This window comes from Bacteroidota bacterium, assembly GCA_023957335.1.
Classification (GTDB): Bacteria; Bacteroidota; Bacteroidia; order NS11-12g; family UBA955; genus JALOAG01.
In genome coordinates this window covers 1-57,671 of the sequence record JAMLHC010000002.1, presented here as the reverse complement: position 1 = coordinate 57,671, position 57,671 = coordinate 1, and the positions used below count along the sequence as shown (strand labels likewise).

At 37.6% G+C, this 57,671-nt stretch carries 52 protein-coding genes and 1 tRNA gene (1 of these 53 running past the window's edge); 21 read left to right on the top strand and 32 right to left on the bottom strand.

Annotated features, from left to right (window positions below):
- The 4 genes from M9892_03640 to M9892_03625 form a co-directional block, all read right to left on the bottom strand.
- Positions 1-178: the 5' end (the start) of a Y-family DNA polymerase gene (locus M9892_03640; protein MCO5253441.1), read on the bottom strand. 1,082 nt of this gene lie to the left of the window's left edge; only the first 178 of its 1,260 coding nucleotides appear in the window; it begins with the start codon at positions 176-178; its stop codon lies beyond the left edge, outside the window.
- Positions 179-649: a translesion error-prone DNA polymerase V autoproteolytic subunit gene (gene umuD / locus M9892_03635; GenBank protein MCO5253440.1), complete on the bottom strand. Its 471-nt coding sequence runs from the start codon at positions 647-649 to the stop codon at positions 179-181. It abuts the gene before it with no gap.
- A gap of 287 nt (positions 650-936) precedes the next feature.
- On the bottom strand, positions 937-1,107 hold the full coding sequence (locus M9892_03630) for a chorismate-binding protein (GenBank protein ID MCO5253439.1): 171 nt from the start codon (positions 1,105-1,107) through the stop codon (positions 937-939).
- A gap of 139 nt (positions 1,108-1,246) precedes the next feature.
- On the bottom strand, positions 1,247-1,558 hold the full coding sequence (locus tag M9892_03625; protein MCO5253438.1) for a helix-turn-helix domain-containing protein: 312 nt from the start codon (positions 1,556-1,558) through the stop codon (positions 1,247-1,249).
- Between the two features lie 165 nt (positions 1,559-1,723).
- On the opposite strand from M9892_03625, the gene M9892_03620 reads away from it, so the two are divergent.
- Positions 1,724-2,341, top strand: a complete 618-nt coding sequence (locus tag M9892_03620) for a hypothetical protein (GenBank protein ID MCO5253437.1) — start codon at positions 1,724-1,726, stop codon at positions 2,339-2,341.
- Positions 2,342-2,427: 86 nt separating this feature from the next.
- Positions 2,428-3,177 carry a hypothetical protein gene (locus tag M9892_03615; GenBank protein ID MCO5253436.1) on the top strand — a complete coding sequence of 250 codons (750 nt, stop codon included), beginning with the start codon at positions 2,428-2,430 and terminating at the stop codon, positions 3,175-3,177.
- Positions 3,178-3,202: 25 nt separating this feature from the next.
- Here the strand turns inward: M9892_03615 and M9892_03610 are convergent, their stop codons facing one another.
- Both M9892_03610 and M9892_03605 read right to left on the bottom strand, forming a co-directional pair.
- A complete protein-coding gene (locus M9892_03610; GenBank protein ID MCO5253435.1) occupies positions 3,203-4,186 on the bottom strand; it encodes a chorismate-binding protein in 984 nt (327 codons plus the stop codon).
- The gene (locus M9892_03605) at positions 4,179-4,625 is read right to left on the bottom strand and encodes a PaaI family thioesterase (protein MCO5253434.1); all 447 of its coding nucleotides are present in this window, start codon (positions 4,623-4,625) and stop codon (positions 4,179-4,181) included. The genes M9892_03610 and M9892_03605 overlap by 8 nt, the downstream gene beginning before the upstream one ends.
- Positions 4,626-4,699: 74 nt before the next feature.
- Here M9892_03605 and M9892_03600 point away from each other — a divergent pair.
- A tRNA-Arg gene (locus M9892_03600) sits at positions 4,700-4,771 on the top strand.
- 59 nt (positions 4,772-4,830) lie between these two features.
- Here M9892_03600 and M9892_03595 read toward each other — a convergent pair.
- Together M9892_03595 and M9892_03590 are read right to left on the bottom strand one after the other, a co-directional pair.
- Positions 4,831-5,637, bottom strand: coding sequence for a C4-type zinc ribbon domain-containing protein (locus M9892_03595; protein ID MCO5253433.1), 807 nt, complete (start codon positions 5,635-5,637; stop codon positions 4,831-4,833).
- Between the two features lie 2 nt (positions 5,638-5,639).
- A complete protein-coding gene (locus tag M9892_03590) occupies positions 5,640-6,740 on the bottom strand; it encodes a Nif3-like dinuclear metal center hexameric protein (protein MCO5253432.1) in 1,101 nt (366 codons plus the stop codon).
- Between the two features lie 48 nt (positions 6,741-6,788).
- Here M9892_03590 and lpxK point away from each other — a divergent pair, with 48 nt between their 5' ends.
- The 3 genes from lpxK to M9892_03575 are packed head-to-tail and all read left to right on the top strand — an operon-like array spanning position 6,789 to position 8,948.
- Complete coding sequence (gene lpxK / locus M9892_03585; protein MCO5253431.1) at positions 6,789-7,823, top strand: tetraacyldisaccharide 4'-kinase; 1,035 nt, start codon at positions 6,789-6,791, stop codon at positions 7,821-7,823.
- A gap of 31 nt (positions 7,824-7,854) precedes the next feature.
- A complete protein-coding gene (locus M9892_03580; protein ID MCO5253430.1) occupies positions 7,855-8,325 on the top strand; it encodes a gliding motility lipoprotein GldH in 471 nt (156 codons plus the stop codon).
- A gap of 8 nt (positions 8,326-8,333) precedes the next feature.
- A complete protein-coding gene (locus tag M9892_03575; GenBank protein MCO5253429.1) occupies positions 8,334-8,948 on the top strand; it encodes a 4'-phosphopantetheinyl transferase superfamily protein in 615 nt (204 codons plus the stop codon).
- Positions 8,949-8,959: 11 nt separating this feature from the next.
- Here M9892_03575 and M9892_03570 read toward each other — a convergent pair whose 3' ends face one another.
- Positions 8,960-9,115, bottom strand: a complete 156-nt coding sequence (locus M9892_03570; GenBank protein MCO5253428.1) for a hypothetical protein — start codon at positions 9,113-9,115, stop codon at positions 8,960-8,962.
- A 135-nt stretch (positions 9,116-9,250) separates the two neighbouring features.
- Between M9892_03570 and M9892_03565 the strand changes: the two genes are divergently transcribed.
- From M9892_03565 to M9892_03545, 5 genes are all read left to right on the top strand, one after another.
- Complete coding sequence (locus M9892_03565; GenBank protein ID MCO5253427.1) at positions 9,251-10,069, top strand: ZIP family metal transporter; 819 nt, start codon at positions 9,251-9,253, stop codon at positions 10,067-10,069.
- 108 nt (positions 10,070-10,177) lie between these two features.
- Positions 10,178-10,420, top strand: a complete 243-nt coding sequence (locus M9892_03560; GenBank protein ID MCO5253426.1) for a cation transporter — start codon at positions 10,178-10,180, stop codon at positions 10,418-10,420.
- 59 nt (positions 10,421-10,479) lie between these two features.
- A complete protein-coding gene (locus M9892_03555; GenBank protein MCO5253425.1) occupies positions 10,480-12,297 on the top strand; it encodes a cation-translocating P-type ATPase in 1,818 nt (605 codons plus the stop codon).
- 39 nt (positions 12,298-12,336) lie between these two features.
- Positions 12,337-16,014 (top strand): ATP-binding protein, encoded by a 3,678-nt coding sequence (locus M9892_03550; protein ID MCO5253424.1) that lies wholly within the window; start codon positions 12,337-12,339, stop codon positions 16,012-16,014.
- A complete protein-coding gene (locus tag M9892_03545) occupies positions 16,011-19,586 on the top strand; it encodes a hypothetical protein (GenBank protein MCO5253423.1) in 3,576 nt (1,191 codons plus the stop codon). The genes M9892_03550 and M9892_03545 overlap by 4 nt, the downstream gene beginning before the upstream one ends.
- A gap of 103 nt (positions 19,587-19,689) precedes the next feature.
- On the opposite strand, the gene accC is transcribed toward M9892_03545, so the two are convergent.
- From accC to M9892_03515, 6 genes are read right to left on the bottom strand one after another with little or no spacing between them, the layout of a single operon-like run.
- A complete protein-coding gene (gene accC, locus M9892_03540) occupies positions 19,690-21,027 on the bottom strand; it encodes an acetyl-CoA carboxylase biotin carboxylase subunit (protein ID MCO5253422.1) in 1,338 nt (445 codons plus the stop codon).
- Positions 21,028-21,055: 28 nt separating this feature from the next.
- Positions 21,056-21,538 (bottom strand): acetyl-CoA carboxylase biotin carboxyl carrier protein, encoded by a 483-nt coding sequence (gene accB / locus M9892_03535; GenBank protein ID MCO5253421.1) that lies wholly within the window; start codon positions 21,536-21,538, stop codon positions 21,056-21,058.
- 60 nt (positions 21,539-21,598) lie between these two features.
- Positions 21,599-22,597 (bottom strand): ketoacyl-ACP synthase III, encoded by a 999-nt coding sequence (locus M9892_03530; protein MCO5253420.1) that lies wholly within the window; start codon positions 22,595-22,597, stop codon positions 21,599-21,601.
- Positions 22,598-22,638: 41 nt separating this feature from the next.
- Positions 22,639-23,580 carry a phosphate acyltransferase PlsX gene (gene plsX / locus M9892_03525; GenBank protein ID MCO5253419.1) on the bottom strand — a complete coding sequence of 314 codons (942 nt, stop codon included), beginning with the start codon at positions 23,578-23,580 and terminating at the stop codon, positions 22,639-22,641.
- Between the two features lie 29 nt (positions 23,581-23,609).
- Positions 23,610-23,795 carry a 50S ribosomal protein L32 gene (gene rpmF, locus M9892_03520; GenBank protein ID MCO5253418.1) on the bottom strand — a complete coding sequence of 62 codons (186 nt, stop codon included), beginning with the start codon at positions 23,793-23,795 and terminating at the stop codon, positions 23,610-23,612.
- A gap of 6 nt (positions 23,796-23,801) precedes the next feature.
- Positions 23,802-24,368, bottom strand: coding sequence for a DUF177 domain-containing protein (locus tag M9892_03515; protein MCO5253417.1), 567 nt, complete (start codon positions 24,366-24,368; stop codon positions 23,802-23,804).
- A gap of 182 nt (positions 24,369-24,550) precedes the next feature.
- Here M9892_03515 and M9892_03510 point away from each other — a divergent pair, with 182 nt between their 5' ends.
- The 3 genes from M9892_03510 to M9892_03500 all read left to right on the top strand — a co-directional run bounded on the left by M9892_03510 (position 24,551) and on the right by M9892_03500 (position 29,314).
- On the top strand, positions 24,551-25,258 hold the full coding sequence (locus tag M9892_03510; GenBank protein ID MCO5253416.1) for an SMUG2 DNA glycosylase family protein: 708 nt from the start codon (positions 24,551-24,553) through the stop codon (positions 25,256-25,258).
- Positions 25,259-25,441: 183 nt separating this feature from the next.
- Positions 25,442-28,021 (top strand): DNA gyrase subunit A, encoded by a 2,580-nt coding sequence (gene gyrA / locus M9892_03505; GenBank protein ID MCO5253415.1) that lies wholly within the window; start codon positions 25,442-25,444, stop codon positions 28,019-28,021.
- Between the two features lie 81 nt (positions 28,022-28,102).
- A complete protein-coding gene (locus tag M9892_03500; GenBank protein MCO5253414.1) occupies positions 28,103-29,314 on the top strand; it encodes a tetratricopeptide repeat protein in 1,212 nt (403 codons plus the stop codon).
- A 52-nt stretch (positions 29,315-29,366) separates the two neighbouring features.
- Here the strand turns inward: M9892_03500 and M9892_03495 are convergent, their stop codons facing one another.
- From M9892_03495 to M9892_03480, 4 genes are all read right to left on the bottom strand, one after another.
- A complete protein-coding gene (locus M9892_03495) occupies positions 29,367-29,750 on the bottom strand; it encodes an SRPBCC domain-containing protein (GenBank protein ID MCO5253413.1) in 384 nt (127 codons plus the stop codon).
- On the bottom strand, positions 29,750-31,141 hold the full coding sequence (locus M9892_03490) for an arginine decarboxylase (protein MCO5253412.1): 1,392 nt from the start codon (positions 31,139-31,141) through the stop codon (positions 29,750-29,752). Before M9892_03490 ends, M9892_03495 begins: the two co-directional genes overlap by 1 nt.
- A gap of 129 nt (positions 31,142-31,270) precedes the next feature.
- Complete coding sequence (locus M9892_03485) at positions 31,271-33,154, bottom strand: peptide MFS transporter (GenBank protein MCO5253411.1); 1,884 nt, start codon at positions 33,152-33,154, stop codon at positions 31,271-31,273.
- Positions 33,155-33,215: 61 nt separating this feature from the next.
- Complete coding sequence (locus M9892_03480) at positions 33,216-35,390, bottom strand: S9 family peptidase (protein MCO5253410.1); 2,175 nt, start codon at positions 35,388-35,390, stop codon at positions 33,216-33,218.
- A gap of 44 nt (positions 35,391-35,434) precedes the next feature.
- Between M9892_03480 and M9892_03475 the strand changes: the two genes are divergently transcribed.
- The gene (locus M9892_03475; protein ID MCO5253409.1) at positions 35,435-36,835 is read left to right on the top strand and encodes an FAD-binding protein; all 1,401 of its coding nucleotides are present in this window, start codon (positions 35,435-35,437) and stop codon (positions 36,833-36,835) included.
- Here the strand turns inward: M9892_03475 and M9892_03470 are convergent.
- Positions 36,827-37,852, bottom strand: a complete 1,026-nt coding sequence (locus tag M9892_03470) for a rhodanese-related sulfurtransferase (GenBank protein MCO5253408.1) — start codon at positions 37,850-37,852, stop codon at positions 36,827-36,829. The genes M9892_03475 and M9892_03470 overlap by 9 nt on opposite strands.
- Before the next feature lie 192 nt (positions 37,853-38,044).
- On the opposite strand from M9892_03470, the gene M9892_03465 reads away from it, so the two are divergent.
- The gene (locus M9892_03465; GenBank protein ID MCO5253407.1) at positions 38,045-38,686 is read left to right on the top strand and encodes a hypothetical protein; all 642 of its coding nucleotides are present in this window, start codon (positions 38,045-38,047) and stop codon (positions 38,684-38,686) included.
- Positions 38,687-38,692: 6 nt separating this feature from the next.
- Positions 38,693-39,250: an NAD(P)H-dependent oxidoreductase gene (locus M9892_03460; protein MCO5253406.1), complete on the top strand. Its 558-nt coding sequence runs from the start codon at positions 38,693-38,695 to the stop codon at positions 39,248-39,250.
- A 5-nt stretch (positions 39,251-39,255) separates the two neighbouring features.
- Here M9892_03460 and M9892_03455 read toward each other — a convergent pair whose 3' ends face one another.
- Positions 39,256-40,323, bottom strand: a complete 1,068-nt coding sequence (locus M9892_03455; GenBank protein MCO5253405.1) for an ABC transporter substrate-binding protein — start codon at positions 40,321-40,323, stop codon at positions 39,256-39,258.
- A 74-nt stretch (positions 40,324-40,397) separates the two neighbouring features.
- Here M9892_03455 and nusB point away from each other — a divergent pair, with 74 nt between their 5' ends.
- The 4 genes from nusB to coaE are packed head-to-tail and all read left to right on the top strand — an operon-like array spanning position 40,398 to position 42,776.
- On the top strand, positions 40,398-41,342 hold the full coding sequence (gene nusB / locus M9892_03450) for a transcription antitermination factor NusB (protein ID MCO5253404.1): 945 nt from the start codon (positions 40,398-40,400) through the stop codon (positions 41,340-41,342).
- Positions 41,343-41,380: 38 nt separating this feature from the next.
- Positions 41,381-41,839: a DUF1573 domain-containing protein gene (locus M9892_03445; GenBank protein ID MCO5253403.1), complete on the top strand. Its 459-nt coding sequence runs from the start codon at positions 41,381-41,383 to the stop codon at positions 41,837-41,839.
- Between the two features lie 10 nt (positions 41,840-41,849).
- Complete coding sequence (gene yajC, locus M9892_03440; GenBank protein MCO5253402.1) at positions 41,850-42,173, top strand: preprotein translocase subunit YajC; 324 nt, start codon at positions 41,850-41,852, stop codon at positions 42,171-42,173.
- Positions 42,174-42,182: 9 nt separating this feature from the next.
- Positions 42,183-42,776 carry a dephospho-CoA kinase gene (gene coaE / locus M9892_03435; protein MCO5253401.1) on the top strand — a complete coding sequence of 198 codons (594 nt, stop codon included), beginning with the start codon at positions 42,183-42,185 and terminating at the stop codon, positions 42,774-42,776.
- Here the strand turns inward: coaE and M9892_03430 are convergent.
- From M9892_03430 to M9892_03380, 11 genes are all read right to left on the bottom strand, one after another.
- On the bottom strand, positions 42,760-45,495 hold the full coding sequence (locus M9892_03430; GenBank protein ID MCO5253400.1) for a PKD domain-containing protein: 2,736 nt from the start codon (positions 45,493-45,495) through the stop codon (positions 42,760-42,762). The genes coaE and M9892_03430 overlap by 17 nt on opposite strands.
- Before the next feature lie 18 nt (positions 45,496-45,513).
- Entirely contained in the window at positions 45,514-46,818 is a 1,305-nt protein-coding gene (gene tilS, locus M9892_03425) for a tRNA lysidine(34) synthetase TilS (GenBank protein ID MCO5253399.1), read from the bottom strand.
- A 129-nt stretch (positions 46,819-46,947) separates the two neighbouring features.
- Complete coding sequence (locus M9892_03420) at positions 46,948-47,388, bottom strand: c-type cytochrome (protein MCO5253398.1); 441 nt, start codon at positions 47,386-47,388, stop codon at positions 46,948-46,950.
- A gap of 203 nt (positions 47,389-47,591) precedes the next feature.
- Positions 47,592-47,756 (bottom strand): hypothetical protein, encoded by a 165-nt coding sequence (locus M9892_03415; GenBank protein ID MCO5253397.1) that lies wholly within the window; start codon positions 47,754-47,756, stop codon positions 47,592-47,594.
- On the bottom strand, positions 47,753-48,436 hold the full coding sequence (locus tag M9892_03410; GenBank protein ID MCO5253396.1) for a M48 family metallopeptidase: 684 nt from the start codon (positions 48,434-48,436) through the stop codon (positions 47,753-47,755). The genes M9892_03415 and M9892_03410 overlap by 4 nt, the downstream gene beginning before the upstream one ends.
- 43 nt (positions 48,437-48,479) lie before the next feature.
- The gene (locus M9892_03405) at positions 48,480-51,716 is read right to left on the bottom strand and encodes an HsdR family type I site-specific deoxyribonuclease (protein MCO5253395.1); all 3,237 of its coding nucleotides are present in this window, start codon (positions 51,714-51,716) and stop codon (positions 48,480-48,482) included.
- Between the two features lie 2 nt (positions 51,717-51,718).
- Positions 51,719-52,759: a virulence RhuM family protein gene (locus M9892_03400; GenBank protein MCO5253394.1), complete on the bottom strand. Its 1,041-nt coding sequence runs from the start codon at positions 52,757-52,759 to the stop codon at positions 51,719-51,721.
- A 40-nt stretch (positions 52,760-52,799) separates the two neighbouring features.
- Positions 52,800-53,219, bottom strand: a complete 420-nt coding sequence (locus tag M9892_03395; GenBank protein ID MCO5253393.1) for a GxxExxY protein — start codon at positions 53,217-53,219, stop codon at positions 52,800-52,802.
- Between the two features lie 8 nt (positions 53,220-53,227).
- Complete coding sequence (locus M9892_03390; GenBank protein MCO5253392.1) at positions 53,228-54,577, bottom strand: restriction endonuclease subunit S; 1,350 nt, start codon at positions 54,575-54,577, stop codon at positions 53,228-53,230.
- Positions 54,570-57,242, bottom strand: coding sequence for a type I restriction-modification system subunit M (locus M9892_03385; GenBank protein MCO5253391.1), 2,673 nt, complete (start codon positions 57,240-57,242; stop codon positions 54,570-54,572). The genes M9892_03390 and M9892_03385 overlap by 8 nt, the downstream gene beginning before the upstream one ends.
- Before the next feature lie 17 nt (positions 57,243-57,259).
- Positions 57,260-57,427: a hypothetical protein gene (locus M9892_03380; GenBank protein MCO5253390.1), complete on the bottom strand. Its 168-nt coding sequence runs from the start codon at positions 57,425-57,427 to the stop codon at positions 57,260-57,262.
- Between the last annotated feature and the right edge of the window lie 244 nt (positions 57,428-57,671).

The window sequence follows — 57,671 nt, the reverse complement described above, 5'->3', positions numbered from 1 at the left end:
TTTCGTATTCAAATGCAGGTGCACCCATTGGAATACCAATGGCTTTTGCTTCGTTGCTTCTTGCTATTACACAACCGTCATTATTGGACAGCACAACAACAGGCTTTCCGTTCAAATCAGGACGGAAAACACGTTCGCACGAGGCGTAAAAGTTATTGCAGTCAATAAGAGCAAACATTTATACATCTTTAATAACGTGAGTAACAATGCCCCAAATTAAAAAATTATTTTCTTCCGTAACTCGTATCGGTTGATAATTCTCATTTTCGGGGATGAGTAAGATTTCCTTTTTGGAAATTTGAATACGCTTTGCCGTAAACTCTCCGTCAATATAACAAACAGCAATTTTGCCATTTGTGGGTTCTAAACTCCGGTCAATTATCAGCAAATCGCCATTAGAAATTCCTGCATTTTTCAGCGAGTCGCCTTTAACTCGTCCGTAGAAAGTTGCAGACGGATTTTTTATTAAATGCCGGTTGAGGTCAATGGACAAATCAACAAAGTCCAACGCTGGCGATGGGAAACCTGCTGAAATTCCATTGTCCACATAGGGCAAAGCAAGTACTGTTTCGGTGTCTGCCGAAAAGATGTCTATAATGTTGCCATTATGTAGTTTGAGCGATGTTATTTGCTTGTTGCCATTTGGCATTGTTTGATTTTGGTTTGTCGTTGCAAAGTTAATACCGCCAGTTAAATGTTAGCACTATAGTTTGGTAAAATTGCGGCTAACGACAGTCTGTCTAAACACTGATTTTATTTTAAAAACCGTTAAAACGCTTTCGATTGGATTTTTTGTTTCCATTATAGCCCACGAATTAATTCGTGGGCTATGGATGTGTACGAATATATTTGCAATGGATTTATCCATTTCTGCCTACATAACACACGCATTAATTTGTGGGCTATAATGGTATGCAAATATATTTACAATGGATTTTAACCTAATAAATTCTTTATAGTTTTCATTTTCTCTTCGGTTTCAAGCCATTCATTTTCAGGAATGCTTTCAAGGGTAATACCCGCACCTGCTTGTAACAGTGCTTTATTCCCATTGATGAGCATACTGCGCAAATTGATAGCAAGGGTTGTTTGACCTTTAACATTGATAATTCCGGAATACCCTGCAAAAAAACCTCTGTGCCAGCCTTCATCCTTGATAATAAGTACAAACCCTTATTTTACTTCATCGCTATACCGACTTTTAGTTCTTAACTACTGTATTGCATTTGGAATAATTTGAGAAAATTTAAATGTTATTTGCTAATTTGTCTAAAATAGCAATGAGTTCTGGAGGAAATTGATGAATATGAGTAATAGTGCTTAGATTTTGGCAATTTGAACAATTGTTAAATTCAACGTTCATTGGTAAGTCCAGAAATTTAAAGAAAGGTTCTTCTAATGTCTCTGAAATTTTGTATAATTCTTCTATACTCGGGCTCCTTTTACCCGATTCAATATTAGTTATTACATTTTGCGATGCTCCTATTTTATTTCCTAGATACTCTTGTGATATACCCTTTTCTGTACGTATTTTTCGTATTTTATCTCCTATATTCATGGTTCAAAAGTAATATTTTTCGACAATTAAGTCTCAAGGAATATTATTGCCTATTGAGTAAATCAATAATGTATTGCGATAATCAATAATTTATTGCTTGTTCGATTTAGGTATTATATTCACCTTCGAAGTGTTAAATCAATTTTAATTAAAATAATTAAGAAAATGAAAAAATCAATTATTACTTTGTCACTGTTAGCTATGCTTTCAGTTCTATTTGTTTGGGTCACAAGTTGTGAAAAAGAATTGAATCGGAAGACAGCAACATCATCTACGGTCAACTTAAATGATCAAAAAATTTTGACGCCTACGTATGGAGTAAAAAAGAAAATTAGATTTGCATTGAGACATGCTAATTGGATGGGTCCAAATGGAGGCTCTTGTGACTGCCCTGGGTGTGTTTGTCCAGGTTGCCCTTGTCCTATTGGAATTTGCATATGTTTTGGAATTAAACTCGATTCAGAGCCATTAAATTATAGTGAACAACAGATGGATATGGCTGGTCAATTACAAAGAGCGGATGCTTGGTTAGATTCATCAAATAGATTGCATATCGAATTCGAAGGGGTTAATTATTTATATTACAACAGAGATGGTTACGTTGGAAACTATACACCCGTAGGAGATACAACAACGACTCAAAATGTTATATTCAGTACCTCTGCTGCGCAAGCTTTTAATTGTACTGTTATTGAAATCCCCTCAGGTATATATCCTCACATCACAAATAATAATCTGCCTTTTGGTGAAATAATAATTACGAATCCATTAATAACATACTAAATAAAAGAGGCTAATATTACTGTTCTTTTCTTAGTTGGTACTACACCTCAATTTATTTACCTTTGTGATTCCATTACGCAAACAATATGTTTCAGAACTATAAGTTTAGGTTGTTAATCTGTGTTGGAACGGCTTGTTTGTTATATAGTTGCCAAGCCGCACTTGCCTTGTATGCAGGGATTAAACCCAAAGAAATGCATAATTTTACTAAGGAAGAAACAAGGGAGCATTTTAACAAGTTTGTTAAGCCTGTAAAATGGAATATTAAACCTTGTTTGGTGGAACTTGATACTAATTTTATACATGCTGAAAAACTTGCGACCTATGATTCAGGGAAAGTCCTTGTTAAGACCTTAGGGTTGTTTGGAATATTTATTTTTGATACCACAAAGCAACTCAATAGCAGTGTAACTAGTTGCCAGTTTGCCGGTAAAACTAACTTTCCTCGTATTAAATTGGATTTTGAAAATTCAGGTATTCCCCTCCTATTAGACAATGTTCTTGCAGCGGATACTTTTATGTACAATTATCGCAGATACGCAGCTTATATGAGAAATGAAAATATGTCAGATTCAATATTCGACCCCATAGATTTTAATACTTTCCAACAGTATTTCATATATCACGATAATTTCTCAGGTAATTATTTTCATGAGCATAAACCCATTGTCATGCTTACTATCCTTACGTTTATGAATAAACAAACCAAAGATTGTGTTGCATATTTTAAGAAGTTGTTAGACGACCCTCAATCAAAATACTACGATAAGTTTTCTTTGGTTATTCTTAACTATGACAATGTGTTTTCATATTACGATATTGAATTTGTTTTTTAGAGATTAGGTAAAGTACTTCTTTGCCTTACACAATCAAATTCTTTATAGTTTTCATTTTCTCTTCGGTTTCAAGCCATTCATTTTCAGGAATGCTTTCAAGGGTAATACCCGCACCTGCTTGCAACAGTGCTTTATTCCCATTGATGAGCATACTGCGTAAATTGATAGCAAGGGCTGTTTGACCTTCAACATTGATAATTCCGGAATACCCGGCAAAAAAGCCTCTGTTCCAGCCTTCATTTTGAGTGATAAAACTAACGCCTGCACTATGCGGATATACGCCCACTGCCGGAGTAGGGTGGATGCTCGCCAAAAAATGAGACAAATTAATATGGCTGAGATTAAATTTGAAATTATTCACAAGATGGGCTAAATGCCCTGCATGGACAATAGATTTGGCAGTCTTGTCATAAGGCAGCTTGAATGTGTCAAGCACTTCTTGTAAATGAGTTACAATAAACCCTTGTTCTTCTTTTTCTTTAACACCCAAGCGGTCTCTTTCTTCCCATTTTGCTGTGCCGGCAAGCGCCATAGTTTCTGCATCCCCTTTATTATTCATGTGTAACAACAGCTCCGGTGTTGCAGTAACATAGGTGCCTTTTTTGCCTTGATAGGCAGAGATGTAGGCATTGGGATATGTGGTGGCTAATTGTTGAATAAAAGTGTTTATTTCAAAAGAGTCAGGTAAGTCTATTTGATTGCATCTGCTCGCAACCACTTTGCTTGCTTCCCCCGACTTTATATGAGATTGTATTTGTTTGACATAGTTAATAAAAAAGTGTTTATCAATACTCTTGTCAAGTTTGATTCCGGGTGCATGGTGATTGCTAAACTCAACTTTGTCCGGATTTGCTTTGGCTGCTATAAACTGAAACTCAGTGCCCTCAAAGTTAGAAATCACATATCCTGTTCTGTCTTGCGGAAAAACAGACAAACTTTCCTCCTGCCCCTCAAAAAAGAGTAAGTCTTGCGAAGGAATCCTAAAACATGCTTTGGCAATATCAGGCATGAGTTTTTTTAGGTCTGATAGCCATGGTTAATTGTCCCGAAAACACAAGTTGTTCGTTTGTGTTTCTGATTTTAATGTCCCAAATATGTGAAGTTGCTCCCAAATGTAGTGCATAAGCATATCCATACACGGTTTCACCTTCGTTAGCAGGTTTGATGTGACTGCCAACAAGGCTCTGTCCGAAAGCAAAGGAACTGTTCGCGTCCATTACAAGGTTTGAAGCCACACTGCCTACATGTTCAGCCAGAACAAAAGAAGCCCCTCCGTGCATCATGCGAAAAGGGTGGATTGTTTTAGTGTTCACAGGCATTTCGGATTTTATATAGTCGGGGTGAATTTCAGTAATTTTAATATCCAAAACATCTGTCATGGTGTTTTTGCAGAAGTCATTGATATCATCAACTTTGACTTTTTGAGGGTCAAAAATATTTTTTAACATGGCATGGCAAATATCGTGTTTTTTTAATGAGGTTCCTGCGCAGTAAATTGTTGTATTTTCGTGCCCCCAAGTTTGCACCCGTAGTTTAATGGATAAAATGTAAGATTCCGGTTCTTATGATAGGGGTTCGACTCCCTTCGGGTGCGCTACAAACAAAAATGCCTGCATTAGCAGGCATTTTTTATAATTATACAAAAACCGATTATTAAATTGTGGTTCCTGAGTTAAGACGTTTTTTAAGCCTACGTCTTGGTTTTTTATCTTCTTCCTCCACCTGAGCGTGAATTCCGGTGATGGTTTCGTCAACAATAATCCTGCCGCAGTGTTCGCATGCATTGATTTTGAGGTGTTGTTTAATATCCGCTTGTCTTTGAGGTGGAATTTTTGCGAAACAACCTCCGCATGAAGAACGAACGATAGGGGCTATTGCTATACCATTATTGGCGTTTTTTCTGATTCTGCCATAAGAGTAGTAAAGTCGCTCTTCTATTTCCTTGATAGCTTCGTCTCTTTCTTCTCCGAGTTTTATTTCCTCTTCTTCAGTTTCTTCAATTATGGTTACCAATTCTTTCTTCTTGGCTTCGATATCCTTTTTGCCTGATTCTATTTTTGACTCTGTTTCAGTAATGAGAGTATTTTGCCCTTCTATTGCAAATGAGGCGTCTTTGATTCTTTTCTCTGCTGCCTGGATTTCGAGTTCCATAATCTCGATTTCTTTGGTTAAAGCTTCGTATTCACGGTTGTTTTTAACATCGTTTAATTGTTGTTTAAACTTTGTAATAAACTGCTCGCTTTGCTTGATTTTATGCTTGTATTCGCTGATTTTCTCTTCATGATTTTCAATCTCATGGCGGATATTTTGTGCTCTTGTTTCTAAACCTGCGATTTCGTCTTCAAGATCTGCAACTTCCATCGGAAGTTCTCCTTTTAGGGCATTTAACTTGTCAAGTTTACTGTCGATTTCTTGAAGTGCCCACAGCGCTTTGAGTTTGTTTTCTACGGTTATATCCATCTTTAAATATAATATTTGATTGGGTTAGTATTTGTTTCAGTGAAACGGGGCGCAAATTTAGGAAATTTTTCCTGAATAATTTTCATAAATATTTCTGTGGTAAAAATCTCTGATTCGTAGTGTCCAATGTCGCATACCATGATTTTATGTTCTGCCTCAAAATAGTCGTGATATTTAAAATCAGCAGTAACAAAGACGTCAGCTCCTTGGCGCATTGCATCTTCTAATAGAAACCGTCCGCTCCCTCCGCAAATCGCTATTTTGCTGATGTAGTCAGTCTGTGTTTCTGTATATCGAATGGCAGTCAGATTCATTTTTACTTTCAAAAATTGCAAAAATTCTGCTTGGGTTAATGGCTCTGCTAATGTGCCGATAACACCTGCACCCTTTGTTTGGTTTTCATTAGCAATGTCATAAATCTCATAAGCCACTTCTTCATAAGGGTGGTTTTGTTTCAGTGATTTGATTAAATGGTTTTGATTCTGCTTTTCGAATAGTATTTCAATCCTTTCTTCTTGTACTTTTTCAAGTTCGCCTTTGGTGCCAATAGAGGGATGAGAGTCTTCATTTCCTCTGAATGTACCGGTTCCAATCGTGGAAAAACTACATTGGTCGTATTTGCCAATATTGCCGGAACCGGCCTCCCAAAGCGATTTTCGTAGCATTTCAGAGTATTGAGGGGGGCAATAAGTAACTAACTTGGCAAGGTTCTCACTCAGTGGTTTTAGAATTTGAATATGTGTCAATTCTAATTTCGAAGCAATTTTTTCGTTCACTCCATTGCTCATTACGTTGTCTAAATTGGTGTGGGCGGCATATAGATTGAGATTGTTTTGAATCGCTTTTATAACCACACGTTCAACATAATTTTTGCCGTTTAATTTCTTTAATCCCTTGAAAACAATGGGATGATGGGCTATGATTAGATTGCAATTATGCTGTAAAGCTTCCTCAAGAACAGCCTCTGTGATATCCAAACACAATAAGATTCCTTGTACTTTGTTTGAATGTTCTCCTACAATTAAACCCGCATTGTCATAATTTTCTTGAAAGGATAAGGGAGCTACTTGTTCAATCAAGTCGGTGATTTCTTTTACAACCATAGTGCGCAAAGTTAGTGCGAATGTCAGGATTTTTACCAAATTTGCCCTGTGGGATTAAGATTTCTTTTATTGCCTTTAGCATGGCTATTCGGGGTTATTGCAAAATTACGATGGTGCTTGTTTGATAAAGGCTTGTTAAAAAGGACAAAAGCGCCAATTCCTTCTGTTGTCGTGGGTAATATTAGGGTAGGAGGAACCGGGAAATCACCGATTGTGATGTTACTTGCAGAACAGTTGCTCGCAAAAGGAATCAAACCTGCCATTCTTTCCAGAGGTTACGGCAGAAAAAGCAAAGGTTTTTTGGAAGTACAACCTACCATGAATGCCTCGCAAGGAGGTGATGAAACTTTGATGATAAAAAGAAGGTTTTCTAATTTGAATGTGTTTGTTTGCGAAAATAGGGTGCAAGGAATTCGGAAAATCAAAGAACTTTATCCTCACACTTCTTTGGTGCTTTTGGATGATGCTTTTCAGCATTTTAGACTAAAATCAGACTTTTACATTTTGTTAACTGAATGGGCAAAACCATTTTATCATGATTTTCCAATGCCGGCAGGCATGTTAAGAGAATTCCGTTCTTCTGCCGAAAGAGCAGATACCGTGATTACAACCAAGACCCCAAAGCATACTTCAGTGTCTTCTCAATCAACCCATTTGTCCCGAATCGGGAATTATACACAAGCACCTCATTTTTTTGCATCCATCCTTTATCAAGAGCCTGTAAACATTGGAAACAAGCTAAGTAAAGATTGGGAAAGTATTGCCAACAAAGGTGTAATTTTGGTTACCGGCATAAGTAATCCGGAGCCCATATTAGATTATCTACATGAAAAAAAGATATCAGTCATTCATCACAAGTTTAATGACCATGAACCCATTAGCCAAAACAGAATTGACGCTATATCTGCGCAAGCAAAAGAAAGTGGAAGAATTGTTCTTTGTACAGAAAAAGATGCTGCCAGAGTTCAGGTTTCTTCAGAAACCGAATTGTGGTACTATCTGCCCATAAAAATAGAGATAGAAAATGTTGACGACTTGCTGAAATTGATAGAAAACAATCTTAATTTTTCGCATCACAAATAATCTTCGTTTTTTAACTTTACTTTTGCAACTCATGAGGGTTTATTTAATCATCTTTCTTGCTTCTCTTGCAATTGTAGGTTGCAATTCCAAAGTTTTAATCAATGACAAGGCGGATTTGCCTGAATCAGGATGGACGTATGACAATATTCCTTCGTTTCCCTTTGAAATAATAGATACTTCGATTTGTTATAATGTGAACGTAAATCTTCAGATTACGGATGATTATCTTTACAGAAATATTTATTTGCTGGTGCACTTGCGTGACCCTGATGGAATAGATGTTACCAATAGGGTTGAGCTAGATTTAGCAACAGTTGATGGCAAGTGGACTGGCAGTGGTTCAGGAAATAATAAGTCCTATAATCTGCCCATAAGCAAGGATTTATGTCTCAAAAAAACCGGACGATATGTGATTGGATTTGAACAAAATATGCGAGATACAATACTGCAAAACGTTCAATATGTGGGCACCTCTATTTCGAAAGGGAATCCTGTTTTTTGATTTTATGTATGCCTCTGATTTTTAAGTCTAACAATGGTAAAGGTAATGCGCTGGGAATCTGGCGTATGGACGAGCCTTTTTCCTTTTTTCTTGAAAATCTGAATGAAACAGAAGTATATGAAGAAAAATTAAGAAATAAACAGTTAGAGAGGTTAGGGACAAGGCATTTGCTGAATGTGTTGGCAAACCGGAATATACACCATAAAGTTCACTACGATTCTTATGGCAAACCGCATTTGGCAGATGGTTCGACTTTTATCTCATTCTCACACAAACGCAATCATGTAGCTGTAATAATTTCAAATGAAAATGCCTTGACGGGAATTGACATTGAAGAGCTTGGCAATTTGCCCGTAAAGCTTGCTCCGAAATTTATATCAGAAAATGACAAAGTACCGGATTCCGTTTTTTCTCAACAAGAAAGAGCTACCCTTATATGGTCTGCCAAAGAAACTCTATATAAGGTTTATGGTAAAAAGGAGTTAGATTTTAAACAGCATCTGACTGTGTGCTTTGACAAAGAAAACAGGCTGAATGGATTTGTGAATAAAGGAAGTTATTCCCAAGAAATTAAGTTAGCTTATGAATTTGTGGATGGGTTGACCCTTGTACACACCCTTTAACCCTTAGTAGCTCAATTCTTTTTGTCTTTATTTTTGAGCCAAATCCTAAAAATAATAAACATCAGAATAGGTACACCAATATAGAATAGTATATTGTACCATTGACTGAAATCAACGGGTTCGAATGCATCAGGTTTAATTCCATCGGTAGGGATTTGAAAAAACATTTGTATCAGAATTATTTAGTGCAATACTACGCAAAATAATTCCCTATGTCAAAGTTATGCTTTTGGATTAAATGTGGATTCTTTTGAATGAAGGCTGTTTAAATATCATGTTAATTTGAACCTTAAAATAATACTATGTTTGAGCAGATTGTCAATTATTTGGAGAGTGTCAGCCCAATTACTGCTGCCTTATATGCTACTTTATTTACATGGTTCTTAACAGCAGTCGGAGCAGCCTTTGTATTCTTTTTCAAAGAAATGAACCGCAAGTTGTTTGATGTCATGCTGGGTTTTACAGGCGGAGTTATGGTGGCTGCAAGTTTTTGGAGTTTGTTGGTTCCTGCAATTGACATGAGTTCAGGTGAAAAATTTATGAAAGTATTGCCTGCTGCTGTAGGTTTTAGTCTTGGTGCGGGTTTTATCTTTATTTTGGATAAGTTGTTACCTCATTTCCATGTTGAGTCCAATGCAACAGAAGGCATTAAAACGAGCATGAAACGCACATATCTGCTTGTGCTTGCCATTGTGCTTCACAATATTCCTGAAGGTTTGGCGGTGGGAGTTTTATTTGGTGGAGTAGGGGCGGGAATTCCTCAAGCATCAATTGCCGGAGCAGTTGTGTTGGCGTTGGGTATTGGATTTCAAAATTTACCGGAAGGTGTTGCCGTTGCTATGCCTCTGAGAAGATTGGGAATGAGTCGCAGAAAAAGTTTTCTCTATGGTCAAGCATCCGCTTTGGTTGAACCTGTCGCAGGGGTCTTGGGTGCTTTTGCGGTTTCGTTTTTTACGCCTATTCTGCCTTATGCCCTGTCGTTTGCAGCAGGTGCCATGATCTATGTCGTTGTTGAAGAAGTAATCCCTGAAACACAACAGCATAACAATACCAATATTGCAACCCTCGGATTTTTGGGAGGATTTATTGTGATGATGATGTTAGATGTAGGATTAGGATAAAACCCAGGTCGTATATTGTTTGTCAAGTTATTTATTTTTCAATCGAGTATTAACTTAGTACGTTTATATATTGACTATCTTTGTGCTTCCTAAAATCAGGACGATTCTATGAGCAATCAAGTAATTATAAAAGTGGACGGTATGACATGCAGTAATTGTGCACGTTCAGTAGAAAATGCAGTTGCCGACAAAGGTGGAAGCAACATTGCAGTTAACCTTGCCGATAAAGAAGTGGTTTTTGACAACCCTAATCACATTGCCTTAGCTGAAATTACGTCTGAAATAGAAAGACGAGGCTATACTGTTATCAAAGACTCTATTCAAGATTCTGCAAGTAAAAAAAAAGCCTAAGTCCGCTTGAGCTAAAGTTTCTCATCAGTTTGTTGTGTGCTTTGCCTTTTTGGGCGCACATGATAGTCCATATCCCGTTTTTTCATAGCGGTTGGGTTCAGTTTGTTGTAGCTTTACCCGCACTTGTTATTGGATTGCAATATTTTGGAAAAAGTGCTATACATTCACTGCAAGACAAGAATCCCAATATGGATGTGCTTGTTAGTATGGGTGCATTGGCAGCTGTGGCTTATAGTTTTGCATTAATGGCAGGTGGTCACGAAGGGCATTTGTATTTTGAAACTGCGGTTACGATTATAACCTTGGTTTTATTAGGAAATAATATTGAAGCACGAGCCTTGTCAAAGACCTCTATCCAAATGCAGGATACCGCTTCTTTATTGCCGGCAATGGCTAACCGAGTAGAAAAGAATCAAGAAACAGGAGAGATACTTATTTCATCTATTACATCAGATAGAATAAAAACCGGAGACTTGCTCATCGTAAATGAGGGGGAGAAGGTTCCTGCAGATGGTATTGTTACAGAAGGTGCGGTGGAAGTGAGCGAAGCTGTTATCACAGGGGAAAGTGCACCGGTGTTTAAGAAGAAAGGAGATAATGTATTGGCCGGCAGTGTTTTGGTCAGTGGAAATTTTACCCTTCAAGTTTCCAAGACAGGACAAGACACGCTTGCAGGTCAAATGCGAAATTGGATAAAAGGAGCACAAGCATCCAAGCCTCACATCCAGAAAATTGGCGACAAAGTAAGTGGCATTTTTGTACAAGTTGTGGTAAGCATTGCCGTAGCGGCTTTTTTGCTCAACTATTTTGTTGCAGACGTAGGTTTTGAAGAATCCATACTCAGGGCGATTGCAGTTCTCGTTATTTCATGCCCATGTGCTATGGGCTTGGCTACGCCCACTGCGGTTTCCGTTGGGCTGGGAATGGCAGCACGCAAAGGAATTTTAGTCAAGGGAGGGCAGGCACTCGAGAAGTTTGCTGCCGTCAAAGTATTGGCGTTAGACAAAACAGGAACTATTACAACCGGAGATTTTCTGGTTGATAATTTCGCTGTATTAAGAGGGGATGAACCTCATATTAAAAACATAATCTGGCAGATTGAACAACGTTCTTCACATCCGATTGCTAAATCAATCGTGAAAAATCATGCAAATTGGTTTGCACAAACCGTTGAATGGGAAGAAATAATAGAAAAAAAAGGATATGGGATGACAGCCATGGACAAGCTCGGCAATCATTACAAATTAGGTTCTGCGCGGTTTGGAGAGGGTGGAGAACTTCCACAGGCAGATTTATTCTTATGGGAAAACAATCAGCTTACCGCCTACTTTACTATCAAAGACGAACCGGTCAGCAATTTGAAAAATATTTTACAATATTTTAAAGAGGAAGGCTTGAAACTCTTTCTGCTAAGCGGTGATTCAAGGGCTAAAGTAGATGCCATTGTCAAGGATTTGCCTTTTGATGAAACTTTTGCGGAAGTTTTGCCGGATGAGAAAATGAGCAAACTTGAGACATGGCGTAAAACGGGCAAAACAGCTATGACCGGTGACGGAATTAATGATGCACCTGCACTTGCAGCTGCAGATGTGGCTGTCGTGGTGGGACATGGCAGCGATTTAAGTAAGCAGCAAGCTGACTTTATTTTGCTCGATAAAGGATTGCAAAAACTCATGGAAGCCCACAAAGTATCAAAAATTGCGCTGGGAGGTATTAAACAAAACTTGTTTTGGGCTTTTGCTTATAATGTGGTTGCTATCCCGATCGCTGCAATGGGAGGGTTGAATCCTACTTGGGCAGCTTTGTTTATGGCGATGTCTGATGTAGTGGTGATTGGAAATGCACTTCGATTAAGATGGGTAAACTTGAATAAATAGTTCGCCATATCTTCATTATCCGTACACGCTCACTTCAAAATGTTTTACATTCGCACTTCTGCTGTGGGTGCTATGTTGAAGAAATATATACTTCATTTTGTATTGCTTATTCTGACTTGTGTGGGCGTATGGTTAGAGAATATTGCTCCTAACCAAACCACACATCGTGAGGAAGTCATTTCAAAGTTTAAATCCTATGTTGAGAAGTATGACAATGCGCAGAAGAAACTTTTAACTTCTTATGGTTATCAATCAAGTTTGTATCCTCTACAACTCTTTGTTTTTAAAGGTGATAGTGCTGTCTTTTGGAGTTCAGATAAAGTAGCTTTTAAACAATACAATATTTCCGACTCTCTCCAAATTAAATATCTGAGTTTTAATGATGGATTTTACAGAGTCTGTTCTCAAAAAGACAGTCTTGGGTTCTCGCATTATTCCCTATTAAAGCTTGCTCATAATTTCCCGAATACTATTCATGGAATGCCACAAAATAAGGCAGTGAAATTGAGCGGGATAGAGGATGAAATTCAACTTAAATCTGAAACTCATGATTCAACTTATTATCCCGTGTCCTTGAACGGTCAAAAGGTTGATTTCTATGTTAATATTCTGAATGTCGAAACTAACTCTGATGTCAGTTTGTGGTTCTATATTCCTGCATTGATTTTGCTTTTATGGCTCATTATAAGGTTACTTGTTTATAAAAGGATAATGAGCTCCGATCAATACCTTTTTCAATCGGGGTTTATATTGTTTTTCTTAGTAACGATAAGGATATTATTAGCGAATGAATTATTGCTTCATTTTTTGTCGCAGAGTCCGATGTTCTCGCCCGAACTTTTTGCTCATTCTCATTGGTCAAGTTCTTATGCAGAGAATTTTTTAAACATCGTTATTCTTTGCTTTCTTCTGTTATTTATAAGAAAAATTAGAATACTGCCTTCAACAATTTCGTTATTTCCAGCTTTGTTGATTGTCAATGCTTTGCTTGCAGGCTTTATTTATTGGCAACTTACGGAAGTACAACACTTAATTATAGACTCCAAAATCAATTTAGACCCGGTTGTAATTGATGAATTAAATGTTTATACACTTTTGGGGATTATACTGATTGGGCTTCATCTGGCATTGCTCTTTGTTCTTTGCGGGTTACTCGTTGATTGGTTTGCAGCTTCTCTAAAAAGAAAGAGCCTTGTTTATTATCTATCCTTGGTTTTACAGGCAACTTTTGCGGGATTGGTTTTATGGAATGGAAGTTTTATATATATGCCTGCCATTATTCTTGCATGGATGTTTCTTGCATTCATGGTGATGTATTTTGTTCTGCATTATAACAGAGATAATGAGAACTGGATAAAGATGTTGTTGATTGTAGCTTTTGTGTTATTGAATACCTTTAGAATCAATAGTCTGTTAGAACAGAAAGAGCATGAGTACCGTAAACTATATGCATACAAAATACTGCACGAGCGCGATCTGGAATTAGAAAGGCGATTGCTCGAAGCAGAACATAAATTAGAATCAAATAATGTTTTTCAAAGTTGTATTTATGAAGATTCTGCATTCAACGAAGAAGAGTTTGAAGGCATACTGAAATACGACTATCTGATAGACTTTCTGAGTGATTTTGATATCTATATTAAGTCTTTTTCGGGTTCAAGCAATTCATGGAGCGATTTGCAAAAACAAGGATTTGATAATTATTACAAAATCTACATGGAGACGAGCGAAGACGGGCTTAGTCACAGTTTTCTCAAAGTCAAGGAAAGCAGCGGTTTTTCGGGTTATATTTCTGCACATATAACAGGCGAGTATAACTCACCGGAGTTTCAATCGGTATTTATCCTTTTGCGTCAAAAAGTAAGAACATCACAGAAGGCATTGTCAGAGTTTACCGGAAAGTCAGCCGGTATCCCATTTTCCCCATTTACATATTACCATGCATTGTATGTGAATAATAAGTTAAGCCGTGTTAGTCCAGAGTTCCCTTTTGAAAGGTTTAACGAACAATTTCATTCCAATAAGCAAGAGGAATTTTTTATTCAAAACGGATATAGTATTTATGTTTATCATCCTGAACCTGAAAGGGTATTAGTGTTAGTGTTCCCACTGCGTACCTTAGCTAATTATTTTACAGTTTTTGCAGGTTTAATTTTGTCTATTTTTCTAATTTGGTTTAGTGTGTTGAGCCTAAGGTTGGCAATTAGAATTATAACTTTGAATATAAACCGTTTGTTTACACGTCACAAAGCCAAACTCTATTTGCCTTCTTTTAGAAATATGCTTTTGCAGCGCAAGATTCAGACTGCTTTGATTGTAGAACTTATTTTGAGTTTTGTGGCGGGAACCTTTATGGTAGCTAATTTTATTTCCAAAAATTATGAAGATACCCAACAAAGGCAGGTATTAGAAAAAATGCGTGGTATATCGGGAGAACTCGAAAAATCGGGTATTATGGATTTTGGAAATAAAACCGGTCCGAAGCGCGAATTCTTGATTGATTTGTCGGAAAGTTACAATTTGGATATCAGTTTGTTTAATCTCAATGGTACATTGTGGTTGTCGTCAAGTCCTGATTTATATAAAAATGCAGTTATCAATGAATACATGAATCCCGTTGCCTATCAAAAACTTACACAAGATAGATTGTATTCATTCAATCAAAATGAAAGGCTTTATGGTTACAAATACAGTTCTTTTTATCAATCATTTTTTGATCATCAACAGAAACTAACCGGCTATATTCATCTGCCTTTCTTTGCACGCCAACAGGAAACCAACAGAGAACTAACTTCTTTGCTGGTGGATATGTTAAACATCTTTGTTATATTTTTTCTAATAACCGGGGTCTTGTCCGTTTTTCTATCCAAAGTAATCACACGCCCACTCGCCATTATTGCGCTTAGTTTACGCAAACTCAGAGTAGGGGGTGAGAATGAGGCAATTACATGGCAAAGTAATGACGAGATAGGTCAATTAGTTAAAACTTACAATACAGTGCTGCATCAACTCGAGGTGAGTATTGAGAAACTCGCTCTGACAGAAAGAGAAGGAGCCTGGCGCGAAATGGCTAAACAAGTGGCACATGAAATCAAAAATCCGCTCACTCCCATGCGCCTGAGTATTCAACACTTGCAAAGATCGGTTGCCGAAACCGACCCTTCAATTAAAGAAAAAATCAAAAAAGTTTCAGACTTGCTTGTTACCCAGATTGATTTGATGTCAAAAATGGCTGAAGAGTTTTCTTCTTTCGCTAAAATGCCTATGGCTGTTCCGGCAAATATTGATATCAGTCTTATGTTGCGAGATATGGTGGACTTGTTCTCTAATTCCGAAGATTTTGACATTTCCCTTGAAGGATTAGAAAAACCTGCCTTTATCCTTGCCGACAAAGACCAAATGAAAAGGGTGTTTACAAATCTGATTAAGAATGCATATCAAGCAAAAAAAGAGGAAGAAACTTGTATGCTCAGTATATCGGCTGAGATAGAAGGAAATATACTTACTATTGCATTCGCTGATAATGGTGTAGGGATTGAGGATAGTCTGAAAGAAAAGATTTTCCACCCGAACTTCAGTACTAAAACTTCTGGAATGGGATTAGGGTTGGCAATTTCCAAGAAAATTATTGAACTTGCCGGTGGAAGTATCAGATTTGAAAGTACTCAAGGTACAGGGACTATATTTTATATTACTTTGCCGCTTGCAAAAATTTGAAACTCAACTTCCATAAAGTATATTGGGTAAAGCAGAATGTCGCATTAATAACCCTGCTCTATGGATTCGTTTTTTTTTCTCAAGCACAACAATATCCTGATTATTACTCACTTAGAACATATCATCAAGTAGTATTGTCCGATACAGTTTATTTTGATAGTGCTATGCGTTTTGTTCCTTCAACCGTTTTTGTTAAAAGCGGTGATTCTATTTTAAAACAAGGTCGTGACTATCATATTTTGACCGAACTGGGGTGTTTTGTTTTTAATCCGATTTATATTGGTCATACAATAGATGTGAGTGGACGCGCTTTTGCACCACGTAATTTTGAGTTTAAGACTTTTCATAAAGACCCAAATTTGATTGAACCCACATTTGCACAAAACCCTTTTGTATATAGCACTCAATCCAATAATGACCCTTCTGATATCTTCAAACAAAACGGTTTGAATATTCAAGGAAATATATCGCGTGGTGTTGGTGTGGGGAATACACAGGATTTGGCTGTCAACTCAGATATGAACTTGCAGATTAATGGTAAACTTGGGAGTGAAATTGTGGTTGAAGCTGCTATCTCTGACCAAAATAATCCGATACAGCCGGAGGGCAACACTCAGCAAATACAGGACTTTGACAGAGTTTATATTAGTTTTTCGAAAGATAGTTCAAAACTGACGGTCGGAGACTTCCCGATGGCAGGTAATCGGCAAGATTATTTTATGAAGTTTAATAAAAAATCAAGAGGCTTGCAGTTTTCACATGTTGATTCTTTATGGAAAGGACAAAATTTCACACAAGCTTCTCTTGCGGTTTCAAGGGGGCGTTTTGCACGTAATGAAATTCAGGGACAGGAGGGCAACCAAGGTCCATATATGCTATCCGGTTCAAACAATGAATTGTTTATTATTATCATTTCAGGAACGGAGGCAGTTTATGTGGATGGGAAACAGATGCAACGAGGTCAGCAGAATGATTATGTGATTGATTACAATACAGGTTCATTGACATTTATGCCTCGCACACTGATTACACAATACAGTAGAATTGTGGTTGAATTTCAATATGCCGATAGAAATTATGGTCGGTCTGTTTTCCACGGAACAGATATTTTTCAAAAAAATAAATTCACTATTCGTGGAAGCTATTTTTTGGAACAAGATAATAAGAATCAGCCATTTCAGCAATCGCTGGATTTGTATGACTCATCTACCAGCAGAAGTGCAATAGATATTATGACAGAGGCAGGTAATAACCCTGCAATGATGAATATGCCTAATGTCAAAAAATTCAGCACTTTTCAAACAGATAGGATTATGTATAGGCTGATTGATACTATGGGTACAAAAATTTATGTTTATACGGACAACCCCGATAGTGATTCGGTTTTTTATCAGCCAATATTTTCAAGAACTGAACAAGGGGGAGGAAATTACAGACAAAAAGCAAGTCTTGCCAATGGACGTGTTTTTGAATGGGTGGCACCTTTAGGAGGGGTTCCTCAGGGTAATTATGCGCCTTTGGTGCAACTGACAGCACCACAAAGATTGCAGATGTTTACTGCGGGAGTAGATTATAGACCCGATAGTAATACTGTAATCTCGGTGGAGTTTGCTGCCAGTAATAAAGACCAAAATACATTTTCGACAATTGACAACAGTACAAATGGAGGTTATGCCGGTAACCTTAAAGTTGTGCGCAACGACAATTTCAGATTAAATAATAAAAACAAGCTGAAATGGCAGAATCAATTATCAATAGAGTGGGCTGATAAGAGATTTAATTATGTTGAGCGCTACAGAGACATAGAGTTTGAACGTTCATGGAGCAGGCAGTATTCTAATCCATCCGCTACAAGAACGCAAAGTGAAGAGAGGATTTTGAACTTCTCCGGTAGTGCCGGTGTTGGAGATAAGGTTTCTTTAAGCTATACCACTGCTATGTATCAAAAAATGGGTGAGTTCAATGGATTGCAATTTGGATATGGGCTGACAGGCAATCACAAAGGATTCGCACTAACACATAACACTACTTTTATCAATTCCACAACACGAAAAACAGATTTATATCAAAATGTTTTTAGTATGAACAATAGTTCCTATGTATCACGTGGTTCACTATCTAAAACTTTTTTTAGAAAAAATATTATTAGTGCCGAATATGAAAGTGAACAAAGTCTTTTTCAGTCAGATACAAGTTCAAACTTTGAGATGATAAGTTATCGATATTTCCAGTCAGGTATGACTCTTCAGCGAAATGAAAGTGAGAATTTGAGCGGTCGCTTGAATTTTAACAGACGGGTTGATTTTCTACCCAAAGGCAATAACTTAGAACAATCGGTGATGTCAAACAATCTGAGTTTGAATGTTGTCAAGGAAGGTCAGCGATGGAAGGATAGATTAGATTTTACTTTGTCATATCGTGCTGTCGAAAATGAGGATACAATGCAAGCCGGCAATCTGCCTGACAGGACGGTACTCTCTCGTATTGAATATCAATTTGGGTTGTTCAATAAATCCATTCTCTCGAGTACTTATTATCAAATTGGGACAGGTCAAGAACAAAAGCGTGAATTTACATATATAGAAGTACGACAAGGTCAAGGAACCCATGTTTGGCATGACTATAACGAAAATGGAATACAAGAAATTAATGAGTTTGAAACTGCGGTTTTTCAAGATCAAGCAAATTTTATTAAAGTGCTTATTCCTACCAATGAATTTATCAGATCAAATACCAATGAGTTCAACCAAACACTGCGTATTAGCCCGCCCATTAAATGGCAAAGTGCAAATCGATTGAAGAAAACATTGGCAAGATTTAATGCCTTAGGCTCCTATCGTGCCGACAGGAAAACTACAGACAACCGTCTTCAAACTTTATTTAATCCTTTGGATATTAATATTGCTGACACATCACTCATCAATCTTGGTTCATCCCTCAAAGGGACTTTGTTTTTCAATCGTTCTAACCCTAAATTTGGAATGGAATATAATTATCAAAAAAACAAAACAAAGCAATTTCTTATACAAGGTTTTGACTCGCGCGACATCGAAAAAAATAGCTTGAACATTCGCATGAATTTTACTGCAGATTGGTCATTGATTAGCATAGGGGAGCTTGGACAGCGTGGATTTAACAGTACTTTCTCATCCAACAGAAACTATCGCTTTGATTATATAGAAGCCAATCCCGAACTGTTTTGGCAGCCCGGTAAATCATTCAGATTAGGAGGTTTTTATAGGTATTATGAAGCTTATAACAAACCTGTCTATGGAGGTGAAAAAGCAACATGGAATGAATATGGTGCAGAGTTTCGTACTTTCTTAAAAAATCTTACTACCATTGATGGCAAACTAAGTTTTGTCCAAATCAATTATAGCGGGATAAGTTCTAGCCCGGTAGCTTATAATATGCTCAGGGGCTTACAAAACGGAAAAAACATAAATTGGCAACTGCTTGTTGGAGGAAGAATAGGCAAAAACATTCAAATTACACTTAACTACGAAGGTAGGAAGAACCAAACAGCTCCCACTGTGCACGTGGGCAGGGTAGAAGCAAGGTATTTGTTTTGACGAGTATAATCTTTGGTGCTTTACTAATCAGTTCAAATGATTGCAAAAAAAAACACAAACCCATCGGTGAGTTTGTGTTTTGAAATATTGTATAAGTACGAAGTTACTTAATCTTAAAATCATTCATAAAGGCAGTCGTAAACTCACCTTTTCTGAAGTTTGGGTCAGCGAGGATTTGCAAGTGGAGAGGTATAGTTGTCTGAATTCCTTCAATGACAAATTCTCCCAATGCACGCTCCATTTTAACAATACACTCATGACGAGACTGAGCCGTTACAATCAACTTAGCAATCATAGAGTCATAATTTGGCGGAATCGTGTATCCTGCATAGATATGAGTATCCACTCTAACCCCATGTCCACCGGGCTTGTGCAAAGTTTCAATTTTGCCCGGATTAGGTCTGAAATTGTTATAAGGGTCTTCAGCATTAATTCTACATTCCATACTATGCTTTGTAGGGTAATAGTCTTTTCCGGTAATAGGGTCGCCTGCAGCAATTCTGATTTGTTCTTTGATTAAATCCCTGTCAATAACTTCTTCTGTAATGGCATGTTCCACCTGAATACGAGTATTCATTTCCATAAAATAGAAGTTCTTGTGCTTGTCAACCAAAAACTCAATTGTCCCCACGCCCTCGTAGTTGATAATCTGCGCAGCGGCTTTGGCGGCTTCTCCCATTTTTTTACGGAGTTTTTCATCAATAAAAGGAGAAGGGGTTTCTTCAATTAATTTTTGGTGTCTTCGCTGAATAGAACAATCTCTTTCAGACAAGTGACATACCTTTCCATATTGGTCTCCGGCAATCTGCACCTCAATGTGGTGAGGCTCTTCAATGAATTTTTCGAGGTAAATTCCATCATTGCCAAATGAAGCACCTGCTTCTGATTTGGCTGCTTCCCAATGTCTTTCAAAATCTTCTTCCTTCCAAATTTCGCGCATACCTCTACCACCGCCACCCGCAGTAGCTTTAATGATTACAGGATAACCGATTGTTTTGGCAAGTTTTTTTGCTTCTTCAATATCGTCAACCAAGCCGTCAGAGCCCGGGATTGTGGGCACACCGGCTTTTTTCATGGTTGCTTTTGCATTGGATTTATCACCCATTGCTATGATTTGCTCAGGAGTAGCACCTATAAACTTAATGCCATTGTCTCTGCATATTTGGCTGAATTTGGCATTTTCGCTCAAAAAACCATAGCCGGGATGAATTGCATCTGCTCCGGTAATTTCAGCAGCCGCAATAATATTGCTCATTTTAAGATAGGATTCAGAGCTGGGTGCAGCTCCAATACACACTGCCTCGTCAGCAAATCTGATATGTAAACTTTCTTTGTCAGCAGTAGAATACACAGCTACTGTAGGAATACCCATTTCCTTGCAAGTTCTAATGATACGTAGTGCAATTTCACCACGGTTGGCAATTAATATTTTCTTAAACACAATGGTAAATGATTAGTTTAATAATAGCTTAAGGCTCAACAAGGAACAAAGGTTGATCGTATTCAACAGGGCTGTTATTATCAACCAGAATCTTCACAATTTTACCACTCACTTCAGATTCAATCTCGTTGAATAATTTCATGGCTTCAATAATACAAAGCACCTTTCCCGGTTTGATTTCATCGCCTACGCTAACAAATGCAGGGTTCTCCGGTTTGGAAGAACGATAGAAAGTTCCTATCATCGGTGATTTAACAGTAATCAAGTTAGTTGCAACAGGCTCTTTTGCCGGTGTAGCCGGTGCAGCAGGGGTTTGAGCCGGAATTGCAGCCGGTTGGGCTATTTGCGGTGTTGGAATACTAGCCTGAATTAATTGAGGTTGAGTAGCTGCAATTTGTATAGGCGCATTCTTTTTGATAGTGATTTTGAAATCTTTCTTTTCAATTTCAACTTCGTCAACCGATTGTGTAGCAACGAATTTGATTAAATTTTGAATGTCTTTTAAGTCCATATTTTCTTTTTTATGTTGGTTCAAAGGTAAAATTTTTGTTGTTATTATTGAATGTGAAAATTATTTTGGGTCGTATGCCCACTTGAGATAGATAGAACCCCAAGTAAAACCACCTCCAAATGTGGCTAAAATCAGGTTGTCTCCTTTTTTAAATTGTTTTTCATAATCTTTAAAAAGAAGCGGAATGGTCCCACTCGTAGTATTTCCATAACGTTGTATGTTCATGAGAACTTTCTCGGATGGAAGCCCCATAGTTTCAGCAGTATAGTCTATGATTCTTTTATTTGCCTGATGAGCAAGCAACCAATTGACATCGTTAGATGATAAGTTGTTTTGCTCCATAATTCGTTTAGACACATCCGCCATATTGGTAACAGCAAATTTGAATACTGTTTTTCCTTCTTGATAAACGTAATGCTCGCGATTTGTAACAGTTTCAATTGTAGGCGGTCTGAGCGAACCACCCGATTTTTGAAAAAGAAATTCTCTGCCGGAACCATCGGATCTAAGAATTGCATCTTGAATTCCCAGTCCCTCTTCATTGGGTTCGAGCAAAACTGCTCCGCCACCGTCCCCAAATATGATGCATGTATTTCTGTCTTGGTAATCAATGATGGCAGACATCTTGTCAACACCAACGACCAATACTTTTTTGTGTGTACCTGCTTGAATAAATTGAGCACCGGTTTGAAGTGCATATAAAAAACCTGAACAAGCAGCACCTAAATCAAATCCCCATGCATTTGTTGCTCCAATTTTGTCACACAAAATATTAGCAGATGCAGGGAAAATAAGGTCACCTGTTACGGTAGCGAAAATCACCAGTTCAATTTCTTTTGCTGAAATCCCGCGTTTAACTAATAGTTCTTTTACGGCTTCTACAGCAATATCAGAGCTTCCTTTGCCGGGCTCTTTTAAAATATGTCTTTCTTTGATGCCGGTTCGAGTGGTAATCCATTCGTCCGAAGTGTCCACCATCTTTTCTAAATCACTGTTGGTCAAAATATCCTTTGGGACATAACCTCCTATAGCAGTGATTGCAGCAGTTATTCTACTCATTAAGTTGTATAATTAATTAAGTGCAAATGAATGAAAAAAGTTCAGAATGCGGATTTTATTTTATCAATCATTTTAGACACCACTACATCTTTTGCCAATTCTATCATCTTAATAAAAGTATCGGCTTTAGAAATTCCGTGTCCAATGATGACCGGTGCATTTACCCCCAGAATAGGGGTGCCACCATAATATTTGAAATTAAAACGGTCGAGATATTCATCTTTAATCCCTCTTTTCATAAGGTTATAAAAGAGTCCTTCCGCAACTTTTAGAATAACATTTCCGGTAAATCCATCGCAGACAAACACATCAGCTTTGTTGGAGAAGAGCTCTCTGCCTTCAATATTTCCGATAAAATCAATCCTGTCATTGGCTTCAAGAAGTGGATAAGTCGCTTGTGTAAGCAGATTGCCCTTTTCCTTCTCTTCGCCAATGTTGAGTAATCCTACTTTAGCTTGTCCATTAGTGCTGTACACAGCTTTGTAAAAGAGCGAGCCAAGGGTTGCAAACTGATTAAGTACCTCAGGTTTGCAATCGGCATTTGCTCCTACATCAAGCAAAATTCCCACAGAACCGTCCGGTCTGGGGAGTATTGTAGTGATTGTTGGTCTTAATACACCCGTGATTGTTTTCACTGAAAACATGGCTCCTACATGCATGGCACCTGTGTTACCTGCACTCAAAAATGCATCCACTTTGCCTTCTGCAAGGAATTGAAAACCAACAGAAATACTTGAATTCTTTTTTTGGGTTAATGCTTTTGTTGGATGTTCACCCATTTGGATTACTTCATCACAGTGAATGATTTCACAATGGCTGTGGTCTAACTCCAATTCATTAAGGATTTGTTTTATCTGCTCACTTACGCCAAATAAAACGGGTATAATATCGGCATGTGCCTCATCTTTGATAATAGCTTTAACTGCCTTCAAAGGTTCAAGAGGGGCATAGTCACCGCCCATTACATCTATTCCAACTCTGATTTTATTCACAGATGAATTGAATGAAGTGATTATTCTTCGTTTTTACCTTTCATCACTTTCACCCCTTTGTACATTCCGGTTGCAAGGTTTACTCTGTGGTAAATTCCTGCATCTCCTGTAACGGGGTCTGCGACCATGGGCTTAGAACCCAATTTGTGGTGAGTTCTACCTTTGTCTCTTCTGGTTGTTGACGTTTTTCGCTTAGGATGTGCCATCTTTTTTTATTTTAAATTGTTTAATATGTCTTTTAATTTATCCCATTCGGGATTGATTTCTTTGGCTTCTTCTACCTTTGTTTCTTCATTCATTATGGTTTGTAATTTTTGAAGTATTGTTGCATCACACTTTTCACCTATATCTTCACATGTTTTCCTCATAGGAATAGCAAGATTAATCATCTCATATAAATATCCGGCTATATTAAAAGAGTGTTCGCTGGGCAATATGTATGTCAAATCTTCCTCTTCATCACCCACTTGATCGGAAATTTTGACAAGTAACTTAAACTCATTTTCAATGGGATAGCTGATTTTGGTTAAGCACCGGTCGCAAGACAATCCTACATTTCCCATCACTTTCATATCAAAATGTAAAGATTGGCTCTTCTTTTCAAATACTACGTTTGCATTAAGGTTTCCCGAATCCAAAGAACTGTTCTCAAAAAGTAGGAAAAAATCAGAAGTGAGATTGAATTCAAGATTGTGAATACCTTCTTTGAACTTAACAAATTCGATTTCAAAGTCTTTGAGTTCCACAGCCATATCCTCTCCCAAATTTTGAGGGCGCAAAGATAGATAAATTTTCGATTTTCAACATTTGCTTTTTGATTTAAAATACTCGATATGTACATTAGCTTAAAATTAGTCGTTGGACAATATTTTCTTTGGCTTAAACAATACTTGTCTTTTACAAAAAAGGAGTGTTGTCAAATATCCTAACTTTGTAAGCACTTGACTATAGAACAATAGAGATGTTGGAAACCATTGCAGAAAATATAATTACATTTAATCAGAATCTTACTTATGTTGGGAAGTTGCCAAAGGGATTTAAGGTAATGAATCCATTTGTTGAAAACCCTGAAACAATGGATGTGATGAGGAAATTCTATCATCAATATTATAATGACAACCAAAAACGCAAGTTTATAATTGGAATCAATCCAAGTCGTCATGGTGCCGGTATTACGGGTGTGCCTTTTACAGACACTAAAAGATTAGACTCTATTTGTGGAATTAAAATGAAGTCTGCAAAGACACACGAGGTTTCGTCTGTTTTTTTGTACGATATGATCATGGCTTATGGTGGTGCAAAGAGTTTTTATGGTCAATTTTATATCAATTCGCCCTTTCCGCTTGCCATCATCAGAAAGTCTGATAATGGCTCATGGTTAAATGCTAATTACTACGATGATAAACAACTGTTTGAGATGGTCAAGGATTTTATGATTGAATCGCTCAAAAAACATATCGAACTTGGATTAGATTGTGAGGAGGTTTATGTGCTTGGTACTAAGAATGCGAACTTTATTCATAAACTTAATAAGGAAGAAAAGCTATTTGATAGTATTGTGCCACTCGAACATCCAAGGTACATTCAGCAATACAAATCCAAAGAAAAGCAGCAATTTATAGATAAATACATTTTGACTCTTAGTAGAAGATTAATAGTAGAAGAGTAAACTAAGTTGTAATCAGGTATATAAGTTGTAATTAGGACAAATAAAGAGTCAGCCATAATCGAGTTTGATGACATTATAAAGTGCATTTCTTAAATAATTGATTCATGTTAAAATTATGTGAGCAAATAACCAAAGTTGTAACCCTTTTAACTATAAATTGCAGCACCTTTTGAAAGAGTAAAAATGGATAATCAGAACCCCGAAAACATGGAAGAAAGAATCATTTCGATTAATATCGAAGATGAGATGAAAACCGCATACATTGACTATTCAATGTCGGTAATTGTATCAAGAGCTTTGCCGGATGTCAGAGATGGACTAAAACCCGTACATAGGCGTGTCCTTTATGGAATGACTGACCTTGGACTCGCGCACAACAGACCTTACAAGAAATCAGCGAGAATAGTAGGAGAAGTATTAGGTAAATATCACCCACACGGAGACTCATCTGTATATGATACTATGGTTCGTATGGCGCAAGATTGGAGTTTGCGATATACTATGGTGGACGGACAAGGTAATTATGGTTCTATTGATGGTGACCCACCGGCAGCTATGCGTTATACCGAAGCAAGAATGAAAAAGATTGCGGAAGAAATGTTGGCTGATATTGATAAAAATACAGTTGATTTTAGACCCAATTTTGACGAATCACTAAAAGAACCCACCGTATTGCCGGCAAAAATACCCAATCTGCTTGTGAACGGAGCATCTGGAATTGCTGTGGGTATGGCAACCAATATGGCTCCACATCAATTAGGTGAGGTTATTGATGGAACAGTTGCTTACATTGACAATAATGATGTTGATATCCCCACTTTGATGACCTATATCAAAGCCCCCGATTTCCCTACGGGAGGAATTATATATGGAATGGAAGGAGTGCGTAGCGCTTACGAAACCGGCAGAGGCAGAGTAGTGATGCGTGGCAAAGCTGAATTTGAAACTTCTTCTACCGGCAAAGAAATGATTGTGGTAACCGAAGTCCCTTATATGGTTAGTCCGTCACAAATTATTGTGAAAGCGGTAGATTTGGTAAATGAGAAAGTGATTGATGGAATCAGTGGCATTCGTGATGAATCAGGAAGGCAGGGAATGAGGATCGTGTTTGACATCAAACGCGATGCCATCCCGAATGTAGTGCTGAATCAATTATATAAATATACTGCACTGCAAAGTTCTTTTAGTATCAACAATATTGCACTTGTAAATGGTCGTCCGGAGGTGTTGAATCTTAAAGGATTGATAAAACATTTTGTAAACCACAGACATGAGGTGGTTACCCGCAGAACAGAATATTTGCTTGATGAAGCCCAAAAACGAGCCCATATTTTAGAAGGATTGTTGATTGCATTAGATAATATTGATGCAGTCATAGAACTTATTAAAAAATCTAAAAATCCTAATGAAGCCAAAGACGGTCTGATGGCGCAGTTTAAACTCAGTGAAATCCAGTCTAAAGCCATACTGGAAATGAGATTACAAAGGCTTACAGGACTTGAGCAAGATAAAATTCGTGAGGAATACAAGGAAATTATGGAACTCATTAAATACTACAATGAAGTTCTTGCATCGTTTGAACTGCGAATGAAAATTATCAAAGACGAATTACTCGAAATTAAAGAAAAGTTTAATGATAAACGAAGGTCTGAAATTATTCTGTCTGCTGATGATATCAGTATTGAAGACCTGATTCCTGAAGAAAATGTGGTGGTTACAATTTCACACATGGGATATATCAAACGAACAACCTTAGACGAATATAGAGAACAAAACAGAGGAGGAAGAGGAAACAGAGGAGTGATTCATAGAGATGAGGATTTTGTTGAACATCTGATGATTGCTTCCACACATAATTACATTTTATTCTTTACCGAACAAGGGAGATGTTTCTGGCTCAAAGTATATGAAATTCCCGAAGGTGGTAAGGCAACCAAAGGCAGACCTATTCAAAATTTGATTCAGATTCCGTCTGATGACAAAGTGAAAGCATTTATTAATGTGCACAATCTTGACGACAAAGAGTACACAGAAAGCAATTATGTAATTCTTTGTACCAAGAAAGGTATTATTAAAAAGACTTCTTTAGAAGCATATTCACGACCAAGAGCCAATGGTATCAATGCAATTACAGTAAGAGACGGAGATGAATTACTCGAAGGAAAACTCACCAATGGAACCTGCGAAGTTGTTTTAGCTAAGAAGTCCGGTCGAGCTATCAGGTTTAATGAATCCCTTGTAAGACCAATGGGAAGAACAGCCTCCGGTGTAAAAGGTATTACACTGGAATCTACCAAAGACGAAGTTGTGGGTATGGTATGTGTGGATACAAAAGCGGATATTGGAACGACCATTTTAGTGGTGTCCGAAAACGGATATGGTAAACGCACTGACTTGGATGACTACAGAATAACAGGAAGAGGCGGTAAAGGTGTTAAAACTCTTAATATTACTGATAAAACCGGTGATTTAATTGCTATTAAATCTGTGGAAGAAAAGGACGGATTGATGATTATTAACCGTTCGGGTATGACCATCAGAATCAGAGTTGCAGATATGCGCGTGATGGGTAGAGCAACACAAGGCGTCAGATTGATTAATATTAAGGATAATGACAGCATAGCTTCTGTAGCAAGAATAAAATTTGATCCTGAAGCCGAAGATGCCGATACCGAAGTCGAAATCAATGATGCCAATGTTGAAGATATCATCAACCCTGATAATTCACAAGAAAATAATAACGAAGAACCTAACGAAGATTAATAACAAAGTTGCCGTTCCTATGACAAATATAGGAACGGCACAATAATTGAGAGATTGACTAAAAGACTAAAAATCAACTTTATGAAGAAATTACTTATATCCTTGATGCTTATTGCTTCTTCCGCTTACACAAGCAACGTTTCTGCACAATCACAAAATTTAACCGATGCGTGGTTTGCACTTAAGAATAGTGACCTGCCCAGAGCCAAACAATCGATTGATGAAGCCTATGTTCATGAGACCACCAAAGGGACTGCCAAGATGTATTACTATCGCGGTTTAGTCTATATGCAAATAGCAGCTAATGCCCAAGATGACCCCAAGTTCCATGAACTTGATTCCGAAGCTTCGATTAAATCTGCTGAATCTTTCTATCAGTATTTAATTTCAACAGAGAAGAAGAAAAAAAGCGAATTAGAAGATGTATATAGCAGTATGTTGTATGCAGCTAATTTTTGTATGATTGATGCAGGAAAATTCGGTGACAGACAACAATATGGTTTAGCCGTGAAATATGCTGAAGCAGCTTATAATCTCACACTTCATGATGACAAACAAAACCTAAAGCAAAATGGTATTACCACCAATAAATCATTGTTGAGCATGTATTATTATGCAAATGAAGGAGGTGATAAAACGAATGCATTAAAGTATTTGAACATGCTGATTGCAAACAAATATGACGACCCTCAGCTGTATATTTTTCTTGCCCATTCTTATTTCGAAAGTGGTGATTCAACCAAAGGAATAGAATCATTGCAAAAAGGACGAGAGTTGTATCCTGATAATAAAGATTTGTTGGTGGAAGAGATTAATTATTTTTTAGCTAAAGGCAAGACAGATGAATTGTTGGTGAGGTTTAATCAAGCTATTGAGTCCGACCCTGAAAACTCAAATTACTATTTTTATAGAGGCACATTGTACCACCAGAAAAAAGATTATGCAGCCGCTGAAAGAGATTACAAGAAAGCCATTGAATTGAACGAAGGTAATATGGATGCAAAATACAATATGGGTGCAATGTATATTGAGCAAACTATTCCTATTATTGAAAAAATGAATGCAAATGCATCCAATTTTGCTTTGTATGATGATTTAGAAATTAAAAAATATGCACTTTATGAAAAGGCACTCCCTTTTCTGAAAGAAGCATACGAGTCCGGTGATATCAAGGATAAGCAAGAAAAATTAAACCTTCTTACAATTCTGAGAGATTTCTATAAATTCAAAAAAGATAGAACAAATATGGAGTTCTATCAAACTGAGATTGAGAAAGTAACCGCAGGTAAATAAGAGTCAACACAGTATTGAATCAAAGGCTGGAATTAAAAGTTTCAGCCTTTTTTTATTCCTCTTCAAAAAAATCAATTAGAGCACCCCAATACATTTCATTCCATCCTATAACAATGTCATCATATGCTTCATCAGGAATATGAGTGTGGATTAATTCAACGGAGGTGCCCTTGTTGTGTGGATGTAGCTTGATTGTTACAATAGATTCATCAGTATCATCTCCAAAATACCACTGTTGGATAATCTTTTTACCATTCTCAAATTCAATGTTTCTTCCGCAAATATCCCCATCCCACAAAGAAAACTCTGAATCGGGTTCAGTACTCATTTCGGCAGGCTCGCCCGTCCAAAGTTGAATTATTAAAGGAGACGTCAGCGCTTTATATAACTCCTCAGGTGTTGCCTTGATTTGATAGTATTTTTTATAAGACTTCATCAATACCCAAGTATCTTTAACATGCTTTTATAACTCTGTTCCTTGCTAAATAATTTTGTAACCCAACCACCTTCCTCATCCCTTGAAATAAGAATTTGTTTAGGTGAGGGTGTTAAGCAGTGTTGAATTCCGCCATAACCACCAATGCTGTCTTGGTAGGCACCGGTGTGAAAAAATCCTATGTACAAAGGATCCTCAGGATCAAATCGCGGTAAATATATAGCATTGGAATGTTGATCTGAATTGTAGTAATCATCAGAATCGCAAGTAATGCCACCCAATAGCACTCTTTCGTATGTATTATCCCAATGATTTAAAGGAAGCATGATGAATTTCTTGTTGATTGCCCAAGAATCTGGGAGCGTAGTCATAAAAGAACTGTCAATCATGTTCCATTTTTCGCGGTCATTTTGAATTTTCTGTTCTTCTATTTTATAAATTATGCCACCACTTTCGCCAACAGTGAATGAGCCGAATTCTGTAAAAATATCCGGTTCGGGCACTCCCTGTGAATCGCAAACAGACTTGACTTGGGCTATGATTTCTGTTGCCATATATTCATAATCAAAATCAAATTTAAGCGAGTTTTTAATAGGGAACCCTCCGCCAATATTTAAACAGGTCAATTCAGGTTCAAATCTTTTTAAGTCGCAATAAACTCTCAAACATTTATGCAGCTCATTCCAATAATATGCATCGTCTTCAATCCCTGTATTAATAAAGAAGTGAAGCATCTTGAGTTTTACATTCTTGCGGGGTCTGATTTTTTGTTTGAAGAATGGAATGATGTCTTTGTATCCGATGCCAAGTCGTGAGGTATAGAATGGGAATTTAGGTTCTTCTTCTGCAGCAATCCTAATTCCGACATTTAATGGACCTTGTATTCTTGCCAATATTGCATCGGCTTCTTTAAAGTTATCAATAATGGGAATTACATTGGAGTACCCGTCTTCAATGATTTCTGCAATATTTTCAATGTATTGAGGTAGTTTAAATCCATTACAAATGATGAATTTGTCTTTTTTGATTAGCCCCTTTTCATACAAGGACTGAATAAGGTTGATATCAAAAGCTGAGGAAGTTTCGAGGTGTATATCGTTCTTTAATGCTTCTTCTATAACATGAATAAAGTGTGAACTTTTAGTGCAATAGCAGTAGTTGTACTCACCTTGATAGTCGGCTTTTGCCATTGCTACATTAAACCATTTTTTGGCTTTTTTGATGTTTTCAGAGATTTTGGGAAGGTATGTAAACTTCAATGGTGTGCCATATTGATACACAAGCTCCATAAGGTTAATTTCATGGAAGTTTAATTCGCCATTTTCTACATCAAATTCATCTTGTGGCCATTCAAATGTTTGTTCAATTAAGTCTATGTATTTGTTTTTCATTAATCCGACTGAGTTAGTTTGTAATAAAGTGGCAAATGTAAGTAATTTAGATTTTAAGTTTATTCACAATTTGAAACAAAAAAGGCGGAAATATTTCCGCCTTTTTACGTGTTGAATATTATCTGAATGTTATTTGATGCCGTGCATCCAACGGCTGATGGTGGGTCCCAGAAGGAATAAAACAACAGCGCAACCGATAGCAATAAATCCTAACATCCTAAAAACTCCCATACCTAATGCTAATGCATTTGCACGTAAGGAAGAAATCACAGAACCGCTGATACTTTCGTTGATTAACTGAGTAGCTGCTTCTTCTGACATTTGACCAAAATCTTTATTAACACTTCCATAAGTCAAGAAGTGTTTAGTGCCTTTTTCAATAAGTTGATTTTTTTCGTCTTGGTTGCTTACATTAAGTGATTCATCCATTATCTCCTTAATCTGAACTGTGCCAATAGCATATCTGGGAGTGTCGGATGCTTGATTCAAGTTAGTTAACATCTGCTCGCTTATCAGTGATTTTTCAACAGAATTATCCTCTAATGATTTTATAAATGCATCATTCTCTATTACTTTAACAATGTTTTTATCTTCGATTCTATTCTTGAATGACTCACTCTTGACAATTTTGCTTTCACTTACAGTGGTGAACTCCGCAATGTGCTTGCCGCCTTGGTGGGCAATGGATGAAGATAAGAACCAAATTCCCATCATCAAACCGACAATCTTTGCAGGTGAAAGTTTGGTTACTAATGAAAGTCCAACCGGAGAAAGTGTTAATTCTCCTAATGTATGCAACAAGTATAGCATAATTAAGAAAAATGCCGGTACTAATCCTGCTACTGCATAATTATTACCTGTGGTCAAGACAATATAACCCAGACCTAATAAAGTTAAGCCCGTTGCAAATTTATAAGGAGCGGCAGGCTCTTTTCCTGCATTGCCAAGTTTAATCCATATCCAAGAAAAAATTGGCGCAAATAGCATGATGAATAAAGGATTTACAGATTGAAAGAATGTAGTGGGTGCATTAAAACTACCTATGTGTCTGTCCACGTTACGCTCTGTAAATAAGTTCAATGCGGAACCTGCAAGTTCAAAGAATGTCCAGAAAATAGTTGTAAATAGCAATAAGATAACAATTACCCATATCCTTTGCATCTGAACTTTGTCGTACTTTTTAGCTTGTACCAATAAATATCCTATCACCAATACAGCCAAAATAGCCAATCCTATATCTACTACACTATTATTAATTACCAAAACCCAAGCGATAGGTATCATGATGAGTACAATCAAGAATGGAAGGATTTTGTTGCTAATTCCATTAACAAGAGGCGTAGAAGCACTTTCAGGTGCATAGCCGTATTCTTCCAACCATCCTTTCTTTTGGGCAAGCAAAAAAATCACATAGCCTAACATCATTCCCAATCCAGCCGTTAAAAATCCATATCTCCATCCTTCAATTTCTCCGATAGCACCACAAGTTAAAGGTGTTAAAAATGCACCAATATTGATACCCATATAAAAAATGGTGAAAGCACCATCTCGTTTGGGGTCGCCTTCTTTATAAAATCTACCTATCAAACTGGAAATATTGGGTTTGAAAAATCCGTTTCCAATGACGAGAAAGGCAAGACCTAAAAAGAAAGTGGTTTGGTTGTCAAGGAAAAGCGTAAATTGTCCAAGCGCCATGAGCAATGCACCCCAAATAATGGCTTTTCTAAAACCCATAATCTTGTCGGCAAGTACACCTCCCACCAGCGGGGTGAGGTACACCAATGCCCCATAAGCGGCATAGATTCCATAGGCTTTGGCATCATCAAAAGCAAAACCTCCTTTTACAATCTCAGAAGTCATGTAAAGAACGAGCAAAGCACGCATTCCATAATAACTGAATCGCTCCCATAGTTCCACCATAAATAAAGCAAATAATGCTTTAGGATGAATTTTACGATTTAATAAGATTACAAAGGCTACCCAGATGGCAACTGCCCCCCAGGCTAATAACATAATTGAGTAAGGATGCATATTGGTATTTAATTAATTAAGACTGCGAATGTAAAAATAAAAACTACAAATTTTCTACGATAAAATTTGTGATACGGTTGAATAAGTGGAGTCTGGTCAAGCCGCCATAGATACCGTGATTCTTGTTTGGATAAAATTCGGATTCGAAAGCAATGTTTTTTTCTACCATCAAACGCACCATTTCCATAGACTGCTGCATGTGCACGTTGTCATCAGCCGTGCCGTGAATGATTAAGTACTTTCCCTTGATTTTGTTAACGTGTGCAAGAGGTGCATTAAATTCGTATCCGTCTTTGTTCTCAATGGGAGTGCGCATATATCTTTCGGTGTAAATATTATCATAAAACTTCCAATTGGTAACCGGTGCTACTGCAACAGCCGTTTTGAAAATATCACTACCTAAAGTAATACCCAAAGAACTCATGAATCCGCCATAACTCCAGCCCCAGATTCCGATTCGACTTGCATCCACATAAGGTTGCGCTGCCATCCAGCGCGCAGATAAAATTTGGTCTTCAATCTCCAGTTTGCCCAAGTTCAGATATGTGCATTTTTTGAATTCTTCACCTCTGAAACCGGTGCCACGGTTATCTACGCTCATAATTATATAACCTTTTTGGGCAAGCATTTGAAACCAGATATAATTGCTGCCACCCCATTGGTTCTTAACAGTCTGAGAGCCGGGACCGCCATATACATAGAACAAAACCGGATATTTTTTATTTGCATCAAAATCAGTTGGAAGTATTTGCCAGTAGTTAAGTTTGTCTCCATTTGATGTGGTGAGTTGCCCAAAACTGTAGGAACCAAACTTTTCGTTTTTTAACTTATTGGATAATATCTCGTTATTTTCTAATTCTCTAACGAGCTTGCCGTTATTGTCTTTAAGCAGGTAAATGGGTGGGGTAGAGAAGGTGGAAAAAACTTCCATAAAAAAGTGTCCGCCTTTTGTAAATGTAACATTGTGCCATCCTGCACCATTTGTGATTTTGGTTTTCTTCTTTTTGGAAATTTCAATTTTATAGAGTTGTCTTTCGCTTGGAGTTTCTTCTGCAGACGTAAAGTAAATTACGCCTTTGTCTGAATCAAAGTATTTAATGGCATCTACATCGTATGTAGGCATTGTGATTTCAGTCAATGCTTTGTTTTGTGTATTGTATTCAAAAATCTGATTAAATCCTTTGCGTTCACTCAAAAACACAAACCGTGTTCCTGTTTTGTCAAAATAGTATTGGTCATTTATGTCAATATAATACTTGTTGTCTTCTTCATATACGGTTTCTGTCAGGTCTTTACTTGGGATGTATCTTTTGATTGCCAAGTGATTTTGATGTCTGTTTAACTGTTGGAAATATAATATATCAGCATTAGCCCACTGAATACGTGGCAAATAGGAATCATCGTTCTCGGTGCTTGCAATGCTGATGGATTTTAATGCAGTTAAATCATAAACGTTCACACTCACAATGGAATTAGGTTCTCCTGCCTTTGGATATTTGTAGGTCTCCGGTTTGGGGTAGGAATCTCCATTATATAATTCAATCGTAAACTCGGGTACTTTCCTTTCGTCAAATCGCAAATAAGCAATTCTCTTACCGTCCGGACTCCATTCAAAACCGCGACTCATACTGAATTCCTCTTCATACACCCAATCAACCGCACCATAGATGATTTCATTTGCCTTGCCATCACCTCCAATGGCAGTTACGCTCCCATTGCTCAAGTTTTCTACTATTAGGTTGTTGTGTAAAACAGCAGCCACTTTGTCTCCATCAGGTGAGAAAGTGGGGTATCTGCATGGCTCTCCAAAAACATATTTAATTTCTTTGGTTTTTAGATTGAGTACATAAGCCTTAGCTTCATAGGAATGTCTGTAAATGGGTTGAATATCGCTTTCAATCAATACTTTAGTTTCATCTGCACTAAAATCGAAAGAGGAGATGGTAATTTCCTTTCCTTTGAATTTCAAATCGGATTTACTTACTATGGTTGCAAGTTTCTTCCCTGTTTTTAAATCATAGGTGTTGATTTCGTTGTCATCGAGTTTGACAAAACGTTTGCCGTCTTGCATTGCTACAAAATTTGAAACTCCTTTTGGACTATATTTAGATGAAGCCCAGATGTCGTTTAATACAAGGTTCTGTGCTTGTGTAATTTGGGGAAAAGTAATCAGAACTATTCCGAAAAGCAGGATGATTTTACTAATTGTTTTGTTCATTTTTGTTGTCAGATTCAGAAGTCAAAAGTATTTATTTTTTAACAATGCAATACCACAAAGTATCAGAAGAACATCTGCGCGAGCTTCGTGCCATACTTCCGCCTGAACAAATTATTGTTGAGGAAAGTAAAATTCAACCCTACGGAAGTGATCATACAGAAGATCTTTTTTTCTTGCCGGAAGTTGTTTTGTTGCCCACAGATGCAAATCAGGTTGCGAGCATATTGTCATTTTGCAATAAACATTTGATACCTGTTACACCCAGAGGAGCCGGTACAGGCTTGAGTGGAGGAAGTCTGCCGGTTTTGGGAGGAATTTCACTATCACTAGAAAAGATGAATAAAATCATCGAGATTGATTTAAAAAATCTTCAAGCACGTGTGCAGCCGGGCGTTATCAATCAAGAATTGCGCAATGCAGTAGAACCCTTAGGATTATTTTATCCGCCCGACCCTGCCAGCAAAGGTTCTTGCTTTTTAGGTGGAAATATTGCTCATGCTTCAGGAGGTCCCAGAGCGGTTAAGTATGGGACGACCAAAGATTATGTCTTGAACTTACAAGTCGCTTTGCCCAATGGTGAGTTGATATGGACAGGAGCAGATACCCTCAAGTTCAGCACGGGTTACAACCTCACTCAGTTGATGGTGGGGAGTGAAGGCACCTTGGGTGTGGTTACAGAGATTGTGCTTAAACTGATACCCTATCCGGCTCACAGACTGTTGATGTTAACCCGTTTCGAAAAAGCTGAAAATGCTTGTGTATTTATCCCTGAAATCATGCGCAAAGGGATTACCCCATCTGCTATGGAGTTTATGGAACGCAAGGCTATGGAAATTGCATCGCAAGTAACCGGAATACCTATGAACACAGAAGGAGTCGAGGCGTTTGTTTTGATAGAATTGGATGGAAATAATCTCGAAATGCTTATGGCTGATTGTGAGCAGATATACCAAACACTTGAACAGTATGGAGCCGGTGAAACCGAACTTGCCGAAACTGCCCAACAACAAGAGAAGTTTTGGAAATTGCGCAGAATCATGGGGGAGGCTGTCAAACAAAGTTCAATTTATAAAGAAGAAGATACAGTTGTCCCTCGTTTTGAATTACCCAAATTGTTTGCACGTGTGAAAGAACTTGAAAGTAAATATGGTTTTCAGAGTGTTTGTTATGGACATGCCGGAGATGGGAATTTGCATGTCAATATTCTTAAAAACAATTTGTCTGACAATGATTGGAAAATAATGATTCCCAATGCGATTAGAGAGCTTTTCATTACTTGCAAAGCCTTAGGAGGAACTATCTCTGGCGAACATGGGATTGGGCTGGTGCAAAAAGAATATATGCCTATTGTATATAGCCCCACTCATATTGCTTTAATGAAAGGAATCAAGCAAGTCTTTGACCCGAATGGAATCTTAAATCCGGGTAAGATTTTTTTAAACTGATTGCATAGGCTGTAATCTGCCTTTACTGAAAATTTTCTTTTGGGCTGTATGTTGTTTGCGCCACTCTTTTTGCTTGTTTTCATCCCAAGAAATCACTTCTTGACAAAGGTCAGAACAGCAATGATTGTGATTTGCAGCACATTCTTCACATTGAATAAATAAGATATTGCATCCGGTATTGGCGCAATTAACGTGCGTGTCGCAAGGATTGCCGCATTGATGGCAATGTGAAATGACATCGCAAGAAATACTTTCTGAAAGTCTTTCATCAAATACAAAATTTTTTCCTTTGAATTTGTTAGGTAAATTCTGTTCCTTGATTTGGCGCGCATATTCAATTATTCCGCCATTAAGCTGATAAACATTATTAAACCCTTTGTATTTCAAATAAGCACTTGCTTTTTCGCAGCGAATTCCTCCGGTGCAATACATTACTATAGGATTAGCTTTCTTGTCTTGTAGCATATCTGCAACTTTGGGTAGTTGTTCACGGAATGTTTCTACATCTGGAAGAATAGCATTTTCAAAATGCCCAATTTCGCTTTCATAATGATTGCGCATGTCCACCAATATAGTCCCTTCTTGTGATGTCAATTCGTTAAATTCCTTTGCTGACAAGTGTTTTCCACAGTCAGAGGGATTGAATCCGGGGTCGTCAATACCATCTGCTACAATTTTATTTCTTACTTTAATGGTAAGTTTGAAGAAAGAATGACCATTATCTTCAATAGCAATATTGAGTCGGACTCCATTGAGAAAATCTATTCCGTTCAACAATTCTTTGAATTCTTCTAAATTGGCGGTAGGCACCGAAATCTGGGCATTGATACCTTCTTGAGAAACATAGATTCTCCCCAAAACACCTAATTGCGAGAAATGGTAATACAAATTATCTCTGAAAAGGGTAGGGTTGTCAATGTGGTGATATTTATATAGTGAAATAGTGGTTCGACTCTCAGATGAATTATGCATTTTCTTCATGAGTTCTTTGCCATTCACTCTATTGTGTAAAATCATGCTGCAAAATTAAGTGCTATTCATGTCTTTCATAGTGATATTTTTTTAGACTTTTGAAAACACGTTGAGGATAGTAATGTAAAAGGATAAGTAAGTTGAAGATTATTTGTGTATATGTATATGGCTCTCCATTGGCTAATGCCTTGTTTATAAGGTAGATTTGCACTCTTATAAAAAGAATTATTCAAAATCATGTTTAAGAAAGTATTAACCCTTGTTGTATTATTAATGTCCGGTTTGTTTGTAATTCAATTGCAAGCCCAAAAAGTCAAAGAAACCAAAATATCTTTTAATAAATCAGATGTAGCAGCTTATTCTATTGAGTATAATGTCTCCAAGTCCGAGTTAAGCAAAGTGGCTGCCCAATATTTTGCAAAAGTCATTAACGGAAAGAAGTCAAGTGAATCAGGTTTTGTGTTGTACAAAGCCTCCAGCTGGGATGCGATGCCATTTGACAAAGGTGATATTTATTATAAAGTGGAAGGGAATAAGAAAACTTCTACGCTCATTATTTTAGTGTCAATGGGATATGACAACTTTGTTTCTTCCTCGATTGAACCTAAGGTGTTAGCTGCACTATCTGTTTTTGCACCTGAATTTCAAAAAGAAATTGATGCGTTTCAACTCAATAATAAAATTGAAGAACAAGAGCGTAAAATCAACTCAATCGAAAAGGAGTATAAATCCAAAATGAAAAAAGAGCGCAAATACAACAAGAAGATTGATAAGTTGAATAGGAAAATTGCCAAAAACAAGCAGAAATACGAAGCTTTAGCCACTGAGATTGACAAACAAAAACAGATTTTGGAAGATTTGCAAAAGCAAAAAAAATAAAATGCCATGAAGACAATCGGAATATTTGTAGGAAGCCTTCGCAAGGATTCATTATCACAAAAGATTGCATTAAATATACAAACAATGGCTCCCGAAGGATATGAATTCAAAATCATTTCAATAGGTCATCTGCCTTTTTACAACCAGGATTTAGATACAGAAGAAAGTGTACACGAGAATTTTGTTACTTTCCGAAATATCATCAAACAACTTGATGGAGTTTTCTTTGTTACACCGGAATATAATCGCTCAATTCCTGCTGTATTGAAAAATGCGCTGGATGTAGCTTCTCGTCCTGCCGGACAAAACTGCTGGAGCGGAAAACCGGGTGCAATAGTGAGCATGTCCATTGGTAATATTGCCGGATTTGGGGCTAACCATCACTTGCGCCAAACCCTTACTTTCTTGAATGTATATACAATGCAGCAGCCGGAGGCTTATTTGGCTCAAATTAGTCCGGACTTATTTGATGCCAATAATAAACTCATAGACACAAGAGTAAATACTTTTCTCAAGAAAGTGGTAGATGCTTATACCGTTTGGTTTGAAAAGCTAACCCGCTAATTTTATCATTCCAACTTTTGGTAATAGACTAAGTTTTGCATCGAATCGGAATGAAAAATTTGAATCAAATCTCGTAAAACTACTTGTGGTCGGACAGGCGCGGTTTCCCAAAATGCGTTTCCTCCCTTTGCATTTACTTGCTTATTATTGTTGAAAACCATTCGGTTTTTGAAAGCACTAAAATCAGCATATCTGGGTTCTACACTTTGCATATTTGCCAATGTTTTGTATGCACCGGGATGTAGCCAAATGTCAGCATTGAGAGCAGTTTGAGCAACGGTTTCCAGACTCAGTGGGATTCTGCCGGCTTCCCCATTGTTTTTCCAAATATAATCACCACCTGCATCTTGAACGAGTTGAGCAGTATAGCTTTGAGCCGCAGGGACATCCCAAATGCCTCCAAAAAGAATTCCAATCATAACCCTTGGCTGATGCGGGTATGTCTTGCCTTTAAGAGCATTATATTCAGATTCGATTTTGTTGAATAAGCTAAAAGCTTCCTCTTTTTTACCACTAAGTATTCCAAAGGCTTTTATCCATTCTGCTCGCCCCAATGGGTTTTCTTCCAGATAATTATTGCATAAAAACAATGGAATATTCAAGGATTTGAGTTTGTCTTGAAGAATGGATGAAATTTCTCCATACCCTGAATGTATGATTAGGTCAGGATGAAGACTTATCAGTAATTCAGCATTGATCACACCACCCGTGCTGACCGAAGTCGGGTTGCGTGTAAGTAAATTTGGATTGCTCAAAAAACTGATATCATCCACCGCAATGATGGAATTTTGAGCTTCGATTTCGCATAAGAATCCGGAAAAAACTGATGACAAGGATGCAATTTTATGATAATATTGTGTGTCGCGTTTACTGATAGGATATTCAAATAGTTTATTGTCAACTGTTGATACTGTTATGAGAAAAGTGTCTTTGCTTTCTTTGATTGACAACAGTTTTGAATATTTTATGAGCTCATTACCTGTAAATGTTTTTGCTTGTTTGTTAGAAAGGGTACAAGCATTTTGAAGAACTAAAAGTAATATTAAAATAGTTGTGAGAGATAGGGTTTTCACGTCCACAAATTAAATCTTGTTTTTTTGTTTCTCACTCAGATATTAGACTATTTTCGCACCTCCAAAAGTTCTCTATGCTGGCACGCAGAAATTTAAGAATAAAAGCCTTTCAGATATTGTTCTCCGAAAGGTCAAAAGGTGAAGCCGACCCCAAGAAGATACTGGCTGCATTTAATCATAATATGAAGTTGTTTGAGCAGATGTACGGGCAATTATTGCTCTTGCCTTCAGCTTTGTATCATTACTTATTATCTGAAAAAGATTTTGAATTGTCTAAGTATTTTCCCGACAAAGAAAAGATTAGACAGACTTCAGTGCTGGAAAACAATGTATTTGTCGCACTGACAGAAGATTCCAAAGAGTTAGACGCCATATTAAAAAAATCTCCTTTTGACTGGAAAAACCAAGGAGAACTTTTTGAGAAAATTTTTAAAGAGATGAAAAACACCGACTTTTTCAAAGACTACATTGTTTTTGATGAACCCAATCAAAAGCAACAAGAGGAATTTTTGTTGAGTCTGTACGGTTATCTTTTTGAAACAAATACAGACTTTCAGGATGAGATGGCTGATATTTACTATGATTGGGACTACGATGTGTTTAACTTCTATCAGATGCTTTCGGATTCACTTCGGAATTCCTATTTAAACAATACGCTCTTTATCCAAAAAGTTTATAAAGACGAAGAAGAAGATTATGATTTTGTTCGAGATTTAGTCGAAAAAACAATTGTTGAGAGCAGCAGCTATCACAAAATATTGCAAGTAGTGGCAAAATCATGGGACACCGAGCGCATTGCCAAGGTTGATATTCTACTGATGGAAATGGCTATATCGGAGTTTCTGTATTTCCCCACAATTCCGTTGAAGGTAACCATTAACGAGTATATAGATTTGGCAAAGATATTTAGCACAGACAAGAGCCATATTTTTATAAACGGTGTACTTGACAAAACAAAAGATTTATTGTTGTCGGAGGGTAAGATTAAGAAAGAGGGACGGGGCTTGCGAGACAAATAAAAAATAATACTTTTGCACTCTATTTATAAATCAAACAAATGAAAAAGATATTGCTTATTGCTTGTGTTGCAGCTGTTGTTTCTTATGGATGCGGAAATTCCGAAAAGTCCGGAGTTACAACAGATGTAATCAAAGACAATGCTACTGCGGATAATCCCAATGGAGCTTCTCAGGGTATGCCCGAAATTACATTCAACGTGTATGACCACGATTTCGGCACTATTACAGAAGGAGAAGTAGTTGAAACTACTTTTAAATTCAAAAATAATGGAACAGCAAACCTATTGATTTCAGATGCTAAAGGAGATTGTGGCTGTACTGTGCCGGTTTTCCCAAAAGAACCTATTAAGCCGGGTCAAGAAAGCAAGATTACCGTTTCTTTTAATAGTTCAGGTAAGGTAGGAGAGAACACCAAAAGAGTTACAGTTACCACCAACTCAAAAGAGGCAAACGCTTATTTAACAATCAAAGCAACCGTATTACCCAAATCAAAATAATATATCATTCATGCTATTAACAAGTATTTTATTAGACGCAGCCACTCCCGCTGGAGGAATTGGCTCTTTTTTACCTTTAATCCTGATTATCGTTGTGTTTTATTTCTTTATGATTTTGCCACAAACCAAAAAGAATAAAAAGACCAGAAAGTTTCTTGAAGAACTCAAAAAAGGAGATAAAGTTGTTACAACCGGTGGTATTCACGGAAAAGTAGGTTCTATACAGGACACTAAGGTAACTATCGAGTGTGAAGGCACAACAAGTTTTGTAATCGAGAAATCCGGACTTTCTGCAGAGTTAAGCCTTGCAGCACAAGGAGTTCCAACCAAATAACATATTGTTATGCTTAAAGTAGGCATAACCGGAGGTATAGGCAGCGGAAAAAGTACAGTTTCCGCTGTTTTTGTTTCTCTGGGTATTCCTTTTTATAATGCTGATGCAAGAGCCAAATGGCTTACCGAACATCATCCTGACATTGTTAGAGAAATTATTGCATTGTTTGGCAACCAAGCCTATGCTTTTGGCTCTTATAACAGAAAATATATTGCCTCTCTTGTTTTTAACGATACAGACAAACTCCTTCAACTCAATCAAATCATTCATCCGCGTGTAGAAGCCGACTACAAACAGTTCTGCGAAGAACACAAGGACACACTTTATACATTGAAAGAAGCCGCTATACTTTTTGAATCCGGCTCTTATAAACTATTGGACAAAACCATTATGGTGCTTGCGGACAAAGAATTGCGTATCCGCAGGGTGTGTAAGCGCGACAACATTTCCAGAGAAGATGTTTTAAAAAGAATGGAGAAGCAAATGCCGGATGAGGAAAAAGTCAAACTTGCTGACTTTGTTATAAAAAATAACCTGCAAGATATGATCATCCCGCAGGTTATTGAACTGCATAAGCAACTAAGCGCTATTGCTTGCGAATAATCTGACTGTATTTGCCCTGTTCTGAATATACACTCATTGTATAAATACCAGGACTCAATGTTTGCAAGTCAAGTGTGTATTGAGTTGCATTGTTATTAATACTCTTTTCAAAAACAATTTTTCCAACTACATCAACGATGACAATCTTTTGAATGACAACATTTTGCTCAGATTTAATATGTAATTCGTCATGGGTAGGATTAGGATATATGCCCCAAGTGTTGTGCTTGTTTAATGTGTTCACCGATGCAAATTCCGGCAGTGTAATGCTTAAAATATTGCTGTCACATACGTTTCGAGCAGTTAGAGTTACTTGTAATCCATTTGGATTAGAAATATATTTGTGATTCGGGTTTTCGTCAACGCTTGTATTACCGTCTCCAAATGACCAAGTGTAATTATTGTTTAGTCCTGTAGAACTATTATTGAATTGAAGTTCAAAATTGCCCTTGTTGTCAAAGGTAAAATCAGCGTGAGGATGATCTGCATTTTTGATATTCAAATTTTTACTTATGGTTTGGGTTGATTTTAAATCTGTTGAAGTCAAACTGATGCTAATATTGCCACCATTACTATAAATAACTTTATGAGGTCCGGCACCGGATGCAGTAGCAGGTGTAGCACCGAAGCCAAAGTCCCAGCTTAATGTGTTTGCGGGTCCTGATAGATTTGTGAAGGTAACGGTTTCGAACATACAAGCATCCTGTTTGTCAGTTGAAAAATCTGTACAAATAAAGTTCACTTCCTTAGTTTCCGAAATTGAACCACAAGAATTGCTTGCTGTTAATTTGACATTATGAGCCCCTCCGTTGGAGAAAGCAAATGATGGGTTATTACCATTGTCAGTGCCTTGTCCGGCAAAGTCCCAGGTGTAGGTGGTAGTTACAATAGGATTTATTACTGAAAAAGACATTTCACAGCCTTTCACAAATGAAGAAGTAAAGTCAGCAATAGGTTGAGCAGTAGATTTCACGGATACCATTGCGGAATATTGCTTGCTGTCGGAAGAATTTCCGCTGGCAATATCCAATTTTACGGTTTTGTTTCCGCCAATATTATAAATGACTTTGTGAGGACCTTGACCAATTGCGGTCGCAGGAACTGCACCTAATCCAAAATCCCATGCCCAAGAAGTGATATTCCCTTGAGAAAGGTCAGAAAAAATAACGGTGTCTTTAGCACATGCGTTGGATTTGTCAACACTAAAATCAGCAGCTAAAGGAGCAAACTGACAAGAACCGGGGTTGATTAAACTCATGGCTTGTTTGCTGCAAATAGACGTTGTACTTTTTCTTGTTATATAGTTACCGCAAGCAGTATCATTGCTTTGAAGGGTTCTTTTATCGGTATTGGGTCCAATGGAATAATGCATTACATTGTTGGTATTGATCACGTGTCCTAACTGATGCCCGTGTCCAAGTTCGTGCAGTGCAACAGACTCGAAGTCAGTTTTTCCACCCGTAGGCGCTGCAGGTCCATATTCCCAATTTGCACTCTTTTTGAAAACAATATCCATTCCGGTTACATACCAGTCCATGCCACCCGGTATATAACAACCGCTATAAAATGAGTAGCAAGTACCCAAAATAGATGAACCCAGCCAGCCTTTATCAAAGAAAACCATGTTCTTATTATCGTTCATCATGGTGTCATTTGATAAGATGCCTGTTGTATCCCAATTAATCAGGGTGTTACATCTCCATGACTCAATAGCTCTGATAAAAGAATTGACAGCAGGAGTGTTGGTTATAAACTTAGTGTCCCAAATCCATGTAATTCCACCGTTTCCGTTTTGCCCTATATGCCTTAATTCAAATGCCGTAGTGTCCGGAACCTGAGGAGGTGTATAATATGCAATATTGAGATGTGCCCAAGGAATAGTGAGGTTTGTAGCAGAGGTAACATTGTCACCGGTACTATTATATACTTTGAATTTACCTGTTCCGGCTCTTGTTTGCACTCTGAGTTTTATTTCTGTGTCTGTCCATGAAACATAATCACCTGAGTTAGGGAATACATAGCCGCTTCCACCGTTATTGGCATCGGGAAAGAAAACAAAGCCTGAGCCTCTGCTCGCACCAAAACCGGTTCCGGTAATGGTGAGTATTTGTTGAGTTCCCGCATCAATGGAAGCCGGTGAAAAACTTGTGATGGTAGGAGTTACTCTCCTGCCATTTATTTTGGGCTCATTGGGTTGAGAAATAATAATCTCTTGTTGGGTGAGGTTCTTTATTTGAGGAATTAAATTGGTTTTTATATCACCCCATTGGTTCAGATTGTCAAAAGCCTTTTTCTTATTATAATCATAAGAGATAAAACCCAATGGACCGGTTTTGGAATAATAAGTGAATGTTTGATTTTCAGGGTTGTCCCAACTGAAATTTCTGCTAATAAAGAAAATTCCGCTTTGACCTATTTGAGTCTCAAGATTTGGATTCACCCCAACCGCCTCATTACCTACAATTCCACCTTCTGTCAGAAGTGTGATGAATTCTTGGTTTGAACTACCTTTAAAATACTTGTGTACCTGTAAAGTATGGGCGGTATAAATAAAATTATTTGACTGATTCTTATAAGAGAATTTTGAAATTACTGTGGCTTCTAACACCATTTCATTTTCGTTAATTCTGTCTTGCAAGGGCACGTTTACCAACGAACATCCGGCATTTGCCTGCCATGCAAAACCCATGGCAAAGAGTACTGATAATAATTTTTTCATTTAATTTCTGATTACAAGCTACAATAATAAGTGTTTTGCACTTATTAATAGATTAGAGTGGTTATTTTGTGGATTATTCATGGGGGGTGCGGTACGTATTCCCGGAATCCAAACAATCTGATTCTCAATTAAAAAGACGGGTATTAACTTGCGCAAAAGAACCGGAATTTTGTGTTCTGTAAACAAATCGCTCAGCTTTTTACTCTGACCATTGTTTGCCATTTGGATTTTATCTCCTAATTCCCAAAAACGCATTTCAATCTCTTTGCCTACTAAGGACTCGCCCAAATACAAGGTATAAGAATTTGATGGCAATTGTTTCGTGCTGACATGCATAATGCCCCAATCCAATTGTATTTCTTTTCCTATTATCCAACGGAATGAATGTTCCTGTGTGTGCAAAGATTTGGGTATTATCCAAATCTTATCATCGCTTGTACATGCCCTATAAAGCTCAGATTCCCATTCTTTTCCCGAATCTTTACTCAAACACATTTCATTTGCCTGCACATAATTGAACCCTTTGTCTTCGAGCAGATAATGTAATAGTAGCGAAGCTTGGTTAAATCCGACAAGATGAATGCGAGAAATAATGTTGAGTTGTTCGTCTTGTCTAATCCATAAATCTTTTGCAATTCGCGTAATCAACGATTGCAATAAATCCTTCTCTTGTCTTATTTGAAGGGTGGTTTCAGCAATATTTTGGATGACATTGGGAAACTTTTCTTCTGTCAAAGGGATGATTTTGTTTCGGATAAAATTGCGTGCATAATCCGATTTCATATTGCTGCTATCATTGCGCCATTGAAGTCCTTTTTCTTCGGCAAAATCCTCAATCTGCTTGCGAGAAAAGGGAAGGAGCGGACGAAGAAACCTTTGGCGGTTTCCCATTCCGGTCAAACCGTCTATTCCGGTTTTTCTAAACAGATTAAGCAAAAGCGTTTCGCTCAAATCATTCTGTTGGTGCGCAGTCAATACAATGTCTATGCTGTTGTTATTAATAAAAGTATTGAACCAATCATACCTTATTTGACGTGCTTTTTCTTGAATACCGGTATGCTTATTAAATTGATTCTTAGCATCCAATATTTCAATTTGTAAATTGTAAGTGATAGCCAAATTTCTCACAAACGCCTCATCTTCATCACTCTCTTTGCCGCGCAACCCATAATTTACATGAAGTAAAATGATGTTTTTTAACTCCGAATCAAGCAATAATTGTAACAATACAACCGAATCCACACCGCCACTGATAGCCAGTCCTATTTTGTGATGTGTGATTAGGTTGAGTTTTTGAATCTCTGCTTGAAATTGCTTTAGCATAGCGAATTGCAAAAGTACCACTTTTGCAAAACAACATAGAAACTTCTTGCGCTTAAACGAATGAGTCCGACAGCATGATGAAAGTTTGTTCTATGTAATTCTGAACAGGTTCAGTATAAAAAACACATTTTATTTTGAATCTGCATGTGAAGTAATCGGCTCTTTGTTCCCGTTATGACAAGTCATACAGTTGATTTTATTGGGAACGATTTGTTGTCCGTCAGGTCCTGCAAAAGGAATAAAATATTTGTCGTTAATTTCGGTAGTCATTTTCATCATAAAACGCGCTGCTTCTTTATAATGATTTTCGTCACTTGCAAAATCTAATTCTTTGGGATTGTCTTTGCTTGATACATGGCAGAATCCGCATTTAACACCCAGCGCATTAGAAAAGAATTTCATTGTGTCTTTTAAAGCCTCTTTGCTTATGTCTTGGGGGAGGATTTTTAAATTTCTTTTGGGCGGTTCGTCTGTTTCTTTTGCTTCTTTTGGTTGATTGGAAATTGCATAGACATTTAGCGTAAGGAAAGCAAGCACTACAACTGCAATAATGGTTAATTTATGTTTCATAAGATGATAATTTTAAGGGTGAATTGTTGAGCAAATTAAATGCAAGAACTACTTACATCAAAACAATATCGGCAAAATTGCCAATATCGGGCTCTAATAAGTTTTTTTTAGAGCTGCCTGAAAACCAATCATTTTACTCTGTATCCAATAGAAACCTTGCTTAAATCGCTTCGAATGAAGCAGGTATTTCGGTGTATTTACTTTTAGCTGGTTGAAAAAGTGAAGCGTTGGCTTTGCAAGCTCATTGACATAGCTTTGGTTTGTGCTTGGGCTTGTGCGGTTTGCAATTGAAAATCATGAGCACCGCTGAAAAACAAATAACGCAAGCGAATAAATGTGCATACACCTCTGCGTTGGACTGTTCTCATAATGACATTTTTACTCCGTTTCTTTTTAACCAATCTTCATGTTCACGGTAATTGGGCATTTTCTTGTCTAATTCATTCCAAAATTCAGGCGAGTGATTCGGATGCTTTAAATGAACCATTTCATGAGTAATGATATAGTCCAGCACCGAAACAGGTGCCATGATACATTTCCAGTGAAAGTTTAAACCGTTTTTAGGAGTCCACGAAGCCCAACGGTTTTGAAGTTCCAAAACCTTGATGGATGTCGGTTTTGTTTCAAATTTTTCTTCAATGAGTTTAATTCGTTCCTGAATTTTTTGAAAACCCTTTGCACGATAGAAATCCTTAAAAACCTTTTCTGCTTTTGGTAAATACTTTTTGTCAAGATGAAAAAATCCACCTGAAATTTTCAATGGCACATCTTGATGCTCGGTTAGTTGTAAACGGTAGTTTCTGCCTAAATAAAGAAAGGATTGTCCGTTAACATATTCGCGTTTTACTTTACCCTGATTCAGTTCTTTCCATTTAGCCAGCTTTTGAAATATCTGATACTCCTTTGCTTTTACAGCCGCTTCAATTTTATCATCACTTGCAGTAATGGGAGCAAGCACTTTTACTGAACCGTTTCGTTCAATGAAAATGCTTACCGTTTTTCTTCTTTCGGTTTTTTCAATGTCAATATGGATGCTGTCTAACTTCATTTGTCTGAACTATGATTCATTTGATTAAATGATTAGCATGATTTTAATTCAGCCTGTCCATTCGGTTTTTTGCAAGCTTCATAAGTTCGGAACTCAATTCTGCGGCTCTGTCTTTTAGAATAAGCAGGTTACTAAAATTAATTTCTTCCTGTAGTTTGCCTTCCATTGTTCTTATTTCTGAAGGTTTATCCCAGAAGTTTTTGATTGTTGCCGAATCTTTTATTATTGATAAAGTTTTTTCAGTAAGAACTCTACAATATTCAATTTCTGTTTCTGTCGGGTTATATAGGTAGGTATTTATTAAATCGAAAAACGGCTCATCCTTTTTTCTCTCTACTTTCATTTCTTCCCGCAAACCTTCCAACTGCTTTACTATTTCTTCCCAATTCTCTTTGTATGAATTTAAAATTGTTTCAAGGCGGTCTTTGAAACGGTTGTAAAGTGTCGGATCTTTTTCAAGATTTACTTTGATGTGCCAACGAATGGCGTGTTCCATTTCAGATGCTTTCGATTTTGGAGTTTTGTTCAGATAATCAACTTTTGATTTAAACTCATCTGAAAGAATAGAAACCTGCTGAACTTTGGTATCTATGCCTAAAGAATATAAATGTTTGTCAATGAGCTGGCGGACTTTCTGTGAAGCCCACTTCAAGTCCATGGTTTCGTCTTTGTAACGGTCTTTGATTCTCCATAGCAAGTAACCTAATCGTTTCGCAATTACCCAATATTCGCCACCTGCCTGCGTATTGAAAAGCAAATCCAAACTATCGAAAAAACTTTTGGAATAGGTAAGTAGTTCGGCTCTGAATTTTATATTCTTTGCTTGCTCTATGCAACTTTCGGAAAATTCAAACTCTGCTGCTTGGTCTGTAAATTTCTGATTCAGGAAGTTTTCAATTTCGTTCAAGTTATTTTCTGTGAACAAATTCAAAACCCTTTTATAGCGTGCTTCTAATACAGGAATTTCTTTGTTGATGTCTCGGAATACATTCAGAAAGTGCTGCGCTTTTTCCTTGTCCTTGTCTGTGTAAATACCTAAGGCTTGTTGTAAATGTTTGGTAATGCCGATATAGTCCACTATAAGCCCAAATGTTTTACCTTTTTTAGTTCTGTTTACCCTTGTTATGGCTTGGAACAAGTCATGTTCTTTCATGATTTTGTCCAGATACATTACTTGCTCAATGGGAGCATCAAAGCCAGTCAACAAGCGGTCGCAAACACACAAAATTCCTATGCCTGATTCGGGTTTTTTGTATTGTCCGCCTTCTTCCTGCGAATAGTCAAAGTCTTTTTTGAAGCTGTTTACAGCATCCCAATCTTTGGCTTCACTTCTTGCCTTGCTGATGTAACCGAGTTCATTGTTACCCATACCCGAAACTACTGCAGCAACTTTTAAAAATTCTAATTGCTTTATGCGGTCATCATCTCTTTCATCATTAGGCAATGCTTTCAATTGAGCAATTTTCTCTTTGATTGCAGTTTCCAGTTCGTACTTGTAGCGAACAGCTGCCACAATACTTGAAGACACTACTTGTGCTTTAAAGCCATTCACCAAAATATCGGTGTAATAATGTTCAACAATGTCTTTAGCTATTTCGGCAATACGGTCTTTGCTTTCGAGATAGGCAATGAATGAACCGTAACGCCTTTGAATTTCTTCTCTTTCTTCCTGAGTTCTTTTCTGAAAAAGGTCTTCAAACTCAGCATCAAACAGTTCTTTATCATCTATTTTATCGTTGGAAACTTTTCCAATATACTTGATTTCAACAGTGGCTCTGTCGGCTACTGCTTTATCAAACTTGTAACTGTCAATCCACGGCTCACCGTTTTCATCCAATTTACCACCAAATCGTTCATGCGTTTTGATTTCGTGTCGTTCGGTTAGTAAAGGAGTTCCTGTGAATCCAATTCGGACGGCTTGCGGAAAAGCATTGAACAAATTATCACCCATGTCTCCGCCTTGTGTACGGTGGGCTTCATCTACCATCAGCAAGATGCGGTCGCTGTTGTTGATGGTTTCAAATTTTTCAAACTTGGGAACTACACCCGCATCAATCAGCGATTGTGCCGAAACATTGTTGTCTGCCAAAAACTTGTGAATCATCACCAGATTTAAGTTTCCGGTATCATCATCCAAAAGGTTCAAATCTGTTTTACTGTCAATGATGGACAATGATTCATTGGCATATTTCAAGGTGTCTGCCAACTGCTCTTCCAAATCCACACGGTCAACAATGGAAATAATTTTCAGGTCTTTTAAATCATCACTGCTGCGGAGTTTTCGGATAAGAAACACCATAGTCAAACTTTTTCCGCTCCCTTGTGTATGCCAAACCACACCACCTTTCTCTTTGGGGTTTGTTCCTTCACGGAGATTACGAATGATTTTGCCAACGGCTCTGTATTGATTGTAACGAGCTACAATTTTCACTTCCACACCTTTCTTGATTTCCATGAAAAGGGTGAAGTGTTTCAGAATGTCCACCAAGATTTCCTTGTTGAGCATTCCGCAAATCATTACTTCCTGACGTTCTTCATCAGGTGGGAAAGCAACCGTTTTGTATTCTTCGGGAAATATGTCCACCCAATTGTTGTAAAAATCAAAATCAGCACTGATGGTTCCTACACGGGCTTCATAACCGTGGGTAATGATGCTAAACAAATTGTAGTGAAAAAGCCGTTCTTCGCCTTCCTTTACTCCGTAATCATCTTCTCTGGTATTGGCATATCGGGTAACCTGCAAAAAAGCTTCGCTTAATGGTTCAGCCACATCAAAATCCTTAGCTTCTACCACTACCAATGGCAAACCGTTTAGAAATAAAACAATATCAGGAATAATGCCCTGGCGGCTTGCACCGGGAGTAAGCAAACGAAACTGATTGATGGCAATAAAACTGTTCTTGTCATAGTTTTTGAAATCCACCAAACGAACGGTTGGGTTCACTTCACCCGTGAATTCGTTTTTGTTTACCGTTGTGCCTTTAATCAATAAGCGGTGAATTTCTTTATTGGCTTCATGCAAGGTTTTGCTCGAAAAGCTTTGAATTTCTGTAAGCAATTCCTCAAGCTGTCTGTCAGTAAGCCATTCTTTGCCGTCTGCCGTTTTGTTGATAGACTTTACGGTGTCTTTAAATACTTGGGGCAACAACACCTGCTTAAAGTGTTCTCTCAAACTTTTTGAAGGGTCTTGTGGAACGCCAATGCCTTGGTCTATCACTTGCCAACCTAACTGGCGCAGTTTATCTAAAAACGGTTTTTCTACATTGATATATTCTGCCATAATTATTTTGTCTTTTTATCGGTTGATACCGAAATTTTTTTTACTGCCTTATCAAAATCACTTTCCAATAATTTATCTTGTACAATTCTGAATTTTTCAAATTCACTTTCAGCAAGTGCCACAGCCACTTCATGTGAAACTTTACTTAGATTTTTCAATACCGCTTCTTCGTTGAACTGCAGGAATGCGTCTAACTTTTCAATCCAATTTTTCATATACATCACTACACCTTTTCTTGCCTGATTTTCGGCAAAGTCCAAATACATGGTAACGATTCTGTTTAAGCCGTCTAATTCCTTTTCGTTCAGATAATTTTTTGCAATGCCTACATCTGTTTTACGGATGCTCCCTTTCGGAGCATTTTTCCATGTGGTTAATCCCATATTTTGCTTTGTGCTGTCCACTCTTGCAGCAATCAGTTCTGCTGCTGTTTGTCCGGTTATAGCCCAATGCAATTTGTTTTGAACCGTAGCAAAAAATTTTTGGGTAATATCATTGTCAACACTATAATCGGCACTGCATTGCGAATAGATGTCTGTTATTTTTTGATAGAATCTTCGTTCACTGCTACGGATGTCGCGTATTCGTGCAAGTTGTTCTTCAAAATAATCCTTGCCAAAAATATTGTGAGGATTTTTCAGTCTTTCATCATCCATCGTAAAACCTTTGATGATGTATTCTTTCAACCGTTCTGTAGCCCAAATACGAAACGATGTTGCCTGACTGCTGTTCACACGATAACCCACTGAAATAATTGCATCCAGATTGTAAAATTGGGTTTTATATGTTTTTCCATCAGCAGCAGTATGTGCAATTTTTGCACATACTGAAACCGGGTCGAGTTCTTTGGTGTCAAAAATGTTTTTCAGATGCTTGGTAACAACACTCCGTTCCACCCCAAAAAGGTCAGCTATTTTTTGTTGCGTAAGCCAAATGGTTTCGTTCCGCAAATAAATTTCAACCTTTACTTGCCCACCGGGTGTTGTATAAAGTAATATCTCATTAAAGCCCTCATCTGTCGGTATGTTATTCTTTTTGCTCATGTCAATATGGTCTGCATCTTGATTTACTTGATTGTCTGCATTATGATTTGTTTGATTTTGGTGATTCAGGTGATTTGTATTTTTTATTTGTCAGCCGTTTAAAATTCAAGCTGGTTTCACCGAAGTTTATGAGCAAACCAATTTCAAGATTGTATGCCTCCAGATAATTGATTGCTTGTGCAAAGTGAACATCTTCTAATTTGGTTATTGCTTTCAATTCTACACTGATAACGCCTTCCACTAAAAAATCAACCCTTCGTGTGCCAATTTGCTCATCTCTGTAGAAAATAGGCATTTCATGCTCTCGGCTGAATTCAATACCAGCCAGCTTCATCTCTATTTCCAAAGCCCGTTGATAAATCACTTCTTGGAACCCGTTGCCCAATCGTTTATGCACTTCCATAGCACAGCCAATGATTTTGCCGGTTAGCTCAGAATATTTGTAAGTTGTCTGAACCATTGTCTGCACTATGATTTGTTTGATTTTGGTGATTGATTTGATTCTATACTTACAACTGAATCATGGTCATCATGCAAATCACCAAAATCACAGTTCAGACGTTTTCTCCCACTCAACAAATCCTCCATCAATCCCTTTTTAAGACTTTCCATTTTTTGTAAGTAGGTTTGCTCGGCATCAATAGTTTTATCGATAGTCGTTAATTTTTCAGCCATAACATTTTGCTCTGTTTCAGGGACTAATGGAACTGGAATTTTTAGAAAGTCCTTTGTTGTAAAAGATGCCTGATTTACTGCTGGCTTTACTATTGTGTGCAATTCGTTCTGTGTGATGCTAGAATTTAATAAGTAAAACAAAAATCTTGAGTTGGTATTCTTCGAAGCCTGCATCCTCAATAGATTTGTTGTATATATCACGTCTCTTTTAAAACCTTCAAAAATTGCAGATTTACCAATCTGGTCAAGACTATTGATGAAGCAAATCAGAATATCGCCTATTGTCAATTTGTATGAATTAGTATCAGCACCTTGTGGGTCATCTATATACCAGTATTTTAAATTTGAAAAATCAAATCTGCTTTCTTGAATGTTTCCTGAAATCATCACGGGAATGCCAATGTCTTCATCCGATAGAAGTCTGGATAGCCCGCTTCTTAAAAAGCTAACGTAAGTATCCATTACATCCACATCCCACTCCCTCGGTATCATTCCCAACTTACTTTCCTTATACAACTCCGGTGCATCCTCAAAGCGGGGGCGGAGTTTGTTGGTGTTTAGGTCTATGCCACGGGTAAACAAATCCTGCAACATACCTTGCTTAATGGCTTTGTATTTGGCAATGGCGGCTTGGGTTTTTTCTATCACCGCATCGGCTGTGGATAGGATTTTAGAGATAACATATTGTTCAGGAACTATTGGATAGTTGAATTCCAAATTGTCAACTATCTCTTTGTTTATATGCGGCTGGGCACTTCCAACATTATGTAAGAGAATTTTGTCAATGTTGTGATGTAAAGTGTAAAGTAGGAATTTTGAATCATGTTCCTTGGATGGGAAAATACCAGTTATTGATTGATTTGTGCTGGTCTCAATTTCAAGAATTGCTGACATTCCAGTGGTAGCACCTGTTAATGCGATAACTACTGTGCCAATTGGAAATAATTTTGCAGAACTATTATCTAATGCCTCTTGGGTAATATAAGTAGTTGGTTTCTTTATTATATCGTGTTTACTCAGTTCACCAGAATTTATCCAAGGAATTGTTCCATTGTGCCAATACTCTTTTCTTTCCGTTGATGGTGTTCCACCAGAAGCAGTAAAAGAAAAGTCCTTTATTTTCTTCTTGCTCCACTTACTCATAACCCAATTCAATTAAAAAATTATTAAGTGCATTAGTTTCTGTTTCTCTTGCTTTCAATATTTCTTGTAGAGTGTCGATGTATTTCTCCCAAACATTTTCCACCGCTTGCAACAATTGGCGTTGGTGGGCTTGCAAATAGTCGTTCACGGTTTGTTGCAAGGTTCGCAGCCAGCGTTGCATGATGAGTTCTTTGGCTTCTTCAGGCGTAATGAGCAAGCGTGCCTGGTCCACCAATGCTTGTTTGCGGTCTTTTATTTCTTTAATTTTTCTTTTGCACACTTTTAGTTCTTCTTCCAGTTCAGTATGTTTTGCCATGCGGTTTTCTTCTTTCGCAATCTGTTCATCCAGCCTTTCAACTTCTGCCTTCAACTTTTCACTTTCCACTTTTAACTGTGCACTATCCAATGCCCCGGCTTTTATTCGTTTCAACAACAACTTATATTCCTTATCGGCTTCTTTGCGTTCGCCTTTCAGTTCTTTAATGCTGTCTTTGTGTTCTTTCAGTTCCTTGCTTCGCCATACTTCGTAATCTTCTTCGTTCCAAACATCATCTTCCAGTTCGTTTACTTCGTCAAATTTGGCTTGCAGTTCATCACGCCTTGCTTCATTGTCCTTCAATTCTTTCAATACCTCAGGAAACTGGCTTTGCAAAATTTCATCATCGGGTATCAATTCGGCATTCCAACCGCTGGCAATTACACTTTTTATGTCGTTGGTAATGCTGTTCCAGTATGCAGCAAACGAACCACGGCTTTTAAAGTCGTCAAGGATGTCTGAACTGTGATTTGTTTGATTTTTTTGATTGCCATGATTTTGGTTGAAACGGAGTTTTTCAGTGAGTGATTGAGAAAATTGATGGTATAAATCAAATATATTCAATTTGCCTTCGGGCAATTGTTCAAAAGTGGCTTGTTGCTCGTTCCACCAATCATTGATTGCGTTTTCATATTGGGCAAAAGCGGTTTTTATTTCGGAGCTTTCGTCAAAGAGTTTTTTAATGTCCTCCTTGTGTGCAATGCTGTCCGAAAATTTTAGGTAATTGGGTTTTAACGGCTCAAACAGTTTGGCTTCCAAGCCTGCATAGCAGTTGAAATAATCGGCTAATGCTTTTACTTCATTTTTGGGAATACCGCCTTGCAAGTGGGCATGCACATCCTGCGGTTCGGGTGGCGGTGCATTGTCCACAAACCTGCGAATGTTGAAATTGAAATCTTCGTTCTCCAGGTTGTTGTGTTCATCAATGGCTTTGCTCTTTGCCACTAACTTGCTGTATTTGGGTGTTTCCTTTTTGTGTCGGTAGGTGTATGCAATTTTCTCCAAATCTTCGGGGCGAAGTTTATTTTGATTTTTGCCCTCTTTGTATTCACGGTCGGCATTGATAAACAGCACATGGTCTCTTTCGTGTGCTCCGGCTTTGTTTATCACCAATACACAAGCACCAATGCCCGTTCCATAAAACAGGGCAGAAGGCAATCCAATTACTGCTTCCAGATAGCCACGACCAACGAGCCATTCCCGGAATTTTTTTTCCTCACCACCTCGATACAATACACCGTGTGGCATTACCACTGCCATGCGTCCGGCATTGTTCAGCGAAGCCACCATGTGTTGCACAAACATGAAATCGGCTTTGTCTTTGTTGGGCATCCAAAAACTAAAGCGTTCTTTAAATTTCATGTTGGTGGTGCTGTAATCCTGCGAAAAAGGCGGATTGGCAATCACAATATCAAAGGTTTTCAGTTCGCCATGCTCCTGATGTAAAGGATTAAGCAAAGTATCGCCATTCAAAATTTTGCTGTCGTAAATGTTATGGAACAGCATATTCATTTTACACAAGCCCCAAACTGTTCCGCTTTTTTCCTGTCCATAGAGGGTGATATTCCTTGCGGAGCCGTATCGGCTTTCTACATAGTTTTTACATTCAATCAACATACCGCCACTGCCAACTGTCGGGTCGTAGATTTCAGCATTTTCACCCGGCTCTAAAATGTTTACTAGCAGTTTTACAATTTCGTTGGGAGTGTAAAATTCTCCTGCTTTCTTTCCGGCACTGTCGGCAAAATGTTTGATGAGATATTCATACGCAGCCCCCATCAAGTCGGGGAACTCCAAATTGTCATCCCGCAGGTTCATTCTGTTGAAATGCTGAATGAGTTTCCGCAAATCTTCATCACTGATTTGCTTGTTGTTCTTACCAAAAGTTTTGTTGAAGTTGATGTTATCTTGATTGAATACACCATCCAATTTGTCAAGGTTAGCATCCTGCAAAGCAGCTAAAGCCTTGTTGAGATGGTCGCCAATTTCTTCCGTTAAATCTTTGATGAAATTGTAACGCTGCTCTTCACCTTCACTGTCAATATAAGTTTCAGGGTCGCCTTCAAGTTTTTTCCAACGTGCAGCAAGTGGAACAAAGAAATCGTATTCCGGTGAGTTTTGTCTTTCCAATTCTCCATAAAGTATTTCGGGGTCACTTACACCACGAACATCCGTCAATGTTTTCTTTCTTCTGTCACGGTGCACTTCAAACTGGTCGTTTACCCGTTTCAGAAACAACATGGAAATGATGTATTCCTTGTATTCTGATGCGTCCATGTTACCTCTCAGGATGTCACATGCATCAAAAAGGAAAGTTTCCAAACGGGAAAGTGAAATTTTATTAGCCATTTATCTATTGTCAAAATTCAAGTTGCGAATATCGTTTTTTCTGTCGGTGCGTGGGCAAAAAACGGCTCTTTTACAAGCTTGGGTTGTTCGTTAGGCTGTGCGGCTTGCAAATATGCCGTTTGTGCGGTAGGCATAAAATTACTCGCTTGTTTAATTTTTCTTTCAGCGGTACTCGTGAATCGCATCGCTTATTTGAATTAAAAAAATGTGCGGTGAGGAAATGCTTAAGCATTCACGAACGCCAATAAAAAAATAAAAAATACGTGAGTAAAATAAAAAACACAGAAGGCTCGGCAAGGAGTGACGACTTACTCGCTGTCCAAATGTTGTATCGTTTTTATGTCCTTGGTCACTTGTCAAAATGCTTTACTTTCTGTTTCTGTTTTGGTCGTCTCGTCAATGTTCGGAGTGTCGTCCTATCATTGGCAC

Coding starts and splice junctions, on each gene's coding strand:
- M9892_03420 (MCO5253398.1), bottom strand. CDS start 47,388: ATGAAACATAAATTAACCATTATTGCAGTTGTAGTGCTTGCTTTCCTT.
- M9892_03560 (MCO5253426.1), top strand. CDS start 10,178: ATGAGCAATCAAGTAATTATAAAAGTGGACGGTATGACATGCAGTAAT.
- M9892_03485 (MCO5253411.1), bottom strand. CDS start 33,154: ATGTTATTAGCCTGGGGGGCAGTTGCCATCTGGGTAGCCTTTGTAATC.
- M9892_03590 (MCO5253432.1), bottom strand. CDS start 6,740: ATGGTTGTAAAAGAAATCACCGACTTGATTGAACAAGTAGCTCCCTTA.
- M9892_03430 (MCO5253400.1), bottom strand. CDS start 45,495: ATGAAAAAATTATTATCAGTACTCTTTGCCATGGGTTTTGCATGGCAG.
- M9892_03460 (MCO5253406.1), top strand. CDS start 38,693: ATGAAGACAATCGGAATATTTGTAGGAAGCCTTCGCAAGGATTCATTA.
- M9892_03565 (MCO5253427.1), top strand. CDS start 9,251: ATGTTTGAGCAGATTGTCAATTATTTGGAGAGTGTCAGCCCAATTACT.
- M9892_03580 (MCO5253430.1), top strand. CDS start 7,855: ATGAGGGTTTATTTAATCATCTTTCTTGCTTCTCTTGCAATTGTAGGT.
- M9892_03605 (MCO5253434.1), bottom strand. CDS start 4,625: ATGTTAAAAAATATTTTTGACCCTCAAAAAGTCAAAGTTGATGATATC.
- M9892_03615 (MCO5253436.1), top strand. CDS start 2,428: ATGTTTCAGAACTATAAGTTTAGGTTGTTAATCTGTGTTGGAACGGCT.
- M9892_03445 (MCO5253403.1), top strand. CDS start 41,381: ATGAAAAAGATATTGCTTATTGCTTGTGTTGCAGCTGTTGTTTCTTAT.
- M9892_03490 (MCO5253412.1), bottom strand. CDS start 31,141: ATGAAAAACAAATACATAGACTTAATTGAACAAACATTTGAATGGCCA.
- M9892_03510 (MCO5253416.1), top strand. CDS start 24,551: ATGTTGGAAACCATTGCAGAAAATATAATTACATTTAATCAGAATCTT.
- M9892_03480 (MCO5253410.1), bottom strand. CDS start 35,390: ATGAACAAAACAATTAGTAAAATCATCCTGCTTTTCGGAATAGTTCTG.
- M9892_03470 (MCO5253408.1), bottom strand. CDS start 37,852: ATGATTTTACACAATAGAGTGAATGGCAAAGAACTCATGAAGAAAATG.
- M9892_03570 (MCO5253428.1), bottom strand. CDS start 9,115: ATGTTTTTTCAAATCCCTACCGATGGAATTAAACCTGATGCATTCGAA.
- M9892_03625 (MCO5253438.1), bottom strand. CDS start 1,558: ATGAATATAGGAGATAAAATACGAAAAATACGTACAGAAAAGGGTATA.
- M9892_03595 (MCO5253433.1), bottom strand. CDS start 5,637: ATGGATATAACCGTAGAAAACAAACTCAAAGCGCTGTGGGCACTTCAA.
- M9892_03410 (MCO5253396.1), bottom strand. CDS start 48,436: ATGAAGTTAGACAGCATCCATATTGACATTGAAAAAACCGAAAGAAGA.
- coaE (MCO5253401.1), top strand. CDS start 42,183: ATGCTTAAAGTAGGCATAACCGGAGGTATAGGCAGCGGAAAAAGTACA.
- M9892_03610 (MCO5253435.1), bottom strand. CDS start 4,186: ATGCCTGATATTGCCAAAGCATGTTTTAGGATTCCTTCGCAAGACTTA.
- nusB (MCO5253404.1), top strand. CDS start 40,398: ATGCTGGCACGCAGAAATTTAAGAATAAAAGCCTTTCAGATATTGTTC.
- M9892_03550 (MCO5253424.1), top strand. CDS start 12,337: ATGTTTTACATTCGCACTTCTGCTGTGGGTGCTATGTTGAAGAAATAT.
- M9892_03390 (MCO5253392.1), bottom strand. CDS start 54,577: ATGAGTAAGTGGAGCAAGAAGAAAATAAAGGACTTTTCTTTTACTGCT.
- M9892_03415 (MCO5253397.1), bottom strand. CDS start 47,756: ATGAGAACAGTCCAACGCAGAGGTGTATGCACATTTATTCGCTTGCGT.
- M9892_03385 (MCO5253391.1), bottom strand. CDS start 57,242: ATGGCTAATAAAATTTCACTTTCCCGTTTGGAAACTTTCCTTTTTGAT.
- M9892_03530 (MCO5253420.1), bottom strand. CDS start 22,597: ATGAGTAGAATAACTGCTGCAATCACTGCTATAGGAGGTTATGTCCCA.
- M9892_03380 (MCO5253390.1), bottom strand. CDS start 57,427: ATGCGATTCACGAGTACCGCTGAAAGAAAAATTAAACAAGCGAGTAAT.
- M9892_03395 (MCO5253393.1), bottom strand. CDS start 53,219: ATGGTTCAGACAACTTACAAATATTCTGAGCTAACCGGCAAAATCATT.
- yajC (MCO5253402.1), top strand. CDS start 41,850: ATGCTATTAACAAGTATTTTATTAGACGCAGCCACTCCCGCTGGAGGA.
- tilS (MCO5253399.1), bottom strand. CDS start 46,818: ATGCTAAAGCAATTTCAAGCAGAGATTCAAAAACTCAACCTAATCACA.
- rpmF (MCO5253418.1), bottom strand. CDS start 23,795: ATGGCACATCCTAAGCGAAAAACGTCAACAACCAGAAGAGACAAAGGT.
- M9892_03405 (MCO5253395.1), bottom strand. CDS start 51,716: ATGGCAGAATATATCAATGTAGAAAAACCGTTTTTAGATAAACTGCGC.
- accB (MCO5253421.1), bottom strand. CDS start 21,538: ATGGACTTAAAAGACATTCAAAATTTAATCAAATTCGTTGCTACACAA.
- M9892_03495 (MCO5253413.1), bottom strand. CDS start 29,750: ATGAAGTCTTATAAAAAATACTATCAAATCAAGGCAACACCTGAGGAG.
- umuD (MCO5253440.1), bottom strand. CDS start 649: ATGCCAAATGGCAACAAGCAAATAACATCGCTCAAACTACATAATGGC.
- M9892_03575 (MCO5253429.1), top strand. CDS start 8,334: ATGCCTCTGATTTTTAAGTCTAACAATGGTAAAGGTAATGCGCTGGGA.
- M9892_03475 (MCO5253409.1), top strand. CDS start 35,435: ATGCAATACCACAAAGTATCAGAAGAACATCTGCGCGAGCTTCGTGCC.
- gyrA (MCO5253415.1), top strand. CDS start 25,442: ATGGATAATCAGAACCCCGAAAACATGGAAGAAAGAATCATTTCGATT.
- M9892_03555 (MCO5253425.1), top strand. CDS start 10,480: ATGATAGTCCATATCCCGTTTTTTCATAGCGGTTGGGTTCAGTTTGTT.
- M9892_03620 (MCO5253437.1), top strand. CDS start 1,724: ATGAAAAAATCAATTATTACTTTGTCACTGTTAGCTATGCTTTCAGTT.
- M9892_03500 (MCO5253414.1), top strand. CDS start 28,103: ATGAAGAAATTACTTATATCCTTGATGCTTATTGCTTCTTCCGCTTAC.
- M9892_03465 (MCO5253407.1), top strand. CDS start 38,045: ATGTTTAAGAAAGTATTAACCCTTGTTGTATTATTAATGTCCGGTTTG.
- M9892_03400 (MCO5253394.1), bottom strand. CDS start 52,759: ATGAGCAAAAAGAATAACATACCGACAGATGAGGGCTTTAATGAGATA.